This is a genomic window from Stenotrophomonas sp. TWI1409 (assembly GCF_039673015.1).
In the GTDB taxonomy this organism is placed as follows: Bacteria; Pseudomonadota; Gammaproteobacteria; order Xanthomonadales; family Xanthomonadaceae; genus Stenotrophomonas; species Stenotrophomonas maltophilia_A.
In genome coordinates, this window is the sequence record NZ_JBDJKU010000002.1 from 1 (window position 1) to 56,482 (window position 56,482).

A 56,482-nucleotide genomic window follows, 5' to 3' on the forward strand; every position below is an offset into this window, starting at 1 on the left:
CTACCAGATAACGCAGCACGGGTAGTGCCGGCCGCTGGCCGGCAACCGCGTCCCTCTCCGCTCAGCGCAGCAGTACCTCACGCAATGCCGCGTAATCGGCCGCCAACGGTTCGGCGTGCGCCGGCCGCTGCAGCAACGCATCCAGTGCAGGCGGCACCGCCACCGTTTCGCCGATCAGCGGCTCGACCACGGCCTCGAACTTGGCCGGATGCGCCGTGGCCACCACCGCCCAGTCGCCCTTGGCACCACGCGCACGCAGGTCCTGCAGCACCTTCACCGCGGTCGCCGTGTGCGGGCAGAACAGCTCGCCATTGCTGGCATGCGCCGCCGCAATCGTCGCGCGGATGGTCACGTCATCCACCGCGAACGCGCGGAACGCAGCACGCAGTTCCGCGTCGTCGCCGTGGTAGAGCCAGCGCAGTCGCTCGAAGTTGCTCGGCGCACCCACGTCCATTGCATTGGCCACCGTCGCCACACTGGCCTGCGGCTGGTAGTCGCCGCCATTGAAGTACACCGGCAGCACGGCATTGGCATTGGTGGCCAGCACGATCTGACCGATCGGCACGCCCAGCGCGCGCGCCAGCACGGCCGCCATCGCATTGCCCAGGTTGCCGGTCGGCACCACCAGATTGAGCCGGCGACGATGCGCCGCGTAGTGGCTCAACGCCGCATGCGCGTAATAGCTCATCTGCGGTAGCAGTCGGCCCAGGCTGATGCTGTTGGCCGAGCTCAACGGCACCTGCGCCTGCAGTTCGCGATCAGCCAGTGCCTGCTTGACCATCGCCTGGCAATCGTCGAACGCACCGGCCACGCGCAGGGCCTGGATGTTGTCGCCGAAACAACCGAGCTGATGCGCCTGGCGCGGAGATACGCGGCCATCCGGATACAGCACCACCACGCGCACGCCGGGCTGGCGATGGAAGGCCGCCGCAACGGCGGCACCGGTATCGCCGGAGGTGGCGACGACGATCGTCAGATCGCGGTCCTTGCCGGCCTGCAGCCGCGACAGCGTACCGGCCAGGAAGCGCGCGCCGATGTCCTTGAACGCCGCCGTCGACCCATGGAACAGCTCCAGCACGTGGTCACCATCGCCGAGAGCGCGCAGCGGGACCGGGAAGTCGAAGGCGTCGCGACAGATCGATGGCAGAGCAGACTCCAGCGCGTCGCCAGCAAAGAACGGCATCAGCAGATCGGCGGCGGTATCGGCCAGCGTCGCGCCGGCCTGCAGCTCACGTGGCGCCGGCAGCATCTGCGGAACATACAGCCCGCCATCGGGCGCCAATCCGGCGGCGATCGCCGCGCTGAGGCCAACGGCCGGAGACTGGCCGCGGGTCGAAACAAATTGCATGGGTTCGGTATCCAGTAAAGGGGTAGGATTCAGCACAAGCGGGCTCCCGGTGCATCCAGCGGTGACACCCAGGCATCGCTGTCAAAACCTGCGGCTGCAAATGCGGCCTGCACCGGTGTGGCGGCGGTACGCGCCTGGTCGGCATCCTCGAACCAGGCGAACACGCTGGGACCGGCACCGGAAATGCCCGCGCCCATTGCATTGGCCGACAGCGCCGCATCACGTGCGGCTTCGAAGCCGGCAATCAATCCGGCCCGGCGCGGCTCCACCAGCACGTCGCGCAGTCCCGCGCGCACCAGTGCGGCATCGCTGCGATGGCAACCACTGAGCACCAGTGCGAGGTTCGCGCTCTGCGCCACGAACTCGCCCAGCGCATAGCTGCCCTGCAGGGCCTGGCGTGCGCGGCGTGTTTCCAGCACCGCATGCGGATGCACCAGCAGGCTGTGCCAGGTAGCCGGCACCGGAATCGGCAGCAGCCGGTCGGCCGTGCACAGCGCAAGACCACCCAGCAGCAGCGGCCCCACGTTGTCACCGTGGCGGCCACCACTGGCCACCGCCTCGCCATCCAGCGCAAACGGATACAACGCCTCGCGCGACAGCGGCACATCCAGCAGCGCGTTGGCGGCGACCAGCGCCGCAACACTCGACGCTGCCGAACCGCCCATGCCGGAACCGAACGGAATGCCCTTGTCGATCTCCACCACGAAACCGAAGTCCAGGCCCAGCCCTGCGCGCAGCGACATCAACGCAGCACCCGCAGTGTTCCCGGCGGCATCCAGCGGCAACTCGACGGCACTGCCGCGGATCGCCTCGATGCGCACCAGCGGCTCATCGATACGGTGCACGCTCACGGTATCGCCAATGCCGGCAATGGCATGGCCGAGAATATCGAAGCCCACCGCCACGTTGGCCACCGAGGCAGGCGCGAACGCACGTGCGATCACAGGCGCGCTCCTTCACCGGCCGCGACCCGCAGCAGGTCGGCAAACACACCGGCCGCGGTGACTTCCGGGCCGGCGCCCGGCCCCTGCACCACCAGCGGGTTGTCACAGTAACGGCGGGTGCGGAACTGGACCACGTTGTCGGTCAGCCGCAGGTTGGCGAAGGCATGATCGGCCGGCAGTTCCTGCAGGCCGACCGAGGCGCCGTCGGCACCCAGCCGTGCCACATAGCGCAGCACCGCCCCCCGCGCCCGCGCGTCCTGCAGGCGCTGCAGCAGGCTGGCGTCGGACTCGCCCAGCCGCGCCATGAAGGCATCCACGCTGCCCTCGCGCAGCAGCGCCGGCACAAGGCTTTCCACTTCAACCTGCTCAAGGCTGAGCGCGTGGCCGGCTTCGCGGGCGAGGATCACCAGCTTGCGCGCCACATCCACACCCGAAAGATCATCGCGCGGGTCCGGCTCGGTGTAGCCCATCGACCGCGCCTGCGCGACCAGCTGCGAGAACGGCTGGCTGCCATCGAAGCGGTTGAACAGCCAGGCCAGCGTGCCGGAGAAGATGCCTTCAATCGCCAGCACCTCGTCACCGGTATCGACCAGATCGCGCAGCGTGGTGATCACCGGCAGGCCCGCGCCGACCGTGGCCTCGTAGCGGAAGCGCGCGCCACTGGCCGCCGCTGCAGCACGGATGCGCTGGTAACGCGGCAGCGGCCCGGCACCGGCCTGTTTGTTGGGGGTGACCACATGGATGCCGGCCGCCAGCCAGCCCTCATAACGCTCGGCCACCTCGGCACTGCCACTGCAGTCGATCACCACCGCATGCGGCAGGTGGGCGGCCAGCAGGTGTTCGGTGAAACGATCCAGATCGCTGGACTCGCCCGCTTCGCGCAAGGCCTCCCGCCAGTCGGCGTGCAGGCCATCCACTTCCAGGCGCATGCGCGAACGCGAGGCCAGCGCGCGCAGGCGCAGATCCACATTGGCCTTGGCCAGCAGCTGCGGGCGTGCGGCAAGCAGCTGATCCAGCAGTGCGGCACCGACGTTGCCCGGCCCGATCACACCGACCGCAAAGGTCTGCGGCGACAGCCAGAAGCCGGCATGCGCGGCGCGCAGGGCGCGGGTGGCATCGGCACTGTCCACCGCCACCGAAATGTTGCGTTCGGACGAGCCCTGCGCGATCGCCAGGATGTTCACCTGCGCACGGCCCAGCGCCTCGAACAGACGTGCGGCCACACCGGGCTGGCCGGCCATGCCGTCACCGACCGCGGCCAGCACGCTGACGCCCTCGCTGACCTGCACGCGTTGCACCTGGCCCACCGACAGCTCATGCGCGAACGCATGCAGCAGCGCTTCGCGGCCACGGCCGGCTTCAGCAGCACGCACCACGCAGCAGATCGAATGTTCCGACGAACCCTGCGAGATCATCACCACCGACACCTGCGCCTGGCGCAGGGCGGCGAATACGCGCTCTGCAGTGCCCGGCACGCCCATCAGACCGGTGCCTTCCAGGTTCAACAGGGCCAAGCCGGGGCTCAGGGTCAGGCCCTTCACCGGCCCACGCGGCGAGCGCTCGGCACTGATGCGCGTCCCCGGATGCGCCGGCTGGAAGGTATTGCGGATGAAGATCGGCAGGCCGAGGCGGATCGCCGGCGACATCGTCTGCGGGTGCACCACCTTGGCGCCGAAATAAGCCAGCTCGCAGGCCTCGTCGTAGCTCAGCGACTCCAGCTGCACCGCCTCGGGCACCAGCCGCGGGTCGGCCGACAGCACGCCGTCGACATCGGTCCAGATGTGCAGTTCATCGGCGTTGAACAGCGCGGCGAAGATCGCGCCGGAGTAATCGCTGCCGTTGCGGCCGAGCGTGGTGATGCGGTCATGACGGTCACGGGCGACGAAGCCGGTAGCGACCAGGCGTGGCTGCGGATGCTGCAGGCGCCACTTGGCCAGGCGGTCGGCGCTGGCTTCCCAGTCGACATCCACGCCCAGTTCGCCATGCCCCACCACCAGTACGTCGCGCGCATCCAGCACTGCACAGTCTGCGCCCAGCGCCTGCAGGTGCGTGCCGAGCAGCTGCGCGGAAAACACTTCGCCCAGGCCCTGCACGCGGTCGAGTACTTCGCGTGGCAGCTCGCCGATCACCGCCAACGCTGCCAGCACGTCGGCCAGTTGATCGAAGCGGGCGTCGATCCATTCGACGGTCTCGCCCACCTGCTCGCCCAGCAGCGCCACAGCGGCGCCACGATGGCGCGCGCGCAGCGCATGCCAGGCCTCGCGCCAGCCTTCGTCCCCCTTGGCTGCCAGCTGGGCCAGATCGATCAGTGCGTCGGTGACGCCCTTCATCGCCGAGACGACAGTGACCTGCAGCGATTCGGGGCGGGCCAGCAGCAGGCCGGCAACATGGCGGTAGCGTTCGGCATCGGCCACCGAGGTGCCGCCGAACTTGTGCACGACGATGGACGGTGCAGCCAGATCGGCCGGGGCAACGGGATGAGCGGGGGCGTGGGAAGACATGCAGACCTCGGTAGGAGGCCCCGTCGCATGCAGGTGTCGAGTTTCCCCGCCACCTGTATGGTGCGGGGCCGTGGTTTTCGGGAGTTACACGAAGACGACGGGCCGCACCAGGGCAGTGGTGACGGTGGTGGTAATGGTAATGGTGGTGGTGGCGACCGGCGCAGTCGAACGGCCCGCAGTAGCGGGGGCGATCAGGCTGGCGTGGGCGGCATCAAGAACCATGACGCACAGAAAACACCGGGCGCCGGGCCGCTGTCAAGTGCTGCGGTGCAAAAAGTCGTTGCCGCGATCATCGGCCAACGTGCCGACATTTGGTTGCATCTGAGACAAAGCGGCCATCAGTATGCTTGACGGCCGCATTCAGCCGGCATGTTCGGCGATCGCGCGGGGCGTGCGATGCGCATGCGCGCACAGCATCACGCCGGCCACCAGGAACACGATCGCCAGCGCTTCGAGCAGGGAGGGCCAGCGCTGCTGCCAGGCGAATGCGTAGAGCAACGCGAACAGGGTCTCGAACACGATCATCTGGCCGGTCAGGGTCAGCGGCAGCAGGCGGCTGGCACGGTTCCAGAACGCATTGCCAAGGATCGAGGCGACCACCGCCACACCTGCGCTGATCGCCCAGAAACCACCCCACTGCGCCGCCGTGTGCCCGCCGGTGTGGCCGATGAAGGCCATCGGCACCAGCAGTAGAGCCAGGCCGCCGGTGGTGACACCGGTCAGCAGCGACCAGTCGTGGCTGGACAGATCCGGTCGGCGCGCCAGCCAGCGGCTGTTGCCGATCGAGTACAACGCCCACGAGAACAGCGCGCCGAACGCGCACAGCAGGCCGATCAGGCGCTGCCGCCACGGTGTCGCGAGGTGCTCAGACATCAGTGCTTCCCAGCCAACCAGTGCCACGCCCAGCACGCACAGGCCCAGTGCCGGCAGCAGCTGCTTGAGCGGCACCGCGCCCTGCTCGCGCACACCGACCAGGGTCACCACCACCGGAATCAGGCCGACAATCAAGGACGCCGCCGCACCGCCGGCCCACTGCACCGCCGTCGCCAGCAGCAGGAAGTACACCAGGTTCCCGGCCAGGCTCAGCCACAACAGGCCGATCCACTCGGCGCGGCCCAGCCGTGGTGCCAGCCGCTTCCAGCGCGGCAGCAGCAGGGCTACAGCGATCAGACCGTAGACCAGATAGCGGCCGGCCGACAGTTGCAGGGCATTGAACGACTGCAGCACGGCGGGCGCGAGGAAGACCACGCCCCACAGCGCGCCAGCGGCAACGCCATTGGCGATGCCCAGGGCCATCGGGTTGTTGCGCATTCGGGTTCTTCGGGGGGAGAGAACAGGCCGCGCAGTGTAAGCGCTGGCCGCTGGGCGCTCTTGACCGAGGCTACTGCCCTCCCGCCTTTGTAGCGTCGAGCCATGCTCGACTGCCGTTCGCGAGGTGGTCGGTGCAGAAGCCGTCTAGCATGGCTCGACGCTACAGTCCGGCGTTCCTGCGCCACGCGGCCGGGGTCTGCCCACACTCACGGCGCAGCGCGCGGGTCAGTGCACTCTGCTCGGAATAGCCTGCGGCCAGCGCGATATCACTGATCGGCGCCGTGCTGGAGCGCAGCTGGTGCTTGGCCCAACGCAACCGGCATGCACTGAGCCATGCCTGGGGGCTGAGCCCGAACTCACGCTGGAACAGCGCGTGCAACCGGCTCTCGCTGACCCCGACAGACGCGGCCATGCGCGCCACCGGCCACGCCTGGCCCGGATCGGCCTGCACTGCCGCACACAGTCCCTGCATGCGCGCGCCACTGCCGGCCGGTGCAAATACCTGCAGCAGCTGCGGCAGCAGGGCCGGCATCGGCTGCCCGTCCTGCACGCCCGCCAGGCGTTGTCGCAGCGCATGCGGCAGGTGCAGCCAGCGCTGCCGGCACAGATGCTCCTGCGTGCCGTCATCAAGCACGCCGGGAGGACAATCGACGATCACGAAACCGTTCGGGCCATCGGCCATCTGGTCATGCGCTTCGCCGGCCGCAACGAAAACCCCCTGCAGCAGGTCCAGGCGGCCACCGCGGCCTTCCATCTCGAAGTGCAGTTCGCCCTGCAGCGGCAGCACCCACTGCGCGTAGTCATGGCGGTCCAGGCCGGTGGCCTGGCCGTAGTGCCGCAGATGGAAGATGGCGCCCATCCGCGCAGTGTGCGCGTGTAGCAACGGCCGTGCAAACCGCTGCTATAGTCGATCCGTCATCCAACGCAGGGAGTGCAGGACATGACCCATCGGCAGGTGTCACTGGTGCTCGCCAGCAGCCTCGGCCTGGCGCTCGCAGCTTCGGCGTCCGCACAGGAGCGTACGCCCCCGGCCCCGCACTGCATGGACGCGGTCGGCGTGCAGGAAGTGGAGCAGGCATCACCGCGCTCGATCGCACTGCGCGCCGCCTCCGGACAGGCCTATCGCATCGACTTCAGCGAGGATTGCCCCGGCGTCCGCGGTGCTACCTCGCTGAAGCTGGAAGCACCTACCGGTTGGGCCTGTGGTCGTCCCAGCGAACGCGTCGTGGTCGACGGCCGCCGCTGCGCCGTCAGTGCGGTCACCCCGCTGCAGGATCGCGACTACGCCAGCGTCGCCCGCGACAGCGACCGCCTGCGCACGGCTACCCTGCCCGCCGTGACCATCCGCGAGCTCAGGGAAATCCGCCGCAGCTTCGGCGGCTCACCGTCGTACTGCTTTGCCACCCGCAACGTGCGTGCCTGGTCATCCGACCCGCAGGGCATGCTGGTGGAGACCAATCCGCGCCGCAATGGCGGCCACCGCTACTACCGGGTCGAACTCGGCAGCCACTGCCGCCAGCTCGACCGTGCGCCGCAGCTGAGCTTCCACTCGGGCCTGCAGAACGGCCTGATCTGTGGCAATCCCGGCGATCGGATCATGACTGCCGAGTTCGAGACAGACGATCTGCGCGGTGAAAGCATCGCCCCACTGCCGCAGTACACCCGCGGCAGCTGCACGATCCAGGCGGTCTACCCGGCCTCCAGCCAGGCGTCGAACTAACCGTCGACGCCCAGGAAGGTGAACGGTGCGCTGGGCACGAACTGGCCCAGTGCATCGCCGGCAAAGGTATTGCGCTGGTCCTTGCCAAGATCGAGCTTGAGCACCTGGCCGCCGAAATCGACCTTGTTCAGATCGACCCAGAAGGTGTTCGGGGTCAACGCCGACTCGAAGAAGTACAGCCGCCGCTTGTGATCGGCCACCGTGCGCCAGCGCGTGGATGAGATGTTCGGCTCACCCGGCGTGGTGATGCCATACGGCACCGACGCATTGCGGATCACGCTGAACACACTGGCCAGCGCCTCCACCGGATCTTCGGCCTTGGGAATGGCGTTGATGTAGAACGAGGCGCGCGCGAAACGATCGGCGGAGCGGTTGGTGCCCGGCAGCATCACCGTGCCGCCGATCTGCTGCCAGTAGCTGTTGAGGGCCAGCTGCTGCTCGAAGATCGGCGAGTTGGTCATCACCTGATAGCGGCGGTCATGGTGAATCACCTGGCGACCGCCGATGTACTCGACGATGGCGCTGTCGCCGGTGGCATCGGACAGCGACAGGTGCAGCGTCGCCTGGCGGTCTTCGCCCGGCACCTTGTCGGTGACGATCGAGTACGGCTCACGCTTGAGCGCCGCGACCGCCTCGTCCACGGTGGCGAAATTGTCCAGCACATACTGCGCCCACAGCGAGATCGCCAGTCCCGGCTTGTTGCCACGCTGCTGCGGATACTCCGATTCCACCAGCCACAGCAGGTTGGCCACCAGCCCCTTCTCGTTCATGCCATCGGTGGTCGACACGTCGTAGCCGGTGGCCACCACGCTGCCGTAGCGCGCAGTCCAGGCCAGCGATTTCGGACCGGCCAGGCCGGTGCGTGCGATGCCACGCGGCAACACGTAGAGGTTGGTCGCTACATCGACCTTCCAGTCCATCGAGCGCGCAGTGATCACATCGCCGTTGTCGCCCCGATACACCGCACGCGTGCAGGCCAGTGCCGGCGTGATCGCAGATGCCAGCGCCATGGCCAGCATTGCCTTTCCCTTCCACTTCATCCGTGCCATGTCGTTACGCTCCTTTCCCCGTGGTCCGTCGATCTGACCCGATCCATGGTGACACAGGGGTGAAGCCTCAGCGCACGAAGCGATCGTGCAGCCAGAAGCCCACCACCATGGCAGGCACGAACCACAGCGCTTCACGCGATGCGGCAGCCAGCCCGGCGATGGCCGGTCCGGGGCAGTAACCAGCCCATCCCCAGCCGATACCGAACAGTGCAGCGCCCAGCAGCAGGCGAGCATCGACATCACGTGCACTGGGTAGCTGGAAGCGCAGCGCGAACCACGGCTGCGCGCGTCGCAGTACCCAGCGCTGCCCGACGGCACTGACCAGCAGTGCCGAGCCCAGCACCCACATCAACGTTGGATCAAAATCACCGGCCACATCGAGGAAGCCGAGTACGCGACGCGCGTCGGTCATCCCCGAAAGCGCCAGTCCCGCGCCGAACAGCGCACCCGCCGTAGCGGCGGCCACGACCGCGCGACTCATGCCAGGCCTCCGCCGTGACGGACCAGGAACGTGGTCAGCATCGCGCAGGCCATGAACACCAGCACTGCCAGCAGCGAGCGCTTCGAGCCGCGGGCCATGCCACAGACGCCATGACCACTGGTACAACCACTCCCCAGGCGCGTGCCGAAGCCCACCAGCAGGCCAGCGCCGATCAACTGCCAGGCAGGCAAGGCATCGCGCAGCAGCACACGTGGCGAGGCCTCGGGCAGCGACTGCCACCACAGCACCAGCCCCGCTGCTGCGAGCAGCCCCAGCAGGAATGCCCAGCGCCAGCCACGCTCGCCTTCCGCTGCGCGCAGGCTGCCCGCAGCGATCCCGCTGATACCCGCCACGCGCCCGACAGTGGCGAGCAGCAACACCGCGGCGGCGCCGATCAGCGCTCCGCCAGCCACCGCAGTCCATGGCAGGTTCATGCCCTGCCCTCTTTCACGCCGCTCATGGGATTGCCCTTTGATTTAGATTTATCTAAATTAGACACTTCTAAACAAAAAGGTCAACCATGGCCCGCACCCCGCTCGACAGCGCCGCCATGGCCGAACACGCCGCCGAGGCTGCAACGCTGCTTAAGAGCCTGGCCCATCCTGCGCGCCTGCGCGTGCTGTGCCGCCTGGTCGAAGGTGAGGCACCAGTGCCGGAACTGCAGGCACTGACCGGACTCAGCGCATCAGCGCTGTCACAGCATCTGGCGGTGCTGCGCGGACTGGATATCGTCGCGACGCGTCGCGAAGCACAGGCCATCCACTACCGCGTGATTGAAGGGCCCGCACTGGGCGTGCTGCAGGCGCTGCATGCTGCCTACTGCGGTGGCACTTCGCGTTGACGCTCAGCCGGCGTGCAGGGCGGGCTGCACGACGTTGTCGAGCAGATCCACCGGGGTCGGCGCCGAACGATCACCTTCCAGCGCCCGGCTGAAACCCGACCAGTCGCTGGCCGACAGCTGGCGCAGCAATGCTGCATCCACCGGCAACGCGCGCATCGACCAGTACGGAAACTGACGCTGGCCCAGGCGGCCGCGCGCCAGCTCGATGATGTCGACATGGCTGCCGGCCTGCAGGATGCGCTCGTACACCGAATCGATACCGTCCGGCGGCCCCTCGATGTACTGCAGGAATCGCCCGCCGTCATGCAGCAGCACACCGGTCACGCCCGCCATCTTGTTGAAGCGGGCGGCGTCGTCGACCAGCGCCTGCAACCGTTCAGCGGAAAGATCCGGCAACGCCTGGCTGACGTAGGCGATGGCACGCAGTGGCATGGTGCTTCCTTGACAAGATGTACACCCACGGTAGCAGTTGCGGACGAGTTCGTCTCAGTGCCCGCGGATGTTTCCTGAAGAATTCAGTTTGCCGCTGCAGGCAGCCCTTCTGCGCGTCTCGGCAGCAGGGCTTCGAACACCACCTGCCCGGCCTCGTTGCGCGCTGCGATGCGCCCTCCGTGCGCGCGCACGAACTGATCGACGATATACAGGCCCAGCCCCAGGCCCTTGCTCTGGTGGAAGCTGGCCTTGAACGGTTCGAACAGCCGCGGCAGCAGCGCGTCGTCGATCCGGCCGGCATTGCTGACCCGCAGCAGCACGCTGCGCGGATCGCGCCCGTCCACCTCCACCCTCGCCTCGCTGCCGTGGGTGAGCGCGTTGCCGACCAGATTGGCGGCAACCTGGCCGAGACGGTCCAGATCGCCCTGCAGCCGCGTATCGCCATGCATGTCCAGATGGATCCGGTCCGCGCCATGCGCGCTGCCGGCTTCGGCCACCACCGCGCGGGTCACGTCGGCCAGATCGCAGGCACTGGCCTGCAGCCGCAGGCCACCGCTGCGGATCCGCGAGAAGTCCAGCAGCTGTTCGACCATGCGTGCCATGCGCAGAGTGCTGGCCTCCAGGTACTGCAGGGTCTGCTGCGCGCCCGCATTGTCCTGCGGGATCTCCATCGCCAGCTTGTCACTGCACAGCAGGATCGCCGACAGCGGCGTGCGCAGGTCGTGGGTCAGCACCGCCGCCATTGTTTCGTTGAGCTTGAGCGCGCGTTCCAGCGCCTCGTTGCGCGCCTTCAGCAGCTGCCGCTGCTGGTACAGCTCAATGAAGACGTTGACCTTGCTCAGGATCACCTGCGGCGCCACCGGCTTGTGCAGGAAATCGACCGCACCGCTCTCGTAGCCCTTGAACACGCGCAGGGGATCATCCGGGGAGGCGGTCAGGAAGATGATCGGCACGTCGCGGCTGCGATGCGAACCGCGCATCAGTTCGGCCAGGGTGAAGCCATCGATCTCCGGCATGTGCACGTCCAGCAGGGCCAGTGCCACCTCGTGCTCGAGCAGCAGCTCCAGCGCCTGCGCGCCGGAACCGGCCAGCAGCAGATTCACGCCCTCGCGCTGCAGCAGCGCCTGCATGGCCACCAGGTTCTGCGGCACGTCATCGACGATCAGCAGGTTGACCGGGGACTGCGACTGCGCAGGGTCCGGTGGCAGCAGGTTCATGCAAACAACTCCTTCAGGCGACGACACATCAGTTCAAGGGGCAGCACGGCATCGGCGCCGGCGTACTGCAGGGCGGAGGCCGGCATCATCGACGCTTCGGCTTCCTCGGGACATTGCAGCCAGGCACGGCCACCGGCACGGCGCACGGCGGCAACGCCCTCGCTTCCATCACTGCTGGCACCGGTCAGCAGCAGGGCCAATACCCGCCTGCCGAACACCGCAGCAGCGGAGTCGAACAGCGGATCGATGGCCGGACGGGAGAACAGCACCGGCGCATCCACCGACAACGCCACCGCCCCCTCGTCCTCCACCAGCAGGTGGTAATCCGGCGGCGCGAACGTCACCGTGCCCAGCTGCAACGGCTGCTTGTCTTCGGCTTCGCGCACCGGCAGCGCGCAGTACGGCGCCAGCACCTCGGCGATGCGGCTGGTGCGGTCACGCGGCAGGTGCAGCACGGCCAGTACCGGCACCTGCAGCGTCGCCGGGAGCGCACCGAGTACCGCCTGCAGGGCCGCCACGCCACCGGCAGACGCGCCGATCACCAGCACGGCAGGACGCGCCGGCAGCGCCATCAGGCCACCTTCCGGTACAGGCGGTGCTCGCGCGAACAGACCTCGAAGGCGTCATGGTGGCATCCGAACTGCAGCGATTCCTTGCTGCCAAGACCGAGGAAGCCCCGGTGCACCAGCGCTTCGCGGAACAGGCCGACAGCGCGGTCCTGCAGGTCGCGGTTGAAATAGATCAGCACGTTGCGGCACGACACCAGGTGCACTTCGGAGAACACGGTATCGGTGGCCAGGCTGTGGTCGGCGAACACCACGTTGCGGCGCAGCTGGCGGTCGAACACCGCGCCATCGTAGGCCGTGGCGTAGTAGTCGGACAGCGACGCCGTGCCACCGGCAGCCAGGTAGTTGCGGCTGAACTGGGCCATCCGGTCGATGCCATAGGCGCCCGCCTCGGCGGTGGCCAACGCGGCCGGATTGATGTCGGTGGCATAGACGATGCTGCGGTCAAGCAAACCTTCCTCATGCAGCAGGATCGCCAGCGACCACACTTCCTCACCGGTGCTGCAACCGGCCACCCACAGCTTCACCGAGGGATAGGTGCGCAGTACCGGCACCACCTGCTCGCGCAGTTCACGGAAGTACGCGGGATCACGGAACATCTCCGAGACCTGCACGGTGAAGAACTGCATGGCCTGGGCGAACAGCTCCGGCTCGTGCAGCAGCCGGTACTGCAGGTCGACCAGCCGTTCGCACTCATAGCGCTGCATCGCCTGGCGCATGCGCCGGCGCAGCGACGACACCGCATAGCTGCGGAAATCGTAGTGGTAGCGCTGGTACAGCGCCTCCAGCAGGACCTTCAGTTCCAGGTCGAACAACGCCTGTTCGTTCATTGCCGCGAGCACCAGACCCGGCACAGCGAGACCAGCTTGTCGACGTCGATGGGCTTGGCGATGTAGTCGTTGGCACCGGCCTGCAGGCAACGCTCGCGGTCATCGGGCATGGCCTTGGCGGTCAGCGCGATGATCGGCAGGTCCTGCAGGTGACGTTGCGCGCGGATCTCGCGCATCGCGGCGAGGCCGTCCTTCTCCGGCATCATGATGTCCATCAGCACCAGGTCGACCTCGCGCTCGGCCAGGCGATCCACCGCTTCCTGGCCGTTGCGCGCGATCTCCAGCGTCACGCCCAGCGGCTCAAGCACGCTGGACAGCGCGAAGATGTTGCGTACGTCATCCTCGGCCAGCAAAACAGTACGGCCATCGAGCACGGTGTCGCGACGGCGGGCCTCGCGCAGCAGGCGCTGCTGGTCGGTGGGCAGGCTGGCTTCCACGCTGTGCAGGAACAGGGTGACCTCATCCAGCAGGCGTTCGGGCGAACGCGCGCCCTTGATGATGATGCTCTTCGAATAGCGGCGCAGGCGCTGCTCTTCCTCGCGGCCGAGCGCGCGACCGGTATAGACGATCACCGGCGGGAAGCCGACATCATCATTGCCGGCCATGTGCTCGAGCAGGTCGTAGCCGCTGCCGTCGGGCAGCGACAGGTCCATCACCATGCAGTCGAAGGTGACCGTGCTGAGTTGCTCCAGCGCGCCGGCCAGCGTTCCCACTGCAACGATCTGCAGCTGATCACGGCCCAGCAACAGTTCCAGGTTGTGGCGCAGCTCGCTGTCGTCCTCGACGATCAGCAGGCGCCGCACGTCGCGCTGGCTGGTCTGTTCCAGCTGTTCGATGGCCGTCACCAGCCGCTCGCGCGTGGTCGGCTTGATCGCGAAACCAATCGCACCCAGCTCGCGCGCCACCTGGCTGCGGTCCATCGCCGAAACCACGTGCACCGGGATATGCCGGGTATCGGGGTTGCGCTTCAGGCGCTCCAGCACGCTCAGGCCGGACACGTCCGGCAGGCCGATATCGAGCAGGATGCCGTTCGGGCGCAGTTCGCTGGCCAGGGTCAGTGCCTCTTCGGCAGTCCCGGCCACCACGCAGTCGAAGTCCAGTTCATGGGCCAGGGCCACAAGCGCTTCGGCGAACGTGGCGTCGTCCTCGACGGCCAGGATCAAGCGGCCGGCGCGTTGGCGACGGCCGCGGTCATCGGCCACGCTGGCGGTGATGGGCGCCACGGATGCAACGGTCGGTGCGACAGGGGTGCGCGCAGCGATCGGCGGCGCAGGTGCTATTGAGGCGGCGGCAGGCACTTCGCCCGGTTCCGAAACCGGCGCGCCCTGCAACGGCAGTTCCAGGATGAAGCAGCTGCCGCGACCCGGTTCACTGTCGACCTGGATGCTGCCACCCATGCGCTCGGCCAGATCGCGCGAGATCGACAGGCCCAGGCCGGTGCCACCGTAGCGGCGGCGGGTGCTGCCATCGGCCTGTCGGAAGGCTTCGAAGATGACCTGCAGCTGCTCGCGGGCAATGCCGATACCGCTGTCGCAGACCTCGAAACGGATGCGTCCTTGACCGCCCGCACGCACGTGCAGGCTGACCTTGCCATGCTCGGTGAACTTCACCGCATTGGCCAGCAGGTTCTTCAGGATCTGCTGCAGGCGCTGGCTGTCGACCACCAGCTGGCTGGGGGCCAGCGCATCGGCCTCGATCTGCAGGGCCAGGCCCTTCTGCCGCGCCATCGGCTCGAAGGTCTCACGCAGGCGCTGCAGTACGCTGCCCGTCACCACCACTTCATCGGCCAGCTCGACGTGGCCGGCCTCGATGCGCGACAGGTCCAGGATGTCATTGATCAGCGCCAGCAGATCGTTGTTGGACGACAGGATCGCGCGCGCATACTTCACCTGTTCTTCGGTGAGCGTGCCGTCCTTGTTGTCGGCCAGCAGCTTGGCCAGGATCAGCGAGCTGTTCAGCGGCGTGCGCAGTTCATGCGACATGTTGGCCAGGAACTCGGACTTGTAGCGCGAAGTGGCGGCCAGTTCGTTGCTGTTGCGCACCAGCTGGCTCTGCGCGACCAGCAGCGCCTGCTTCTGCGCTTCCAGCTCATGGGTGCGCTCCTCCAGCTGGACGTTGCTCTGTTCCAGCTCGGCCTGCTGTTCTTCCAGATGGGTCTGCGAGTGCTGCAGGCTGCGGCTCTGCTCTTCCAGCTCCTCATTGGCCACGCGCAGCTCTTCCTGCTGGGCCTGCAGTTCCTCGCCCTGACGCTGCGATTCCTCCAGCAGCACCACCAACTGTGCGCGCAGCAGCGATGCACGCAGCGCCATGCCGATGGTCTCGCCACAGCGCTCCAGCAGCTCGACATCGAGTCGATCCTGTTCGCCGGCGCGGGTGCGTCCCAGTTCAATGATGCCCACCACCGCGCCATCGCTGCTGATCGGCGCCAGGATGCGCTCGCGCACCGGCAACCGCCCCAGGCTGGTCTGCAGCTCAAGCACCGCATCATCACCCCCATGCAGGTGGCGGATGCGCTCGTCCCGTGCCACCTGCCCGGCCACGCCTTCCTGCAATGCCAGCGACGCCGGCATACCGGACGGCAACGCCAGGCCGCCGGTCAGCTGCAGTCGCCCGCCTTCCAGGCGGTAGACGGCGGCGACGTCGGCCTGCAGCTGGGCCCCCAGGCTGGTTGCCGCCGCCTCGGCGATCTGCTCCGGCCCCAGATCACCGCGCAGGCTCATCGCCACCGCGTTCTCGGCCTCCTGCAGCCACAGCGCGCGCATCGCGTCGCGCCGCGCCTGGATGGCGCGGGAGACGATCAGCGCGATCATCAGGAACGCACACCCGCCAATGCTGCGGTTGACGAACGAGAACGCCGAGTTGGAGCTGGCCGGGGCAACGTTGTAGCCGATGATCAACAGGATGCAGGCGACGACGGCCACGATGAACGGCGCGCGTGCACTGCGCTGGAACAGCGTGACGCCGACAGCGAGGAAGTACGCCAGCCAGACGGCGTAGCCCAGCGGAACCACCAGTTCCAACGCAATGGTCGCTGCCAGCAGTACGGCGGAGGTCATCCAGATCCAGCGGTCACGCGTAGTCGCACCAGGACGCATGCAGGTCGGTTCCAGAGCACAAAGGGTGGGTGATGGTACTCCGTGTCTCATTCAGCCGCACAGGACCATTGGCACGTGCCGCGCCTGCACGCACTCTTCACACTGCACTGCCTAGCTTCACGTCCCTCCCAGGGGTAATGCTCATTTCCACGTGGACGCAGCTGCTTCTACGACGTCCGTGCTGACGGACCCTTCCCGCCAACTGCGACTGCTGATCGACAGCGTGCGCGACCATGCGCTGTACCTGCTTGATCCTGATGGCATCGTCTGCAGCTGGAACCCGGGCGCGGAGCGCATCAAGGGCTATTCAGCCGGTGAAGTGGTCGGCACGCACTTTGGCCGTTTCTATCTGGCTGCCGATCGCGAAGCCGGGGAACCGCAGCGCCTGCTCCGCCTCGCAGCGCAGCACGGTCACGTCGCCAGTGAAGGCTGGCGGGTGCGCCGCGATGGCTCGTCTTTCCGTGCCAGCGTGGTCATCGAGCCGGTCGTCGAAGCAGGCGAGCTGCTCGGCTTCGTCAAGATCACCCGCGACATCACCGAGCAGTGGCAGGCACAGCGGCTGCTGCGTGATGCCCAGCGTGCGCTGCGCAATACCCAACAGTTCGAGACCGTCGGCCGCCTCAGCCGCGGGCTGTCGCACGAGTTCAACAATCTGTTGACCACCATCGGCAACGCCCTGGACCTGCTGTCCCTGCGCGTGAACGGTGACGATGCACGCGCCGCCGAGCTGCTTGATGCGGCGCAGACCGCGACCGATCGTGGTGCGCTGCTGACCCGCCAGCTGCTGGCCTTCAGCACCGGCCAGACCCTGATCCGCGAACCACTGGATATCAATGCGCTGATACGGCAGTGGCTGCCGGACCTGCAACGCGCCTGCCCGCCCACGGTGGTGCTGGATGCCCAGCTGGCGCCCGGCCTGCCTGCGATCAACACCGATGCGCTGCAGCTGCAGACGGCGCTGGCCAATCTGGTCGCCAATGCCGCGGATGCTACCCTTGAAGGCGGCCGCATCCTGATCGGCACTGCGCTGGAACATCGCCTCGATCCGGATGCGGACTCCACGCTGCAACGTGGCTATGTCACCCTCAGCGTCTGCGATGAGGGCCACGGGATGGCGGCCGACATCGCCGAACGGGCGACCGAGCCGTTCTTCACCACCAAGGACATCGGCAAAGGCAGCGGCCTCGGCCTGAGCCAGGTGTTCGGATTCACTACCCAGAGCGGCGGCTTCGTCGACGTGTCCACCACGCCCGGTGTCGGCACCACGGTCAGCCTGCTGCTCCCCGCAATGGAGGACCCTGCCGATGACCGATGACCCGATCCGCGTATTGATGGTGGAAGACCAGACCGATCTGCGTGAAATGATCGGCCTGGCCCTGCGCGACCTCGGCATCGACGTGGCCACGACCGCCGATGCGCATGAGGCCGCCGCCCTGCTGAAGGGCGAAGCGCGTTTCGACGTGGTGTTCAGCGACGTCAGCATGCCCAACGGCATGTCCGGCATCGAACTGAGCGAGCATGTGGCGCGCGAACAGCCGCAGGCGCGGATGATCCTGTCGTCCGGTTATGCGCGCTCGCAGCTGCCGCCCCTGCCGGAACAGGTGGAATTCCTGCCCAAGCCGTATCGGCTGCGCCAGTTGGTGCAGTTGTTGAAGCAGGCGTAATCCACGTTGCCCCGGCAGCAGGGCCCTGCGGTCAACCCTTCATCGCTCCCCGCTGGAACGAAGCCAGCAGCGTAGAGGCTGCCGCTGCCGGCGCCAGCCGACCGCGCGCCAGTGACCAGGTGATGCCGTAGAAGCAGGTCCAGTAGAAGTCCGCGAGCCACACTGCGGTGAAACCGACGTTGAACTCTCCGGCCGCCTGACCTCGCAGGAAAAAGGCCTCGAAGCGCTCGCCGATCGGCGCCCAGCGCTCCGGCAGCAGATGCAGGTCACCCTGGCGCTGCTGCTCTTCCATCATCCGCGCGAACAGCAGCGTCACCAGCTCCCAGTCCGCCAGCAGCGTGGCGGTGACCTGCTCCAGCACGTGGCGCGCATCACCGCCCTCATCGAACCAGACCGCCGCCGCTTCCACGCGCTCGAAGCCGGCCGCGAACAGTGCCTCGTCGATCGCCTCCCGGGTGGGCGCAAACCGGTACAGGGTCGCGCGGCTGATACCGGCCCCGCGCGCGAGTTCGCTGAGGGTGCAGCGTGGATGGCTGACCAAGGTGGCCGCCAGCGCGTGGGGCAGGTCGCGGCGGGTGCGTGCTGCGGCAGGTCGCATGAAAGCGTTGAGGTGTGGGTTTGCCCTCACGCTAGCATGAATCACCAATTAATAAACTGAATCAAAGATGATTCATTAGGATCACCAATGCGCTAAAACAGGGATGCGTCCGGTGCACCCGGGTCGGTGCACGGCAGGGAACGCGTCACAGGCATCGAAGGAGACAACGCCATGCTGCATCCACTACGCGATATCGCTGTGTTGTTCGACGCCAGCGACACCGGGGACCGCGTTCTCAACATCGCCGCCCATCTGGCGCAGGCACAGCAGGCCCATCTGGTCGCGGTCTCCACCGCCCAGCATCCCACCGACATCGCCAACGGTTTCGCACGCGGTGCCGGCATTGCCGCCGCGCTCGACCATGAGGCGCGCGCGGATGCCGCCTGCACCGCGCAGCTGATGCAGAACCTGCGTGCCGTGTCCGAGCCGCTGCAGATCAGCACCGAACTGCGCATCGTCTCGGACTATCTCGGCGGCGCCGACCTGGCCCTGCAGTCGCTGTACTGCGACCTGATCATCGCCGGCTATCCGCGTACTCCCGGCGCCCCTTCTGGCTGGCACCCGCTGGGAACGCTGCGCCAGACCGGCGTGCCGATGCTGCTGGTACCACCACATTGGCAAGGCGACCAGGTCGGCCATCGCATCGTGGTGGCCTGGAATGCCAGCAAGCAGGCACGCCGTGCGGTAGCCGATGCGTTGCCGCTGCTCGCACGTGCGAAAGCGGTGCACCTGCTGATGGTCGACACGCCCAAGGCCGAGGCCACACCTGGCGCCGAGATGGCCCAGCACCTGGCGCGGCACGGCGTCGAAGTAGAGATCCAGGCGATCAGTTCAAGCCAGGGCGGCGTTGCCGCGACCATCCGCCAGCACGTGCTCGATGCCGACGCCGACCTGCTGGTGCTGGGCCCCTACAGCCGCAGCCGGGTGGTCGAGCGTGTGCTCGGCGGGGTCACCGAGGATCTGCTGGCCGAAGTACCGGCGCCCTTGTTCGTGTCGCACTAGTACCGCCCTGCCCTGCCCGGCGATAGCCGGTCAGCGACTGCCCGGTGTGCCGCCGGAAGTAGCGGCACAGGTAGGATGCATCCTCGAAGCACAGTCGCTCGGCGATGCGACCGATCGGCAATTCGCTGTAGGTCAGCAGCGCCTTGATTTCCAGCACCACCTGGCGATCAATCAACGCCTTTGGCGTTTCGTCGAAGCACTCGCGGGTCAGCTGCGAAAGATAGAACGGGGTGATGCACAGCGCGTCGGCATAGGACTGCACGTCGCGCTGGCGCGTGCTGCGCTCACCGACCAGTTCCCAGAAATTCCAGGCCAAGCGCTCGCGTCGGCTGACCTGCGCCACGGCCACACTGCGCGCCGGCAACAGCGTTGCGAATTTGAGGAAGAACGTCTGCAGCAGGTTGCGCAGCATCACGTGACGATAGCGGCCGCCATTGTGCTGTGCATCCATCAACTGCTGCAGCCAGCCCTGCAGCAGCGGCACGTCCAGCGGCGACGGCACGCAGTGGGGCTGATCGTGCAGGAACTTGAACAGTGCATTGGGAAGCACATAGGCCACCTCCGATGCCAGCGCCTTGGGCATCAGGCAGACCACCGCCAGAAAGCCGCGTGAGCGCTGCCGCAGCAGCGCCAGCGTGTCCTCTGCCAGCACCAGCACATCGTGCCGCTGCACCGCTACCTCGCGGAAGTTCAGTGCAAAGCGTGCGCGCCCCGATACGCATACCAGCACCGCCAGATAAGCGTGGCCGAACGACAACGGGACGCCTTGCCCTTCGGCCAGCGTACTGACCTCCAAGCGCATGGATTCGTCCTGGTCCAGGAGCTGGGGTACGCGATCCATGGGCCGATCCGGCTGTATTCCGGGCCCCAGCATACCCGGGCTCGGCCACCCGTTGTGAAAAGTACCGAAACCATCAAGGTCCCGCTCTGGGCCAATCGCGCCTGTCGACCTAGCCTGTGCACTCTCTTTGTTCCCGTGGAATTGACATGCAGCTGCACACCGAACGCTTGATCCTTCGCCCCTGGCGCGACACCGACGCTGCCGATCTGTACGAGTACGCCCGCGACCCGCGCGTAGGCCCCATCGCCGGCTGGCCGGTGCACACCAGCGTTGAGGAAAGTACCGAAATCATCCGCACCGTCTTCAACCGGCCAGAGGTCTACGCGCTGCAGAGCCGCGAGGACGGCCACGCGATCGGCTGTGTCGGCATCCTGATCGGCACCGACAGCAACTTCGAGATCAGCGATCGAGAGGGTGAGATCGCCTACTGGATCGGCGTTCCGTACTGGGGCCGCGGACTGGTGCCCGAAGCGGTGCGCGAAGTGATGCGGCACGCCTTCATGCAACTGGAACTGGACGCACTGTGGTGCGGCTACTTCGCTGACAACCTGCAATCGCTCAGCGCACAGAGCAAATGCGGTTTCCAGCATCACCATACCGAAGTGAACAAGTTCAACAGCTTCCTCGGCGACTACCGCACAGAGCACATCAGCCGCATCACCCGCGAGCAATGGTTTGCCCTGCAGGCCACCTTGCCAGCATGAGCGGAGTTCAGGCCGACGTGCGCTGCATGAACAGAAGTTCCGGCGTCGAGAACGCATCAACCTGCTGGAAACCGAGGTCGCGATACAGGGTCACGGCGGCGGTGTTGTCACGATAGACGCGCAACGTGAGGCGCTGCACACCGTCTTCGCGCATGGCCTGTGCACTCAAGGCATGCATGAGCAGCCGGCCAAGGCCGCGCCCGCGTGCCAGGGGGGAAACAATGATGCGACCCAGGTGCGCGGTGCCGGCGTCGGTCATCCAGTACTGGCCAAAGCCCAGGCACTGGCCCTGCTCGTCCAGCAGCGCCCAGCCAGGCCTCGGCCCGAGTTCGAGCACCTGCGCGAACCGTTCCGGCGGCAAGGGGAACGGCACGCCGGGGCCCGCCCAGCGCTGGGTGACCTCGGCGGAATCAAGCCAATCGGCAATGGTGGCGTAGTGGGAAGGCTGGACGGCGCAAAGGTTTGGTTTCATGACCCGCATGGTGCGTCATTCGTGGCGATTAGACACGCTGCGTGTCGACACTTGAGTTTTGTCATAGGACAATAAACAATTCCAGGCGTCCAGCCCATTCCCCCTTCGGGAGATCCCATGTTCAAAGGCCTCAGCGCGTTTCCACTGACCCCGCTCTCTGAAGCCGGCATCGACTTTCGTGCGTTTGCCGGACTGATCGAGCGCCTGGCCGATTCCGGTGTTGATTCGATGGGCGTGCTTGGCTCCACTGGCAGCTACGCCTATCTGGAGAAGCACGAGCGCAAGCGCGTGCTGCGCGAAGCCCTGGCGCACGCAGGAGGCGTACCGGTCATCGCCGGCATCGGTGCACTGCGTACCCGCGATGTGCTGGAGCTGGCCCTGGACGCCGAGGATGCAGGTGCTGCAGGCCTGCTGCTCGCCCCCGTGTCTTACCAGCCCCTGAAGGACCATGAGGTGCAAGCACTGTTCGAAACAATATGCGCAGCGGTCCGCACGCCAATCTGCGTCTACGACAATCCGGGCACCACGCATTTCCGCTTTACCGATGCACTGCACGGCCGGATTGCGGCGCTGCCGAACATCGCTTCGATCAAGATTCCGCGCCTTGCTGATGATCCCGTCGAGGCTGACGCGCGCGTTGCTGCACTCCGTGCATGCGTTCCCGCGCATGTGACGCTGGGCGTCAGTGGTGACGCCTCGGCGGTGCGAGGGCTGCTGGCGGGGGGTGACGGCTGGTATTCGGTGACCGCCGGACTGTTCCCCGAGGTTGCGCTGCAGATCATGCGGGCCGTGGGTAGTGACGATGAAGAGGGTGCTATTGCCCTGTCTGCGCGGCTGGCGCCGCTGTGGTCCCTATATGAGCGGTTCGGCGGGATTCGCGTCATGGCCTGCGCGGCGGCACTGCTGGGACTGTGCGGCGAGGACTGCCTGCCGCTGCCGTTGCAGGGGCTGCGTGGTGGCGAGCGCGAGGAGGTGGCGGCGGTGCTGGGCGGGCTGGGGTTGTTGTATAAGCCCGGCGAGTATGTGGCATGCGGTGGCGGGGACCTCGGTCTGATTCCAACGGCCGACCGGCATCCTCCGGAGGAACAGATAACCCTCCTCACGGTGGGTTAGCAGCTGATCCAAACGCGTGCATTCTACCTTCTGGAGGCCACTTCTTGAACCACCTCTCGCACCCGCTTTTCATACGCAGTGATGAGCTGCTTTCTCTGGTCTGGCGTTGAGGGCTTTCCAGCATTTCCAGGGCGTGCAGCATACTCCTTCTGGAAATCGCACATGGCTGCGAACACAGCATTGCTCATTTCATCATTCGCAATGGTCGGCGCGGTGGGGCTTCCATCAGCATTGATGCCGATGTCGAATGTCATGTCGCCCGTGTAGCCGCCGAAGCTGTTTTTTGCGTTCACCGTTCCGCAAGCGATCGTACCGTCGTAGAGTGAAAACACTTGGCGAATCGTGATCCTTGCCGAATCAGGATCTTTCAACGCCTTGCGAACACCTGCCTCAACCGCGACCCTGACTGCCTCAGCCTTCTGTTTTTCAAGCTCCTCCTTGCTGGGAGAACAGCCAGCGAGACCGCCCATCAACAGGATGATCAGCATCCGATTCCGCATATCCGTTCCTCCATGTGGCGAGAACGGATGGTAACTCAATGCGCGCCGTTTTCAGCATATGCAGCGGGCTTGCGGGAGGTGCTTTAGCCTTATCTCATGACCAACATGTGCGGCATCATGCAGCCATGATCGCTGCCTCTTGCAGTGCGTCGAGTTTCTGTGCGACGGGGATGCGCCAAACCGGCACTACCCTGAAAAGCGAGTTCCAACGTCCTGAGTCCGATAACCCCAGCCCGATTCGAACGGGCGACCCTTCCTTAAAGCGGGGATCTCTCTGCGCGTTCAATCAATGGCTTATGAAGTGGATAGGACCGGCTCGGGGCCATTCTGCTCAAACACTGGGCTGCATCTACTACTGCTCCGCCCTCACCCACGGCCCCATCGGCTCCTTTGCCACGGGCGAGATCACTGCCGGCAGCAGACCGACCTCACGACTACACTGTTGTAGCCCTCTCATGATTGCGTCACAGTTCCTCACTTCCAATGGAGCTGCTGCATGCACGGAATGACTCTACACCTCGGGATGGCAACAACCGGAATCACACTTCTGCTGCTGACTGCCTGCACCTCCGTTGGCGACATGCGAAGTACTGGACCTGCAGCAGCATTCTCGTCCAATCAAGAGCCCTTGGCTGCCGCTACTTGTGTCCGCGATGCATGGGGAGAGGTGAGCATCGGAGGATCGCGATGGCAGTACGTGATTGAGCCCCGTGCCAATGGCTACTCCGTGTCGACCTCCAATGGCGGGGTCCCGGCGGAGTTTGTTGAGATCACCCCCCAAACCGGAGGGGGGAGCGAGATCAAGTTCTACAGTAAGTTCCTGAAGCGTCGACAGGCTCGCTACATCGAGGCCATCACCCTGTGTGGTGTCCGCTCGGAGTAACCCCAGCTCTTGAATGCCGCGAAGGTCGAAGCCTTTTCCGACTCGCCACAGCACCCAGATGTCGCCCAACTGGCCCGGCCAGAGGGAACGGGAGCCGTGCAGAAGGATTGGTTGCTGTGCCTAGGAGGCAAGGCCGGAAGGATACGACCGGCGATTGCAGATCCCGCGAACGCAGCAACGATCTGCCCGAATCGTTCGGACTGGGCGACAGCGCGGCACTACTCACGCGCAACCGGCGGGTCCGTCGAAGCCACTTCGGTCTTGAATTGGGTTAAGGCTCACTCACCGGCATATGTGCCAATTACTATCGTGAAGTAGCACAGCTTGGTTCTTGGAAAACCTCAACGCCAAGCAAGCGCTCGTTCGCGCGGGAACCTTGCTTTTTGGTCGGTCATGCGGACCAGCTTCTGGTAGGAGGTAGTGACCTGGGCGAAGCAGCACACGGCAGCCACCTGGCCGCAGTGCCGTTCTGGATACGTGATGGAGGCCTACCGCGTCAGCCGCGCGGTGAACGCGCCCTGGAACAACCGCGAAGATCTGTTGCTGCAGATCACCCGGGATTCGCAACACCAAGATGCGAATTGTTCTCTGTAAGGTCGGCGAAAGCCCGGGACCATACCTTTGCCCCTTCGCAGTACAACACAAGCAGCAGAACGCTGTTCGCGCATCAGTCTTTGCATGGGGGCAACGTGGCGAGCTTGAGTTGGTTCGACGGAATGGTCCTCGGCTTCTTGCTCGGCGTCGCTGCAAGCGCAATCACCGCATTCCTCGCGCTCCGCGACAAAAGCCGGGATGAATGACCACAGCAGCAAGCTGCGGGCCGCCTGAAATGAGCAGAGGCCCACAGCATCAGCGTAGCGAACTTCCGCGCAGAGCCCGCATTCACCTGTGGGACCAACTGGCGCTTCAAGACACTCTCGCAAGCCTGCCAAATGCCGCAAGCCATTGATTCATGGTGACCCCGGCCCGATTCGAACGGGCGACCTTCCCCTTAGGAGGGGGGCGATCCGGCTATATCCGTCAATGCTCTTGGTGCGATCTGTGCCAAAGCTGTGCCAGATTACGCGCCGCCGGGGGGCCACAAGCGCTGTAAAACGCAGTATCCCCAGCCATGGCGGAGCGTAGTCGGATCTTTCAGCCCCCCCGCATCTGCTCCAGCCCTGCCCTCACCCACGCCTTGCGCGCGTCCCTCGGGCGGAGCTTGGTCGCCGGCGGCTTGGCCGGCTCCAGCGCTTCCTTGACCCGCTGCGCCTCCCTGCTCTGCATAACCGAGCCCCGCTGCTAGAATTCGCGCACCTTTGGACGGGAAGCCCCATGGAACGGTGGTATCTGGCAACACTGCTGGCCTTGATCCTGCACCAGATCGACGCCGCGTTCTGGCACGAATGGAACATGTTCCGGGTCCCTGGGGGCATCCAAGGGTTCCTGATCTTCAACCTGGCCGCTGTGGGCGCCCTGCTGCACGGGTATCGCCAAGTCGCGCTGGCCAAGCCATCCGCGCGAGCGTATGCCCGCCTGTGCGGGATAGTCGGTGCCGGCACAGCGGTAATCCACGTTGCGTTTGCCATTGCTGGCCGCGAGGAATTCCATCTCCCTCTGTCCATCGCAGCCCTAGCCGCATGTCTCGTTACCGGCGTCGGCCTGCTGCTGAGCAGCCGGAAACCGGCCATTGGTCAGTAACCGCCCCGGAGCTGCGCCCGCCCCGCCCTGACCCACGCCTTCATGGGATCCCTCGCCCTGGGCTTGGTCTCCTTCGGCGGTCGGCGCGGCTCCAGCGCCTCCTTGATTCGCGCCAGTTCCGACCGCCCGGCCTCGGCAAGGCGCCGGGCCTGTTGCTGCTGCTCGCGGGTTGGCGGCAGGCCGGGCAGTGGCGGCGGCGGCTGGGTCGGGGTGCTGTCGGTCAGCCGGGCGACAGCCTGGCGCAGGGGCAGATCGGGATAGAGCCTAGCCGCACACCAGCGCTCGGCGTACCGCTTCGCCTGCCGGGCGTTGGCCGCGCGCACTTCCTTTACTTCCCAAAACTTGTGGCCTTCTAGCCATAGGCGCACCCCAGGGCCGCCATCGGGTTCGACGCCGGCCGTCTCGCGGCCGTTGTACGAGAGCGCCCAGCGCTCACCCGTCTGGACCCAGCCAGAGGGGATCGGGGCGGTGCGGAAGCCGGCGGAGGAATACATGGCTGGAAGGATACGACCGGCCGTCGCAGATCCTGAGAAGGCACACCACCGCTCAGCCCGCTGTGATGAAGCGTTCACTTTAGGGCGAGCACAGTAGGGTCTCGCGGCTCTTCTCCGGTGCAGAATCCTTTGCTCCCGTGTCCAGCCCTCCAGCGGCACGGCTATGCACCCTCCCAACGCTTTCAGGATCCATTCGATCCTGCCCCTGCTTGCGCCCAATGGCGCAATCATCCGATTGGAGCAGGTGCGATCAACCTGTAAAAGCTGTGGGCTCAGGTCGTCGATGACTGAGGGTGCAGGCTTTCAAAAGGATCGAACGGGAACCACGCTTACGTGCCCTGCTTGCGGAACGACAGGATTGATGGACGAAATGGAGATCTGGCATCACTGGCTAGAGCAGTGCCGTCGCGAACGACTTCTGGCGCTCTTCGACCCCAAGCCCGACGATCCACTCGACATCGAGGACCCAAAATGACCGATGGCATCTCCGAACTGCGGGACCGCCTCCACTCCTGCGAAGTTGCGATCGAGGTTCATCGCGGCTATTTGAAAGCAACGGAGTACGCGCTGAGGGTTTTGTGTACTGACCCACCCGGCGCCCGAGCAGCTGACCGACACCTGGTTACGCCTACTTCCCAGCATCGCGGCGAAGCACAAGCACGATGGCGGCGATCTCTTCGCCGCCGCATTTGAGCAATCGCTGATGGTTCTGACCGAGCAAATCGGCGAGCCAAGCAGCAAGCGCTAGGCTGCGATGGCGTACGGCTCAACTAACGCGACCAACAGATCCATCGCGGTCGCATAGGCGGCCTGGGCATCGCCGCGCTGATTGAACCGGGTCCAGTCCGCATGGGCCGCGCGCTTAAGCTCCTCGGGCTCAACTGGCAGCCATTTCATGGGCCAGAACGGCAGGCGGCGTTGCCCCACCCTGCCCCGCTGCAGCTCCACAATGCCGTTGTGGCTGGTGGCACCCAGAACCCTGGAGTAGGCCACTGCCAATCCGTCCTCTGGCCCCTCCATGTATTGGAGGAAGCGTCCGCCATCGAAGAGGAGCACCCCCGTAACCCCAGCATTACGGTTGAACCGGGCCGCGTCATCCACGATCTGATCCAGCTTTCCGTTGGATAGGCCCAGCTTGTCGCCGGCGATTCCCTCTCCGGCGCCGCTCACATATACAACCGCCCTGATGGGCATTGCGCACCTCCTTGATGAAGGACCACCGTAGCAGCAGCGGGCTCATGTGAGCGTGAGGTCGTTGGATCGTTCTGAACGCGTCAGGTTCGGGTGTTGCTGAATTCGGACCTTCGTCACAAGATGCAGGCACCACAAAGCGCAGCATGCGCAAAATTTTCCGGTAGTTAGCAATGCCAGATACAGGCCTTTTTCACGTTATCGACCTCGACGCGGACCGCGACGAGCTGGGCAAGTTGAAGCACGTAAGTGCAATTACTGTCCGCTGCAACCAGTGCAGACATGTCACCCATTCAAGCGCTCCGGACCTGCAGACAATGCCGGGAGGAACCCTGCTCGCTTGCGCTGGATGCGGCGAGCGTCAGGCAGTCAGCAACGCCCGCTTGGTCGAATGCGACCAAGTGTTGGAGCCTACGATGCCCCTTACGATGCCCGCCTGATCTGCGGCACGAGCGGCCGACCCTTCGAGCCCCCCCCAATCGCCAGATGGGCCCCAGGTCCTTCGCGACCGTCTCTCCCTTCTGGAAGAAGCCTATCAGCAGATGTTCGCCGGCCACTTACCGGCACATCTGCTTGAATGCATCCGATTCCTGCACTGCCCAGCTTGTCGATAGCTCCCTTAGACTGGTCGGCAGCTTTTGTTACACTGTAACCTTGGCCCAAATTTGAACTTATTCTACCTTCTGATGAAACAAGGCCACGACACGTGAGGCTACTGTAGTAGCCAGCACTCTCGCACCCCAGCCAGCCAAAGCCTCCAGGCAAGTCAAGCGTTTCGATTGTGCTCCACCATCATAGGAGAAGAACATGCAACTCGATGCTCTCGACTTTCCAATCGTCTGGATGCGCTTCAAGGCTCCCAGCAATTCGCCGGGCCTCTCACCGTTCGAAGAGTTCGAGCAATTGCTTGCACGCAAGCAGCCATTCGTCCTCATTAATGATGAAGGACTGGATCGCAGCAACCACGAAGAATCACCAGAAGAACGAAAACAGGTCTCGCTCTGGATGAAGCGGAACAAGGCCGAGCTGCGGTCTTATGTTAAAGCTGCGATCTACATTGAGCCCAGCACCGCAAAGCGCGTCGCCACTAAGGCCTTCGCCGCAATTTATGAAAAGTTCTGGGGATATCCGATGATGATGGCTATCACCATGGACGAAGCTGTCCGACTCGCGAACGATCTGCTGACCCCGATGGAGAGCGCCTAATATTTCCATCGTGAGCGCCGTTGGATTCATCTTCCAAGATGACCCATTCGGCGCTCGATCTGATCAGAATCTAGCTCGTGATCTGGATGGAACAAGCGCATGGACGCCATGTAGCCGCGCCTGCCCTCGGAGTTGCGCGATAGAGGCCTACCGCGTCAGCCGCGCGGTCAACACGCCGCGGAACAACAGCGAGGAATTGCTTTTGCCTGTAAGGTGAGCCGCCCAGCCAGCGGCTAGGCGGCCCCTCAATCACATGAAGACGTAGCCTTGCGGCCCGTCGTTGTGAGCGCCCGAGATGCCTTCGCAGCCGATATCGCGGGTGTCGAAATGACGGAGCTTTCCCTTCCACGTGTAAGCGCATCGATACAGTGGTGCGGTTCCTGGCAGCTGCACCGACGATACATAGCCGATCGGCCCTTGATTGGGAGGAATGACTTGTCCCTCACAATTCATGTCCTTTGAGGTGAAGCCATCCCATGGGGTGTGACTGAAACACTCCCTAATCGGGTGACTGTTCTCAAAGGGTGTCGTGGAGATAAACCCGATGACCCCTTCGTCCATCCAGCCCGAACGCACCCACGAGGCAATATCGTAGTGAAGAATTCTGTGGGTGTTGTTCTTGCCTTGGTAGATGCGGTGGAGTTCTGCCAGCGTGACACCAGCCGGCACAGCAAGACTGGGATCCATCTGCACCGCCGCATTCGCCACGGATGCCAGGTCAGTCCCGCTTGCATGGGCGACGGACGCGCCACCAATTGTGAGAAGCAAAGAAATACTCAGAAGACTCGATTTCACGAAATGCTCCATTTCTTCAATCGCGAACATCTTGCTCGCCCTTTGATCGTATCCAGAGCAGCGAGTCCACAAAGTGACAAAGTTCAAATCGATCAATTTCAATTAGCGAATGAACGGTTGGCATTGAATCTAACCTGCGTCTCGCACCAGGTGGCTTCCGACTGATGCTGCATGGTTTGCGGAGGCATGAGAGCGACAATCAATGGCCGGTTACATCGATCAGCACGAAGTGCCCGGATGCGCTGAACTGTGTCGCATTGTCGGACTGCGGGATCAGGGCAGTGGCGCCGGCATAGTAGAAGCGCCCCGAACCCGCTGCACCGGTCCCATCCCCCTGCGGCCCGGTCAGCCGGAAGCCCACGCCGCGCTCAATCCGCTGACACGAACGAGACGAGATCACCGCGTAGCGCCGACCAGCCGGGACCTGCATGTAGGCGCCCTCTGCCGCCCCGAACGGGGCAGTCGTCACGCACATTATGCGTAGGGGCTTCGCCCAGGAAGCGAAAGCCAGCTCGCCGGTGTGCTCTCGGTAGACCTCGATGCCGGTCTTGCCCGGCGTTCCCGTCACAACCGAGTCGTATACCCACACCGTACCGAACACAAACGATGAGCCAGTGTAGGCTGACACTCGCCAGTTGTTGCCACCGAGATTGGTCAGAATAACGCTGAGCCCGAAGTTGTTGTTCGGACCGGTGACCGCAACCACTGGGCTCTTGGCCTGGAAGTCACGGGTGACGAACCGGGTTACTACGATCCCCGACACCTCGTACGCAACGGCGCCAGCTTCGTTGATATCGAACTTGTGACGTAGATGGAAGTTGAGCAGGTCACTTCGGACCTGCACCGTTCCGGACGGGGTGTATGCCTCAAACCCTCCTACTAGCATTTCAGTGAACCCCGTAAAGGACAGTTGCCGGAACCAGGGAAAAGGCCGGCTGCCCGTTGGCATCCACATCAGTGCCCCAGTACACCCGGCCATCTGAATACCAAACACTCGGTGTACGGCCAGGCTGCGCCGGAGGCGGCACCACGTAGAAGAGGAAATCCCCTGGTGGCAGTGGCCCCACCCAGGTCGAGTTCCCGTGCACGGCGTCGGTCTGAACCGTGCCAATGAACAGCCCCAAGCGGGTGGTGTAATCAATCTCCAGCGATCCGTCGAGATTGAAGGTCTGAATGCCCGCAGGCATGCGCTCTACTCCTCTAGTGATTGGCGGGAGGGCGCTTGCGCCTCCCGCCATTTGCTATTGCGACCAGGGTAAACGTGATCGCCAGCGAGCTTGTTCGCCGGATCCGCGAGGCCCTGCCGGGCTTGCCGTCGAAGAGTGCCGAGCCCTGATCCGCGCTGAGCCACGTGGCTCCCGTGAGGGTGACCGTCGCAACGGCCGGCATGCCGTATCCGATCAGCACGGGGCCCCTGCCTTCTTCGCTGCGCGAACTTCATCCTCGTTTCGCTTCAGCGACCGAACCTGCCGCCCCAAGCAGTCGATCAGCCGTCGTCTCACAGGTCCCTGATCCAATCCGGCAATAGACTCCAGCGTGTGCAGCGCGCCGGAGGCCAAGTACCGGTTGAGATCGTCGGCCTCCCCTCCGCGCACACTGATTCAACACGGACGAGGCCGCTTTCAGGATCGAATTGAATGGACACTTTTAATCTCCAAGAGGCGCAGCGCTTGCTGGCCGAGCTGCAGCGAGTGCATGCAGAGTTTGAGGAACTGGCTGACGCAGGCGATCGCCACCGAGCATTGAGTGCGGATGAACTCGATCAGTACCGACAGCGCCTGATTGAGCTGAAAGCCCACCTCAAGCAACGCGCATCCACAGGGACGATCGATGGCTCCAAGCGTCGGCTCACCAGGCTGGAAGACGCGTTCTACGAACCAGCGGTTAGGAAGGCATCCGCCAACTTCTCGCTGCGGACGAATGCACCACCGTCCCAGTGGACCAGTGGGCTATACAACCCATCGGTCGACATTGCCTATCTGGCAAGCCAGCTGGAGGACATGATCAGGGAGGGGGCTTAGCCCCACACCGTCAGCACCACGTCCCCCGTGGCAGGGTTGCGTTCTACCCGACGCACCAGCACCGGCTTGCCGTCCTCAAGGCCGTATCGACCGTAGGTAAGCCGGCCGATCTGCCCGGGCAGCGGCGCAAGATCCTGATCACCACGGACCGCGAGCTGGTAGAAGTGGCGCTGCACCTGGTACATGCCCGAGACGCGCTCAATCTCTTGCTGCGCATCGGCCGCGTGCCAGAACAACGAGATGACCGGGTCCGCAGCCTCGGCCCGCTGGTAGTGGGCGTGCAGCGCACCAGCACCATACACCTGCCCCCGGTAGAGGCCGGTCAGCTCATCGCGCCGTGACTGGGGCACGTCGACAACGTCGGTGACCAGGTCCGATGCGCCCAGCGCCTGGCCGTTGGGTCGGTAGGCCACGCGTCGGGTCAGGTTGGGAGCGTCATCGGGCACCATGACCAGATCAGCCGCCAGATCATCCTCCGACAGGTCGAAGGCGAACGCACCGGCATGTGCCTCGGGCGCGGTCACGCGGACAAAGCGCAACACGCCAGCAGGATCCTGATAGCAGCCGGCGCCGTAGCTGGGCAGGAGCGAGTTCAGCGCCGCGCGGCCCGTGATGGCCGTGCCTGCGTAGTAGCCGATCCCCATGTAACCCGTGGCTTGGTCGATCACCGCGCAGTCGCTGGTCGACCACGCCGCTCGGCCCAACCGGGCCATCACATCACCCACCGCCTGCTCCAGCCGTGCCGGCATCATGCCCGCGCCGATGCTGGAGGCGTCAACCACCACCGGCGTCACCGGTGGCGACTTCAGCAGCAGCTGTTGCCCGTCCGGGGCCTCGTTGTAGGTGGTGATCTCCATCAAGTCGCCGCGGTCCATCACCGCATTGACGTAGACCCGGCTGTCAGCGACGAACATCGATGTTGCGTCCGAATTGGCGCCCATGGCAGGGATGCTGGCCACCGCGCCGATCACCACCGGCTGTGGCTTCCATGCCAATGACGCGACATTCGGCAGAAACACGCCCCGGTTGATCGTCTCGTCCAGGTAGTCGTGCGCATCGCGCAGGTGCAGTGTCTTGGTGCCATCGTCGTTGATCTCGATCTGTTCGATCGCGCAACGGAAAGCCGGGACCGCGTCGGCCCGCATCCCGCTCTCGGGTGCCAGCAGGATCTGCACCGAACTGCCAGAGGCACCGGTGCCCGCCATCCCGTCCAGCAAACCTTCCGCATCGACCACGACGCACTCGGCAGCCGCTGCCTGGGACACCGGATCACCACCCCACGGCCAGAACGCCAGTTCCTGGATCAGGTTCACGCCCTCGGCCACCAATCCCTCGTAACGGGCATTCGCCGGGCTGTCGCCGGGTGCGGACAGCCAGTCCACGTCGGCCAACCGGGTCGGGCTGACGGATGCCGTGGGCAACCGCCAGCCTGCAGCCGCGGCCTCGCTTCGCGGCCCCCACTGGCCGGCGTTGACAGCCAGGCAGAGCCCGCCAGCCTTCGATGCGCCCAGCGAAGCGGCGAAGAACAGTGGCCCGGACAGCTGCAGCTCGCGCACCAGGATCTGCGCGCCGTTGAGGTAGAGCCGGATCTGGCGCGGTGCCCCGAAGACCACCTGCAGCCCGACAATGTCGCCATGGGTCGCTGTCGGAAGGCCCGTCGCGATCGCACCGCCTGCCTGCAGCAGCCTCCCGGCGGCGAGGTCCCAACCGATACTGGCAAGGTCTGCACCCAGCGCCTTGTTCAGCGCTGCTGGACCGGTGGCGAATCCTACGAGTGCTGCAACGGCGTCATCACCCCACACGGCAAACTCCACGCCCACCGTCCCGGCATCAAGGCTGAAGTCGGAACGCGCGTGGCTGGCCAGCGTGGTGGCGCCGGTGGTGGCCAGGGTGAGCCCGCCATCTCGCGCAGCGAGTACCGGGCCAATGGGCGTGGCGGCGAACCGCCCGAATGTGTCGGTCATGGTCATCCCAGTCCGTCGAACCAGTCCTGCGCCTCGTCCTCATCGGACCGTGGCACGAGGGCGTCGAGGTAGTGCTGAAAGGAGCGCTTGGTCCCGCCCTGGCTGTGCGAGGCGGTGATGTACGCGGCGAAGGCAGCGGGCTTGATGTGCAGGCTCACGGGGTCAATGGGGTTCCGCTTATGGAACTCCCACCATTCCAGGAACTCGCGCCGTGACATGGTGGCCCGCAACTCCGAAAAGGAAACAGTGGGGAAGGAGATTCGACGGCTGATGGCGGTGTTCAATCGCGGCGTCGAGTGGAAAGAGCTGGACGTGAACCCGCTGGCCTCCGTGAAGGCACCGCGCGGCGTGCGGAGCGTGGCCGTCAAGTTCTATGACCGGGCGGCGATGCGCCGGCTGTATCGCGCGAACCCCGCGCGGGCGCAGCTCTGGCTCTTTATGGCCCACACCGGACTGCGGCGGGGAGAGATCATCGGCCTGGAGAAGAGCTCAGTCGTCGCCGGGCGCCTCCTCGTGGAAAGCGATCCGGACGAGAACGGCGAAGGCCGGACAAAGTCAGGAAAGTGGCGGGAGGTTCCTCTGAACCGCTATGCCAGGTGGGCACTGCGCCGCTTGCCCGACCCGATCGTCACGGTGCATAAGGACACCCTGTCTGACTGGTTCAAGAAGGACTGTGAGCTTGCTGGAGTGGGCGGTCACCTTCACAGGCTACGCCATACTTTCTGCGCTCATATGGTGATGGCAGGTGTTCCACTTCGTCGCGTGCAAGTCCTTGCTGGGCACGCAGACTATGCAACAACAGAGAAGTACTACGCGCATCTCACTCCAGACGGGGACGACCAAGCGGTGAAACGATTGGTGTTTTAGATCTTGTGATAACGACGAGTCAACTCTCTCTGGATCGTTCTCATGTCCCTTGTACCTACCCAGCTTCGCCAAGGCGGGACATCCCGGCCCCCGATCTGTTGGTGTAGGTAGTCCGCCGCGTAGCGCAATTTCTCGGCGGCCTCCTCAATCTTCACTACAAGGCTCCATACTTCAACAGCAGGGACATCCTCACCCCGATCAGAATTTCTGCGGATTAGCCTTGCTTGGACGCTCGCTTGATGCAACAAAGAGCGACCAGTGGCAACACTCTGAAGCACGTCAGCAGGGAGGCCGGAGACCAAAGCCCAATCCCTTAGCTCTTCATGCGTCATGAAGGTCTGAGCTACCTCGGTTAGTAGTTTGATGTCGGCGCGAGAGAACTCCCGTCCCTCGGGGACGATTCTGCTTATACGGACGGCCAGTTCCATGTCCGCCACCACAGGCCAGCATGAAATTGACACTGAGATTGATAGCGCTTCCTTCTTCCGCCTAGCAACCTCTCGAGAGGCAAGCACGGCAATGAAGATGGTAGATGCAGCACCAACAAGAGCGCCAAGCGCTGCTAGACCATCAGCGATCGACCCTGGTGAAAAAGGTTTAGACGGCGGCCGTTCTTGAAAGACAGCCCAGCCTGCAAGGATTCCCAGTACAAAAACTGAGCCCGCAGTAATGCAGTAATCAGGCCCGCTGCCCCGCCGAGGGCTGCGATGAAATCCCGGAACTGCTGGCTGATCTTGTGTGACGTGTTCATCCGTGCCACGCAGCAAGGTCATTGAGGACCGTCATCCGGGCCTCGAAGCGGGGCCTTCAGTACGGATTTCAGCACAACGTATGGTTCAAACAGCTGTGCCAACTGTGCCAAAAGCTGGATTACGCACGGCGATGTAGAGCAATGTCGCTCGCCATGAAATTCCATAAGCCATTGATTAATGGTGACCCCGGCCCGATTCGAACGGGCGACCTTCCCCTTAGGAGGGGGACGCTCTATCCAGCTGAGCTACGGGGCCATTGGCAGCGGGAAAGGATACCTCGTCTGGCTGAATGGACCAAGCGCGGGGCGTTCTGCAGAGCCCTCGGAGTAGATATGCTGGCCCGCCGCGACCCGTTGTGAACTGGATGTCCGACGTCTGGCGAACCCTCTCCGCCCTCGGCGACAGCCGCTGGCTGCTGCCGATGGCCCTGGTGCTACTGATCACCCTGCCCCGTGCAGACGCACGCCTGAAATGGCGATGGCTGCTGGCCATCGCCGTCACCGCCGGCGTCACGCTTGCCTCAAAGCTGGCCTTCATGGGCTGGGGGATTGGCATCAAGAGCGTGCACTTCACCGGTTTCTCCGGGCACGCCGCGATGTCCAGTGTCGTCTATCCGGTCGTTGGTGTACTGCTTGCCGGCCCCGGCAAGCGCGCACGGGCGATCGGCCTGGTAATCGGCGCGCTGTTGGCCACCGCCATTGCCTGGTCACGAATCCCGCTGCATGCCCATAGCATTTCGGAAGTCATTGCCGGGCTGGCACTTGGACTGAGCTGCAGCACGTGGGCACTGCACGCCGCATCACCCGTCGGTCGTGCCCCTGCGATGGCTGTTGTCGCTGCCGTGCTCGCGGGAATGGTCCTGCCCCTCGCCTTGCCGGACGTCCACACGCACCAACTCGTCATTGCACTAGCAAAGCTCATCTCCGGCAGGGCTGAGATCTTCCAACACTTCTGAGAATCGCCAGGGCGACCCCACATTTCCTTCACGTTCCTTGACAGGGCAAATGAATAGCAGCCAACATAGCGGTGGAAAAATTTCCCTCACGGAGTAGGAGACCCCGTAGATGAAGAAGATGATTGCCGCCCTGGCCCTGCTGGGCCTGTCCTCGCCGGTGTTCGCTCAGGAAGCTCCTGTCGCCACCGAAACCAGCGCTGAAGTTGCTGGCGCTGAAGCTGCTGGCGCTGCCGCCACCGGCACCCTGACCACCGTCGCTACCGTGGGTCTGGGCATCGCCGCTGCTGGCGTGCTGTATAGCGTTGCTGCTGACAGCAGCAAGGATGACGCGGGCAACAACGGCGGTACCGGCACCACCAACCCGCCGACCGGCACCACGGGCACCACCGGCACGACCGGCACCACCCGCTGATCGACACGCCGACGTAGCACCCCGCCCTCGCCGGGCGTCAGTTCGGCGAGGGTTTTTTCATGCCCGATCGGGCCAGGAACAGATTTCGATGGACTGCAAGCGTTTCGTAGCCACAATGACGGTGGCACTCACCCTGACCGGCTGCATGTGGGCGCCAGGCCAGCATCTTCGCTCGAGCACCTTCGCTCGCGATGATCAGCCCATTGGCAACGACCAGATCGAACTGATTCCGATCACGCCCAAGCTGATCGCCATGGAGCGCGCCACTCGCGATGTCGCGGCACTGCCCGCCGCCCTGACCCAGTATCAGCCGGGCCCCTACCGCATCGGTGCGGGCGACATTCTCTACATCACAGTATGGGATCATCCCGAACTGACGGTACCCGCTGGCCCCCAACAGCAATTGAATGCTGCCGGCCGCCCCGTCCAATCGGATGGAACACTGTTCTATCCCTACATCGGCAAGATCAGCGCGTCGGGCAAGACACCTGCAGAGCTGCGTGAAGAGCTGACATCCAAGCTCGCCCGCTACATCGAGGCGCCACAGGTGGATGTATCACTACTGACGTACGCAAGCCAACGCGTGTGGGTTACCGGCGCCTCGCGCCAGCCCGCCACCGTTGCGCTCACGGTCGTGCCCTTGACGTTGGGCGATGCCATCAGCCAAGCGGGCCTGGACCCGACGCAAGCGGACCTCTCCGGCGTACGCCTCACCCGCAACGGCACCACCTACACCATCGACCTGGATCGACTTGGCCGCAACGGCGGAGGCGACACCAATGTGTTCCTGGCTGCCGGCGATCATATTTACGTGCCTTACCTGGATCACAAGGAAGTGTTCGTGGTAGGTGAAGTCAATCAACCCGGTGCACTGAACTTCAAGACCGGCGAGATTTCCCTGAGCCAGGCACTTGGCCGAGCGCGCGGCCTGTTGCAGACCACCTCCAACGGCAACGCTGTCTACGTGATCCGCGGCTCGAATGACCTGCAGAGCACTCCGTCGCAGGTGTTCCACCTGGAAGCGAAGTCACCCGCTGCATTTGCCGTGGCCAGCCAGTTCGACCTGCAGCCTGGTGATGTCGTGTTTGTCGGTGCCGCCGGCGTGACCCGCTGGAGCCGGTTCGTGAACCAGCTGCTACCCTTCACCGCCATCATCAGCAACGCTGCCAGCGCGCGCAACGATCTGGACAAGTAACGTGGTCTCTACCGTGAGCAGGATCGCTCAGGCTGCCACCCGACGTGCAAACCGCCAGCGCCCCGTGGCGCTGGCCTTGCTTGTACTCATCACCGCAACCAGTTGCGGCGTTGTGGGCAAGACCAGCGTCAAGTCGGTGCAGATGGCGCTTCGGGGCAAGCCCAACGTGGAACCCACGGCCACCGAGGTGGCCGCCAATCGATTCCCGCAGATCAAGGTCAGCGGTCCGGCAGGGGGCGCCATCCTGGTACTGGGCAACATCGATTCCGGGCGCCAGGCCTGGTACAGCGCCGAGCGCAGCATCGTCTTTCTCAGGGATGGCATCGTCGTCGGAACCCACGGCAGCAGCCCGGAGCTTCAGGACATGACGCTCGAAGGGGACTCCCCCTTCCACGCGCTGCACCGGATAGCGGATGGCACGACAGTGCAGCGCCGTTACGACGTCATGCCTGATTACCGGTATGGAATGAGCGTCACCGGCACCCTGACCACCCTGGGCAAGGAGAAGGTCCATATCCTGGAGAGTGAGCGCGAGCTGTTGCACGTGCGGGAGCGGCTTCAGGGCGACGGCTGGAAGCGCGACAACCACTACTGGGTCGATCCTGCCAACGGGTTCATCTGGAAGAGCATCCAGGCCATCGCACCCGACACCAGCCTTGAAGTTGTCCAGCTCAAGCCCTACTCGCAGGACCTGCAGAACCGATGACACTGCGACCGATCATCCTTGGGCTGGCACTGGCGCTGGCCTCACATGCGCACGCCTCATCGCCGATCAACGTCGAAGCGACCGGTCATGTTCGCAATCCCGGCATGCACACGCTTCCCGCCGAGGCCCGCCTCAGCGCAGCCGCACTTGCTGCAGCGCCGGAAGAAGAAGCCTATATGCTGGGCGCCGCCCTTCTTCGGCAACGTGCACTGACGCCACAGACCCGCCTCAAAGCGGGCCTGCTCTTCGATCTTGAAACACTCGCCTCCCAGCAGGATGCTCCGGAGCTTGCCGACGCGGCCGCACAGCTGGCGCGCGAGCTCGGTGACCTGCCAGTGACCGGGCGCGAACCGCAGCTCCTTGATCCGCGCCGCCTGGAAGCCAGTGCAGCGGAAAATCGACCCGCGCTGGCCGGCGACCGCGTCGTCTATCCCGGCCGACCCGAAACCGTGCAGGTTGTTGGCGCGGTCGTACAGCCGTGCAAGCTGCAGCATCAAGCCACACTCGACGCACGAAGCTACCGCAACGCGTGTGCCTTGCTGCCGGTGGCGAGCCCTGATGATCTCTACGTCATCCAACCCGACGGCAAGGTGCAGCAACTCGGCGTGGCGCTGTGGAACCGGAGCGCTCCAGTGCGCTTGGCGCCAGGCGCCGTGATCTACGTACCATTGAGCGCCGCCAAGATTCGCAACATTGCCCCCGATGTCAACGAGGATGCCGTGCGCTTCCTTGCCACCCAGGTGCTGGATGCACCCGGAGTTTCATACTGATGCGCCATCGCTCCATCCCACTGGCGCGCGCCAGTGTTGCCCTCCTCAGCCTGAGCGTCAGCGCTGTACTGCACGCACAAACAGCCCCTGCCCCAACCGCCAGCGATTGGGGCGGCGTCGGCCTGCTGCAGACCCCCACCGCACGCATGGCCGACGACGGCGAGGTGAGCTTCACCGCAAGCCATACCTCGCCCTACAGTCGCTACAACGTGGTGATGCAGCCCCTGCCCTGGGTCGAAGGCGCGTTCCGCTATGTATCGGTAGCGAACCGACGCTATGGCCCGGAATGGCTGAGCGGCAAGCAGAACTACAAGGACAAGTCGATCGACCTGAAGGTCCGGCTGTGGCAGGAAAGCCGATGGGCGCCTGAGCTGTCCGCAGGCTTCCGCGATATCGGCGGTACCGGCCTGTTCTCCAGCGAATACCTGGTTGCAAGCAAGCGGTTCGGGCCGATCGATGCAAGCCTCGGCCTCGCCACCGGTTACATCGGCAATCGAGGCGATTTCTCGAATCCGCTTCGGATGATCAGCGATCGCTTTGAAGAGCGCCCGCGCGCGCAGGGCACTGGCAACTTCAACAGCAAGGGCATGTTCCGCGGCCCCGTGGGCATCTTCGGCGGTATCGCTTACCAGACCCCCTGGGAACCCCTGCAGCTGAAGCTTGAGTACGACGGCAACGACTACAAGCACGAACCACAGAACAACAATCAAACGCAGAAGAGCCCGATCAACCTGGGCGCAAGCTACGCCGTGAATCCCAACGTGCAACTGCACCTAGGCTGGGAACGCGGCGACACGGCCATGCTCGGCATTACCCTGCGCGGCAATGTGGCACGAGCGAAATCCACGCCCAAACTGCTGGATCCGCCTCCGGTTACGCGAGCATCCGCGGTACCCTCTGCGCAGTCAATGGATGACATCGACTGGCCTGCACTGAGCCGGACTTTGGAAGAGAACGCTGGCCTCCGTGTCACGGGCATCAGCCGGCGTGGATCGGAAGTCATCGTCAGTGGCGAACAGCGTCGATTCTACTACCCGGCGCAGGGTGTTGGCCGGGCGGCGCGCATCCTGGATTCCGAACTGCCATCCGATACCACATGGTTCACGATCGAGAATACCCGCCTGGGCATTCCCGTCGTGGAGAGCAGCATCGAGCGCAGCACCTTCAACAGCTACCTCGACAATCGCATCCCGCTGAGCGAGTTAGCGGGCCACATCGAGCAGGCAGCGCCTGCGCAGCCGCGCCGTGAGAGCCTATATGCGGCGCCACTTCGACGCTACGACGGCGCGTTCAATATTGGATACCAGCAGCAGCTCGGCGGTCCTGATGGCTTCTTCCTGTTCCAGGTCGCAGGCACCTACTCCGCCAATTTCCACCTTACGCGGAATAGCTGGCTGAGCGGAACGCTCAGCTATAACGCGTACAACAACTACGACCGCTTCCGCTACGACGCGCCAAGCAACCTGCCCCGGGTCCGCACGAACATCCGTAAGTACCTGACTACGGAAGACCTGACCCTGACCAACCTGCAGTTCACCAGCAATCATCAGCTGGGCAAAGATCTGTATGGCTCGGCCTACGCTGGCCTGTTTGAGGCCATGTACGGCGGCGTGGGTGGTGAGATCCTTTACCGCCCGCTCAACGAGCGTTGGGCCGTGGGTGCCGAGTTGAATTGGGTGAAGCAGCGCGACTTCGATCAGCGCTTCAGCTTCCGCGACTACAGCACCACCACCGGCCACGCCAGCTTCTATTACCAGTGGGGCGATGAGCACAAGATCACCAGTATGATCAGCGCCGGCCGCTACCTGGCGAAGGACTGGGGCGCCACGGTATCGGTTGCGCGCGCCTTCGACAATGGCGTCAACATGGGCGCATACGTCACCAAGACTGATGTTTCGTCCAGGGACTTTGGCGAAGGCAGTTTCGACAAGGGCATCTTCATTTCGATTCCCTTCGACTTCCTGCTGCCTCGTTCGACGCGCGCACGTGCGACGTTCGCGTGGAATCCACTGTATCGAGATGGTGGCGCGCGGTTGACTCGAAGCTACTCGCTCTACCAGTTGACGTCGGAGCGGGACCCGGACTTCTTCTTCGACAATCTGGATCACATCTCCGACTGAAAGAAGAAGGGTCAATGCCCCCCTCCTTTACCACAAACAGCCCGCACCACTAGTCGCGGCAGAGACAAAGAAGTCGATTACGTCCACTCTGAAGGACATTCCCTTTTCCAGTCCGAGAACGCAGAGTCGAGATCGTACTTGTACTGATATCCAGAAGCAGACAAGTAACCTGGCAATACGTTATTTGAGCGAACAAGCTTCCGAATCCGCACAGGGCTAAACGGATGTCGAATCCCCAAAGGCCGCGCCACTGATTCAATCACATAAGAGACGACCAGCAGGAGTGGATAAGGGACGCTTGGAACAACGGCCCTGACACCCCCGACTCGCTTCGCAGTCTCAACGTAGTCAGAAATCGAGGGACCCGGGTTCATGGAGGCATTGAACAACTCCACACCAACCCCTGTCGCCAACTGCCTGTCGCGAACCCAAGCGATTGCATTGCAGAGCTCCTTCACATATATCCCAGCCTTGCGCGTATTTCTATTTCCCACATACAGAAAATAGCCGCGACTTACTGCCCGGACCAATCTACTGACATTCCCGCCCTCTCCCGGGCCAAAAACAACTCCCGGTCGAACTATTGTAAGCGTGCGCAGTGCCGGAGCCGAAGCTTGCCAGGTTCGATGGACTTCTTCTGCCACCAACTTTGAACTGCCGTATGCCGTTGTGGGAACGGTAATTGTCTCCTCGGTCTTCTCTGCCTCGCCCACCCCATAAGGAGAAATCGACGAAGTAAAAACAATATCTGCGCACCCGACCTGATCCGCCCAAGTGCAAACATTCTTTGCACCATTGATATTAGTCTCGAAGTACTCAAAATCTTCGTGGCCGGGCTCGCGATGAATAGCAGCAAAATTGGCAATGAGAGAAACCCCCTCTGGCGGGCGCCATTCAATCGGCTTGCGGACGTCAATCTGAATAAATTCGAGCGCCGCCTCATTATCTTTCGCCAACTGCCTCCTGAAAGGATAGGGCTTATCTGAAATAGATTCGATGTCCGCCAAGTAAACCTTAGAGTATCCGCGCTCCCGAATTAGCATCTCAGCAAACCACAGACCAATAAATCCTGATCCGCCAAATACAACCGCGACCTCACTCATATCAACCCTCAAGTCTATAGCCAACCCAACAGCGCACTAACAGCCAGGATCCCGCGATCTGACAATTTACGCCTACCTCGAAGGAGGAGAATTCTTGCCAGAGAGATCCTACGAATTAAACCATGGCGACGCTGATGCACCTTCAAGAAGTCATCCGGAAGCACATCCTTGTTTACAAGGCCTACAACTTCCAATATTCCCGAAACCTGAGAGGCATACCAACCATCTTGAATCTTTGCAATTCTGGATGTTATCCCACGCAGCGAGGTTCGAGCCCCGGTATCATTGCTTTCGTGCTGCCGGTAGAACATCCCTGGCGACGAGTCGAACACCCAGCGCCTTCGAAGGGCGCGAGACATCGCATAGATGAACCAGTCATGATAATGAAGCCTGGATACGACCTCAGAATGAGCTTGAACCAATGCCCGTAGCTCAGTAACAAAACTACGCGCAATCACAAAGGTGCAGCCTTGCCCTGCGCCTTCGAATAGAAAATCGAGATCGGTGGTGCTGGGGTTCTGCGCAAGAAGCTTGATGGTCCCATCCGGCCACACGGCTCGAACCGCAGATGAGTATCCAACGGCCGCCCCAGAGCGCAAGGCAGCAACCGCGCGAGAAACTTTTGTGGAATCCCAGCGATCATCCTGATCGCAGAATGCAACGAAGTCAAAGGACTCGTCCTGCACATCTCGCAACGCGAGCAAGAAATTCTGTCCAGCACCGCCACTGCTGACCCTGCGATTATAGATCGTTACCCTCGAATCAATTCCGCCGACAACAGTTTCGGCAGAAAGATGCTGAGCCGAGCAATCGTCGAAAACGATGACCCGAATATCAACCCCCTCCTGCAACAAGACAGAGTTTAACTGCTCCTCAATCCACTCGGCACCATTATAATAAGCAAGCAAAACAAGAACTCGTGCCACCGATCTATCCATTTCAATCGCCACCGGAGCTTACCAACAAAAGAGCGACCTCAGCACGTGCTACGAAGTAACAAATATTCGAAAGTCATGAAGATATGGAAAAGAACTCCGATACTCATCTGAATTCCAAACTAAGTATAAACATCGACTTGCAACCGTTCCTCGTAACCCTGCGCCTCAACTATTCAACGCATTTCCAGATCGGGCTCAACCGTAAGAAGCGCATTTCTGAGCATCTTCAGAGCATTCACACTAGAGAAGTGCTGAACTCGCTCTCGGCCCATGCCAACCATCTGCTCCACCCGCAATGAGTCGCGTAGTACTTCAAATGCGGATACCCACGACTCTGTGGACCCAAGAGTGACGTAGATTGCAGAATCAGAAAGGACCTCCCGGTGCACCGGAATGTCGGAGACAATCACTGGGCGGCCGCAAGCAAGGGCCTCCAACGGTGGAATACCAAACCCTTCCCACTTCGAAGGATATATCAATGCGGCGCAATTCTGATACAAGCCGATCAGCTCATTAAGCGAGACATAATCATAGAACTGCACAGAATCGGCCAATCCCAACTTTGCAATCAAGCCGTCGAGCTCTCGGCGATACCTTCCCGAGCAGCTAGTTACAACGAGACGGTAGTGCGACGACCAAGACGCATGGCTCTCAAGCACCTCTGCGACATTCTTGTGACTATAGCGAGCCCCCACCATCAGCAGGAAATCGGAAGAAGGCGGGACGTTCCCTGGTCGAAAGGTCTTCGAGTCGACGCTGTTGGGGACAACATGAATTCCGTCCGCCGGGTAGCCGTACGTTTCAGCAATATCAGCCTTCGTCGTCTCCGAGACTGTGAAGACCGCACGACACCGCTTCAACAGACGAGGCATGTAGAACTTGAAGTAAAGGTACTGAAGCGGATGCTGCCAGGGGAAACGCAAGCAAATCATATCGTGAAGCGTAATAACCTGACCGTACTGATTGCCTAGTCCGTGATGCGTTGGCGAATACACCAGTGTTTCGGCATCAAAGTTCAATCGCCGAAGCCAAAGGCTTCTTCTGAGAGCTGAGAACTTACCCGAGCCAATGGAGATGCCTGGTGGCGCCACTACACTACCGTCGCCAGCATCCAGATCGCTGCCCCATTGACCGCGCCTACCGATGATACCCGAGCGAAACGACGACAACACCCGGGCGCAGACGAGCGAATAGACACCGAGACCCGTAGGTTTCTCGCCAACCATTGAAAGATTCATAATTAGTTTCAACTAAGCACCATCCATCTTGAATAATTCCCTCGAAAAGGACGACGTAGGCACCGTACTATTGCCGCCAAGCAACACCCCGCCGTACAACTTTGGCCGGAACACCAGCGAGCAGGCAGCGAACATCTTTATACTCACCTGACACAACGGAACTTGCCGCAACAATGCAACCAGCACCGATATGGGCACCTTTCAGCACCAGAGTCCTGCATCCAATCCATACGTCATCGGCGATCACAACGGGAGCATCCTGGTTCACAACGACACCATCAGCTCCGAGTATCTCGTGAAGATCCGTGTCCATTATCAGAACGTCCCAGGAGATAAGCACGCCGCGCCCTATCCTTACGGAGCGCTTTGCCACTACCACCGATTCAGCAGTCATCGCGACGCTGGACCCGACAACCAGATCCCCCGATACACTGATTTTAGAACCATGACCAATTGCGCAGGTCCCTTCGAAGACAACGCGTCCCCGGACCTCCCAAATTGAGCGTGAATGGCGTCGATCAAATATTCCAATGTTTCCGAAGCCGATCCTGACCGAGCCGAACCCAGCGCGCCTAGGCAGCACGACGGTACCACGCATTTCCTTTAGCCAGACCCTGTATGAAACAAGTACTGGCATCGTACAGCCAGTAGCGAAGCCGAAGTAGCTGATGTTGAAGTAGAGCGACTTGGGAATTGATGCAAGCACATGCAACACGGTCAGTATTTTCATGAAGCGCCATTCATTCTAGTTCGCGAATCCGAGACAAGATCATTCCCGAAACTTGCCGCGTAGAACACAGATACAAGAAGCCAGAAAGCAGAGGAATATTCAAGCCCGGCACTCACGGCAGCCAGGATTAGCAATGCGATCCAGAAAGGTGAAAGATGCCGCCATCTTGCAGATGTCTTATTGATCGCCATATATAACGGAGCAAATATAGCAATAGCCCCGACAAGACCCGCCTGCTGCAGATTAGCCAAAATAGAGTTCTGGATAATTGTCTCACTAGTGTACAGCGCGCCGGCCATCGAATATCGATAGCTTTCAATGTCAAACGTATTGTAGCCAGTGCCGAAGAAAATGTTCTGCACCCAGATCCCGAGCCCCACTGCGACAGACGAAGCGCGCCCAGTGGCGGAGAGGTCATCAAATAGCGTCAAAACAATCAACTGCCAAGTAAACGCCATAAAGACGGATAACACTGAAGAAAAGATAAAGAACGGCTTAACCAGACCACCGTTAACGCGCCCAATTACCCGCACAACCCCAAGCACAACCAGCATGGATAGCGCGCAGAGATATATATTCCTAGACCCAGTAATAATCACGTACAGAAGAACAAGGAAGAACCATATCCAGTTCCAAATTATTGATCTGAACAACCAACCCTTCACAATGAAGAAAAGCGACAGAAGAACGGGAATTACGCTTGATGAAGGCTCTGCCCAGAACGTCCTAACTCGAATCGCTGACTCCCCCAGCCATCCACCATTAAGTCCAGATGCAACACTATATGACTTATTGTTTGCGATCCAATCAAATGGAATGGCAAGCCCCACCCGCTTGGCATAGAATTCGTAGAAACCACAGAGCACATAGGCGACAGTAAGCCACTTCACCGAACGAATGAATACTCGACCATCCGGATCAAAGACCCTGACAAAATTTATACATGTGAAAAACGAGAAAAGAAAGAATATCCTAGCCCCTAACTGAGTGAATTCAGAGGCAGAGTATTTGGACATTAGAATATGCGCCAGCGACGCAAGTAAAAGCGCGCCAACGCAAAAGAAGAGTACGGAAACATCAGAGAGAGACGGCCCCCTCCCTCGAACAGCAAGAGCAAAAACCATAGCTCCAACACCGATGAAGTAGAGCGGGACACCACTCGACGCCAGATTGAATATCGCCGTGTGATATAGCAGCCCGGAGACATAGATCAAGGCTATGCCGAGTTCACGCCACCACCTCACCGATGCACTCATTTCTGCACTACCCCCGATAGTGCGGCGTACAGCATTCTGCCTATCCTCTGCGCCTGACCTCGACGAATTCGATTCCAGAATACAGGCAGGAGCAACACCACGGCCACAGGCACCATCCAAGGATAATGCTTACTTAGAAATCGAAACTTACTTCTCTGACCTTCAATGTCGGATAGCTCACTCCGACTAGCCCATTCCACACTTGAGCCAATAGTTGCACCCCCTCTATGGTATACAGTCGCCTCAAGACAGACTCCAGGCGTCCAGCCGAACTTGCTTGCACGTCGGCTCCAGTCAAGCTCTTCGAAGTAGAGAAAATAGTCCTCGCACAACAAGCCAACCTCAGCCAGAAAACCTGAAGACACAAACAGGCTGACCCCCATAGCATAATCACACGTGCTGCTCGCCCAGGCCTCACAGATCGAGTCGTCGTCCATGGCCCCCTCAGCGATATGGCTAGTAGATCCCTTGATCAAACTAAATTTTCCACCTATACCTTGCACCCGATGCGGGTAATCAAAGTCGAGTACTTTTGCCCCGATCGGACCGATCTTTTGAGAGGCACGATCATTCCGCCGCCAGCACTCGACCAGCCGCCTGGCACATTCAGGGGATACTTTAGTATCATTGTTTAATATCCAAACAAAATCCGCGCCATCCTCTACCGCACGGCGGACACCCTGATTGTTTCCTTTAGAGAAACCTCCATTCTCCACGGAAGCGATAATGCGAACTCTCGGGGCCTCTCCTCCGAACTCCCTCGCAATAGTTTCAAGCGATCCATCAGCGGAATCATTGTCTACGACATATACCCTGAGGAAAGAGTAGTCAGAATTCAAAACACTCTTTACACACTCAACAGTATCCAGGGCATTTCGGAAATTCAGGATAACCACCCCGATCAGAGGATTTTCTTCAGCGACCATCGAAGGAACGACCTTTCTCAACCGAATGTCTCAAATGGGACACTAATTCGAGCCAACTTATCGCGATGTTCCCGCGCTCGTACCTCTCGGCGATCCGCACGCTACGCCGTGACAGATCGAGCAGGCGCTCACTGTCCGAGCGCAAGCTCTCCAACACCGCGAGAGCCGCCGCCTCGAATTTAGATTCATCAACAAGACAGAATCCGGACATCTCCGGATCATCAACGATTAGGAGCGGGCCCGCATGCGCGGACGCGAGCGGCACACATCCGCACGCCATTGCTTCCACAAGCGCCATCCCGAAGAGCTCTTCCCATTGACCGGTACGAACCGATGGCTGGACCACAACGTCGCTCGCGCGATAAAGTTCGGCCAACTCGTTTCTATCCAATACGTAGCCGTGATAGAAAATGTTGTCGCAATTAGTACTTGCGGTACTCACCAGAGTCTTTAACGGCCCATCACCAACTATCGATAGCTGGACCCAAGGGCAGGACGTGGCGATGCGGAGCAGACTCTCAATACCCTTCTCTGGGACCAGGCGCCCGGCAAATATCAACCTGAGTTGCCTCAACGAGTCCCTCTGGGAAGAATTTCTCGAGAGAACGTTAAATACCGACTTATCATACGAGTGATAGACCACGCCAACCAGCGCACTGGCATTAACCGACCAATTTTCAAGAAGCGAATCGCGCGCAACCGGAGTAACCGCTGCAATTGCTGGAACCTGCCCCAAGAATTTCCTCCAACAGGCCCGCTGCATTGACGTACCTGAGCCACGAGGAAAGAACGACCCATCCCACACCGTCCAAGATGTGTGATAAATGACGGACGCATGCTTAAGCACTCGAGATATAATCCCAACTCGCCAATCGAGTGGAGCAATGCCCACAACAACAAGCCTGTCCCGTAGCAGTGAAGGGAAAAGAGCATAGGTCGCCAACCGAAGAAAATCCTTTACCGCCTTGATTACCAGCGACAGAGATCTCTTTCGGACTCGACGATATAGAAGAAGTCCAGTAGAGAATTCAATGAAATCCACTTTGCATGAAGGCCCGAGTGCCTCCATCAAGCCCGCGTAGTGCCCCGGCTCTCCTACCTCATGGATAACGAGCACCGAATCCCTACTCACGGCCGCCCCCAGCCATTGATGCCAGAAAATTGGAATCGATCAGATTTAATCATTTTTTTCACGAGATTCCGAATTATTCCGAAAAAGGACAAGCAAGGCACGGAAAAAGGATGGCGAAATCAACCAGAGCAGCAACAGATACACCGCAGATCCGATGGTAACGCTGACAACCAAAGAAATAAAAATCGACCCACCAAAATAATCAGCAACCCGCCCCTTAACTGCGAATATCAGCAATGCCATCATCGCAGCCGAAAGAACTGGGGGAACTAGAGCGCCAAATGGCTCAAGAATTCCCACACCCAACATGACCCGACAGCTGCACGCATTAACCACCAACACCACAATATTGGCGACAAAGTATGCAGCCGCCATTTGCTCGATCCCATAGAATGCCCCCACCACTACCGCAATTATCTGCAGAAGGGAGGAAAACGAGGCAATCGCCAATAATTCCTTCGTCTTTCCCATGGACATAAATACAACACTCGTTGTACTGGAAATTGACTGCAAAAAACCTGTCGGCGCCAACCAAATAAGAATATTTGCCGCGAGAACCCACCCAGGGCCTGCAATAATTTGTATGAATTCCTCGCGCAGAACACATATTCCGGCCATCAGTGGAGCCACTAGAGCAGCAATCGCCCTAACAGTACCAAGGTGAATCTCGCTTACTGCCCTATAGTCTCCCTTTAGTCGAGACAGTCGCGGATAGAGCACTCTCGTAGCAACGAATGTTAAGCTCTGCAATGGGAACAGCATTACTCGATATGCGAGGCTGTATGCGCCTAATGGCGCAGCCCCGAACATTCGGCCAGCAACAACGCTGTCGGCATTCCTGGACGCATAACTTATAAGGTTAAATCCCACAAGATGTGAGCTAAACCCCATGACCTTCCTCAGGCTATGGATGTGATAGCGCCGAAATGCTGAAGGACGCCACTTGAGCGCCCGCCACACTGCAATAAGGGGTACTAGGGCTGCAATCAGTGCTTGCGCAACAAGGCTGAAGACACCGGCGCCAGCCAGCGCCATTGCGATGCATACAAGAGCCCCCAAGAGAGCACCCGCAATCTCCCCACTCGCCACTGGTCGAAAGCGTTGATCTCTTTCAAGCAGGGCTTGATGAGCGGCTCCTGCACTAGAAATCGGAAAGGCTAATGCAAGCATTGCCAACACGGCCACCAGCTTCGGAGCTTCAAATGCCAGCGCGATGAAAGGCGCGAACGCAAGGACGACCATTGCAATTGACACGCCGACCGCCAAGTTGAACCAGAAGACCGCTGTCTTGGTCTCACGGTCAAGCTCGTCCCTCTGGATAAGTGCGGACGACGTTCCGAGATCCCTAAAGATCATTGCGAAATTCGTCACAACTCCAGCCATGGCCATAATCCCGTACTCAGCGGGACCGATAATCCTAGCCACGACGAGAACGCCAATCAGCTGGCTGGCAATCCTGACTGCCTGCGAAGCTGCTACCCAACCAGGACCGGCCATGCACTCCTCAATTCGCCGTAAAAATACTCAGTGCGACTCAAATCTTGACGCCGCGACGTCGAGTAGATAGATCTATGTTAACCGGTCGAAAAGACGCGAGTTGTACCTACTGAGCCGCGTCCACCACCGAACCAAGTCAATTCGTAGATTTGTACTCGTAGTATCCATAACTATAGTAACCAGCAGAACGCCGTTGAACAGCGTTGAAGATCGCACCCTTGATGCGCACGTTGTTCTGCTCAAAGCGGCGCTTGGCGAGCGCCAGCTCCTTCGCCTGGTTGAGGCCAAAGCGCGCCACCATCAGGCAGGTACCGGCGTGATGGGCAATGATCGCAGCATCGGTAACGGCCAGGATCGGCGGCGTATCCACAATGACCAGGTCGTACTGCGGTGCCAGCTCTTCCAGCAACGCAGTGAAGTTGGCGTGCATCAGCAGTTCCGACGGATTCGGCGGAACGTCGCCACGCGTGATGAAGCTCAGATTGTCCAAGCCCGGAAGGCTTCGCACCACCTGAGAACGATCAACCTTGCCCACCAGAAGGTCAGACAGGCCCGGGGTCTGCGCTGCACCCAACGCCTTGTGCAGGGTTCCCTTGCGCATGTCGGCGTCGATGATCAGCACGCGCTGCCCGGCCTGCGCGATCACCGCCGCGAGGTTGGAGGACACGAATGTCTTGCCGGCGTTGGGGCTCGCGCCAGAGATCAGCACCATGTTGTTCTTGGCTTCCAGACGCGCGAAGTGCAGGCTCGTGCGCAGGCTGCGCACCGCTTCGATGGCCAGGTCGGCCGGGTCTTTCACCGCCAGCAGATGCAACTTGCCGTCGGCGCGGAACTTGCCGCGGACCGAATCGGTCTGCTGCTGCGTACTCACCGGAATCGAGGCATATACCGGGAGACCCAGCTCTTCGATCTGCGCGGGGTCTTCCACGCCGCGATTGAGCAGCTGCTTCAGCAGTACCAGCGCCACCGACAGGAACGCGCCCAGAACGGTACCGATCAGCACCACCACCGCCTTGCGCGGCTTGACCGGCGTAGTGGCATCGACCTCGGCAGCATCGACGATGCGCACATTGCCAACGGTGCCGGCACGGGCCACGTCCAACTGCTGGGCCTGATTCAACATACCGGTGTACATCTCATTGCTGACCTGCAGGTCGCGGGTCAGGCGCAGCAGCTCCTGCTGGGCTTCCGGAAGCTGCTTGACCTGGCCTTGGAAGCCGCTCTTACGGCCTTCCAGCTCGCCAATCTGGCGCATCAGCGCCTGATAGGCTGGATGGTCACGGGTGAACTTGCGATCCATCTCCGCCTGCTGCAGGCGAAGCTGCTGGATGCTGGTTTCCACGGCCACTTCCTGATCCAGCAGCCCCTTGGTCTGCAGGGTCAGATCCACGGAGTTCGCACGCGTCTGGTAGGCACTCAGCGCCTTCTGCGCCGCATCCACCTGGTTGCGGACATTCGGCAGCTGCTCCTTGACGAAGGTCAGCTGCGCAGAGGCTTCGGCCGAATTGCGCTCGACATTTTGGCGGACATAAGCCTGCGCCACCTGCTGCAGGAAGTTCTGCGCCAGGACCGGGTCGGCACTCTCATAGGCCAAGGTTAGGATCCCAGAATCCTTGCCGGACTCGCTCACGGCAATGTCCTTCTGCAGATCGTTGATGACCGTCAGATGGCGCTGGCGCGACACTTCAAAGTGCATACCCGGATGCGCGCGCATCTCGGCAACCTGCGCGGTCACCCCCTTCCCGCTCGCGACCTTGCCGACCTGCCCTTTCAATAGAAGATTGTCATCCTCGTCAAACAGTTCATAGCTGTTGTTCTCGCCGACGACCAACGTCATCGGTCGCGCCTGCAGCGCGCGCGGCACGTCCAGCTGGAAGATCTCCAGCTTCTCGCCACCCCAGCCGAAACGGCTCATGCCAAAGCGCACATCAGCCAGAGCTTCCGAATCTGCGCGCTCGGCCTTGCGCGCAACGTAGCCGCCCAGCAGCGGGAAGCGGTTGGGCTCGATGGTGATATCCAGCTTCAACGCATCGACCGCACTACCGACCACCGAACGCGAAGTAATCAGTGCGATCTCGGTGGTTGCCTCTGCAGATCCAGTGCCCATACCCAACGACTGGCTGATATCCGACAGGCCTGGCAACGAAGGCACCTTCGATTCAACCTGGACGATTGCGTCCGCACGATAGATCGGCGTGGCCAGCAACGCATAGGCCACCGCAACCACGAAAAAGAGCCCGGTAATGCCGACGATCCACCACTTGTAGTCGATCAAGGTTCCAAGCAGCTGGCGCAGATCGATCTCGTCGCTGTCTTCCGGTGCGGAGGTACGGGCTTCAGTGGTCATGAATTGGGGGTCTTCAATGCGGGGAAAGGGCTACAGGACTGGAATACGCAGCGGGACTTCAGAGGTGCCGCGCCCAGCTCGCCACACCCTCGGCCATCAACTTATAAACATGCTCGAACGCCGGTCGCTGTTGGCGGTATGGATCGGGAATCTCCCGATCCTGCTGCCATTTGCCCAGCAGGAAAGTTTTTCCTGACGCCTGCGGCGCGATCTCGGCGATGCGACGCACGTGCTTGCGCTCCATGGTCAGCACCAGATCAGCGGCTCCCAGGATGGCGTCATCAATCTGGCGCGCGCGATGGGCCAGGCCATCCATGCCCTGCTCGACCAGCAGCTCCTGCGCCGTGGCATCAATGCCATGGCCAACCAGCGCACCGAGACCAGCAGAGGACACCTGGATCCCCTTGCCCTCGACCGCCTGGCGCAGCATCACTTCTGCGGAGGGACTGCGGCAGATGTTGCCGACACATACAAAAAGAACGTTCTTGAACACTGACCTGGATCCTGTGGCATTCCTTGCGGCGCGCGCGACCAGAGCACCCGAGGCCGGCGGCAGCCGAATAGCATACCTTACAAGTACATTACAGGCGATGAAATCGCCAACAGATTCATGGAATTACGTCGCAGTTCCAAAAATCGGCCACCTCAGTACGCCGATTTTTGCCCCAGCACCTTCAACGCCGTCAGCACGATGATCCGCATATCCAGCGTCGGGCTCCAGCGTCGGATGTAGTCGATGTCGTACTGCACACGCTTCTTCATCGAGCGAAGCTCCGGCGTCTCGCCACGCAACCCATGCACCTGCGCCCAGCCCGTAATGCCCGGCTTGACGTAGTGACGGTGCATGTAGCGTTCGATCACCCGCTCATAGTGGTCGTTGTGCTGGATCGCATGCGGTCGCGGCCCCACCACTGACATGTGCCCGCCCAATACATTGAAGAACTGCGGCAATTCATCCAGGCTGCTGCGGCGCAGGAAGGCGCCAAACCGGGTGACGCGCGGATCACCGCGCGTTGCCTGGGTGATCTGCCCCTGCCCCTCCGCGTGCACACGCATGGAGCGGAACTTGAGCATCCAGAACTCTTTACCGCCAAGGCCATGACGTTTCTGCTGGAAAAGCACCGGCCCCGGTGAGCTCAGCTTCACGCCGATGGCCAGCACGGCAAACAGCGGCGCCAGAAGGATCACCGCAATGCCTGCCACAACGATGTCCTCAACCCGCTTGAACAGGCGGAAGCGATGATCCACCAGACCCTGGCGCACGCCGATCATCGGCACGTCACCCACTTGGTGTACGCCGGGATTCAACGCACCCAGCCCCGTGGTATCCGGAATCAGGCGCACCGGCACCGGAAATCGCTCGATCTGCTTGAGCATGTCCTTGATCGCGGCCGCGTGCCCCATCGGCATCGACACCCAGACCTGGTCGAATTCGCCGCGGTGCTGATCCATGTACTGCGGGACGTCTTCCAGTCGCCCCAGCCGGCACGGCGCGTCCCCACCGCGACGGGTGGCGATATCGCCCGCACTGGCGAAATAGCCGATGACGTCTTTGCCAAGCTCTGGCTTCCCACGCAGCAGACGGTGCAGCCTCAAGGCAGGCGCCCGCAGCCCGACCAGCAGGATCCGCTCATGATCCATCCCGCGTGAACGCAAGCGATGCAACTGCACTCTCAGCAGTACGCGCAGTGCAGCCATGGAGCCCAAGCCAAAGGCATACCAGCCGATCAGCCAGGTAGAGGGGACCGCATCGGCAAGTCCGACCAAGACGACGTAGAGCGAGAACAACGCGAAGGTGCCAGACCAGGCCAGCAACAACAGCCAAAGATCAGCCAGAAGGCCACGGATCCGCCAGTTGCGGTACATCGGCGCTACAGAGAAGCAAACGATGGCGCTGAGGATCACCGCGCCGAACACGATGCGCTGGGAGGAATCCGGCGCGCCTGCTCCGTTCAGCAGAATGTGGGAGAGCACCGCCATACCCGGCAGCAGCAACAGATCGCCCAAGCGCAACCCCAACTCGAGGGCGGCTCGGGCCTCGACGCGGCGGCGACCCGCCCGGGCCCGCTCTGCGGGAAGGTCTTCTACTGATCCATGTAGCAAAGCACTTCTCCAATACCTGCTCGACCGGACGCCGGAGCGTCCGCGGTCACGTGCATGGACTCCCCACCCAGCACGGAAATATCGAGGCTGCGTCAATTAAATGTGGAGGGATTGTGAATGAAGTCCGAAGCAAAAGATAGGAACGTCAAGTCGGGGACTGACTGAAGATATCGTCAGGAAGTTACGTAAGTCCCTAGAATTATTGTGAATTTCATATGTATCACAATAAGTCAATGTGCGTCATTTTGCGTCGAAATCATCCATCCACGTCCGGATCGCATGTCGGCAAATTGACAGTCTCGAGCTCACCCCACCCCGCACCGCACCAAAGCCCAGCAACCTCCCTCTGCTACCATCGGCGGTTCTGTTCATCGCGTCCCCCACCTGCCCGCGATGGCGCCAAACAACGTAACGAAACACAGGAGTCTGCATGTCTTCCGAGCTGCTCAAGTCCCTTGGCCTGGACGCGATCAACGCTGGCACGTACCTGGGCAACGGGGAGTGGTCGAGCGCGACCAGCGGTGAGCTGATCACCCCGGTCAACCCGACCACCGGCGAGCCGATCGCGCAGGTCCGCGCGACCACCGAGGCCGAGTACGAGACCGTCGTCGCCCGCGCCCAGGAAGCTTTCAAGGTCTGGCGCACCACGCCGGCTCCGCGCCGCGGTGAAGCCGTGCGCCTGTGCGGTGAAGCGCTGCGCAAGCACAAGGACGCCCTGGGCTCGCTGGTTGCGCTGGAAATGGGCAAGAGCAAGCCCGAAGGCGACGGCGAAGTGCAGGAGATGATCGACATCGCCGATTTCGCCGTGGGTCAGAGCCGCATGCTGTACGGCTACACCATGCATTCCGAGCGCCCCGGCCACCGCATGTACGAGCAGTACCACCCGCTGGGCCTGGTCGGCATCATCTCGGCCTTCAACTTCCCGGTCGCGGTGTGGAGCTGGAACTCGTTCCTGGCCGCCATCTGCGGCGACGTGTGCATCTGGAAGCCGTCCAACAAGACGCCGCTGACCGCCATCGCCTCGCTGAAGATCTGCAACGACGCCCTGCGTGAAGCCGGCTTCCCGGACATCTTCTTCCTGATCAACGATGCCGGCACTGCGCTGTCGGAGAAGATGGTCGATGACCGCCGCGTGCCGCTGATCAGCTTCACCGGCTCGACCCAGGTTGGCCGCACCGTCAACGAAAAGGTTGCGCGCCGCCTCGGCCGCTGCCTGCTGGAGCTGGGTGGCAACAACGCCATCATCCTGGACGAAACCGCCGACCTGAAGCTGGCCGTGCCGGGCATCGTGTTCGGCGCCGTCGGTACCGCCGGCCAGCGCTGCACCACCACCCGCCGCCTGATCGTGCACCGCTCGATCTATGCCGACGTGCTGGCCACGCTGGTCAAGGCCTATAAGCAGGTGGAAGGCAAGATCGGCGACCCGACCGATGCCGCCAACCTGATGGGCCCGCTGAACAGCGATGGCGCCGTGCAGCAGTTCCTCGATGCCATCGCCCAGGCCAAGGCGGCCGGCGGCACCATCGAAACCGGCGGCACCCGCATCGACCGCGCAGGCAACTTCGTGCTGCCGGCGATCGTCTCGGGCCTGAAGAACAGCGACGCCGTGGTCCAGCATGAGACCTTCGCGCCTATCCTGTACGTGATGCCGTACGACAGCATCGACGAAGCCATCGACATGCAGAACGGCGTGCCGCAGGGCCTGTCGTCCTCGATCTTCACCCAGAACCTGAAGACCGCCGAGAAGTTCCTGTCGGCGGCCGGCAGCGACTGCGGCATCGCCAACATCAACATCGGCACGTCCGGTGCGGAGATCGGTGGTGCCTTCGGTGGCGAGAAGGACACCGGCGGTGGTCGCGAGTCCGGCTCGGATGCATGGAAGGTCTACATGCGTCGCCAGACCAACACCATCAACTACTCGGATTCGCTGCCGCTGGCCCAGGGCATCAAGTTCGACCTGTAACGCTTTCTG

At 62.3% G+C, this 56,482-nt stretch carries 54 protein-coding genes and 2 tRNA genes; 19 read left to right on the forward strand and 37 right to left on the reverse strand.

Going from position 1 to position 56,482, the window contains the following annotated elements; all coding sequences use genetic code 11:
• Nucleotides 1-61: 61 nt before the first annotated feature.
• The 3 genes from thrC to thrA are packed head-to-tail and all read right to left on the reverse strand — an operon-like array spanning nucleotide 62 to nucleotide 4,793.
• A complete protein-coding gene (thrC, locus tag ABE423_RS01075) occupies nucleotides 62-1,348 on the reverse strand; it encodes a threonine synthase (protein WP_180836989.1) in 1,287 nt (428 codons plus the stop codon).
• A gap of 29 nt (nucleotides 1,349-1,377) precedes the next feature.
• Nucleotides 1,378-2,292 carry a homoserine kinase gene (locus ABE423_RS01080; RefSeq protein WP_180836987.1) on the reverse strand — a complete coding sequence of 305 codons (915 nt, stop codon included), beginning with the start codon at nucleotides 2,290-2,292 and terminating at the stop codon, nucleotides 1,378-1,380.
• On the reverse strand, nucleotides 2,289-4,793 hold the full coding sequence (thrA, locus tag ABE423_RS01085; protein ID WP_180836985.1) for a bifunctional aspartate kinase/homoserine dehydrogenase I: 2,505 nt from the start codon (nucleotides 4,791-4,793) through the stop codon (nucleotides 2,289-2,291). Before thrA ends, ABE423_RS01080 begins: the two co-directional genes overlap by 4 nt.
• 27 nt (nucleotides 4,794-4,820) lie before the next feature.
• Here thrA and ABE423_RS01090 point away from each other — a divergent pair, with 27 nt between their 5' ends.
• Nucleotides 4,821-5,144, forward strand: coding sequence for a hypothetical protein (locus ABE423_RS01090; protein WP_346484646.1), 324 nt, complete (start codon nucleotides 4,821-4,823; stop codon nucleotides 5,142-5,144).
• 9 nt (nucleotides 5,145-5,153) lie between these two features.
• Here the strand turns inward: ABE423_RS01090 and ABE423_RS01095 are convergent, their stop codons facing one another.
• A complete protein-coding gene (locus ABE423_RS01095) occupies nucleotides 5,154-6,104 on the reverse strand; it encodes a DMT family transporter (RefSeq protein WP_180836981.1) in 951 nt (316 codons plus the stop codon).
• A gap of 160 nt (nucleotides 6,105-6,264) precedes the next feature.
• Entirely contained in the window at nucleotides 6,265-6,963 is a 699-nt protein-coding gene (locus tag ABE423_RS01100; RefSeq protein ID WP_180836979.1) for an AraC family transcriptional regulator, read from the reverse strand.
• 81 nt (nucleotides 6,964-7,044) lie between these two features.
• On the opposite strand from ABE423_RS01100, the gene ABE423_RS01105 reads away from it, so the two are divergent.
• On the forward strand, nucleotides 7,045-7,824 hold the full coding sequence (locus tag ABE423_RS01105; protein ID WP_180836976.1) for a DUF6491 family protein: 780 nt from the start codon (nucleotides 7,045-7,047) through the stop codon (nucleotides 7,822-7,824).
• Here the strand turns inward: ABE423_RS01105 and ABE423_RS01110 are convergent.
• The 3 genes from ABE423_RS01110 to ABE423_RS01120 all read right to left on the reverse strand — a co-directional run bounded on the left by ABE423_RS01110 (nucleotide 7,821) and on the right by ABE423_RS01120 (nucleotide 9,788).
• A complete protein-coding gene (locus ABE423_RS01110; RefSeq protein WP_032127421.1) occupies nucleotides 7,821-8,873 on the reverse strand; it encodes a linear amide C-N hydrolase in 1,053 nt (350 codons plus the stop codon). The genes ABE423_RS01105 and ABE423_RS01110 overlap by 4 nt on opposite strands.
• Nucleotides 8,874-8,940: 67 nt before the next feature.
• Nucleotides 8,941-9,354 (reverse strand): DUF6691 family protein, encoded by a 414-nt coding sequence (locus tag ABE423_RS01115; protein WP_180836974.1) that lies wholly within the window; start codon nucleotides 9,352-9,354, stop codon nucleotides 8,941-8,943.
• Nucleotides 9,351-9,788: a YeeE/YedE thiosulfate transporter family protein gene (locus ABE423_RS01120; RefSeq protein WP_032127423.1), complete on the reverse strand. Its 438-nt coding sequence runs from the start codon at nucleotides 9,786-9,788 to the stop codon at nucleotides 9,351-9,353. The genes ABE423_RS01115 and ABE423_RS01120 overlap by 4 nt, the downstream gene beginning before the upstream one ends.
• A gap of 86 nt (nucleotides 9,789-9,874) precedes the next feature.
• Between ABE423_RS01120 and ABE423_RS01125 the strand changes: the two genes are divergently transcribed.
• Nucleotides 9,875-10,195: a metalloregulator ArsR/SmtB family transcription factor gene (locus ABE423_RS01125; protein WP_180836972.1), complete on the forward strand. Its 321-nt coding sequence runs from the start codon at nucleotides 9,875-9,877 to the stop codon at nucleotides 10,193-10,195.
• Between the two features lie 3 nt (nucleotides 10,196-10,198).
• Here ABE423_RS01125 and ABE423_RS01130 read toward each other — a convergent pair whose 3' ends face one another.
• The 5 genes from ABE423_RS01130 to ABE423_RS01150 form a co-directional block, all read right to left on the reverse strand.
• A complete protein-coding gene (locus tag ABE423_RS01130) occupies nucleotides 10,199-10,627 on the reverse strand; it encodes a BLUF domain-containing protein (protein WP_032127425.1) in 429 nt (142 codons plus the stop codon).
• Between the two features lie 83 nt (nucleotides 10,628-10,710).
• A complete protein-coding gene (locus ABE423_RS01135) occupies nucleotides 10,711-11,844 on the reverse strand; it encodes a hybrid sensor histidine kinase/response regulator (protein ID WP_032127426.1) in 1,134 nt (377 codons plus the stop codon).
• Entirely contained in the window at nucleotides 11,841-12,416 is a 576-nt protein-coding gene (locus tag ABE423_RS01140) for a chemotaxis protein CheB (protein WP_032127501.1), read from the reverse strand. The genes ABE423_RS01135 and ABE423_RS01140 overlap by 4 nt, the downstream gene beginning before the upstream one ends.
• On the reverse strand, nucleotides 12,416-13,240 hold the full coding sequence (locus ABE423_RS01145; protein ID WP_032127427.1) for a CheR family methyltransferase: 825 nt from the start codon (nucleotides 13,238-13,240) through the stop codon (nucleotides 12,416-12,418). The genes ABE423_RS01140 and ABE423_RS01145 overlap by 1 nt, the downstream gene beginning before the upstream one ends.
• On the reverse strand, nucleotides 13,237-16,335 hold the full coding sequence (locus tag ABE423_RS01150) for a response regulator (RefSeq protein WP_125892854.1): 3,099 nt from the start codon (nucleotides 16,333-16,335) through the stop codon (nucleotides 13,237-13,239). Before ABE423_RS01150 ends, ABE423_RS01145 begins: the two co-directional genes overlap by 4 nt.
• Nucleotides 16,336-16,513: 178 nt before the next feature.
• Here ABE423_RS01150 and ABE423_RS01155 point away from each other — a divergent pair, with 178 nt between their 5' ends.
• Together ABE423_RS01155 and ABE423_RS01160 are read left to right on the forward strand one after the other, a co-directional pair.
• Nucleotides 16,514-17,650, forward strand: coding sequence for a PAS domain-containing sensor histidine kinase (locus tag ABE423_RS01155; RefSeq protein ID WP_032127429.1), 1,137 nt, complete (start codon nucleotides 16,514-16,516; stop codon nucleotides 17,648-17,650).
• Entirely contained in the window at nucleotides 17,640-17,999 is a 360-nt protein-coding gene (locus tag ABE423_RS01160; RefSeq protein ID WP_010482617.1) for a response regulator, read from the forward strand. The genes ABE423_RS01155 and ABE423_RS01160 overlap by 11 nt, the downstream gene beginning before the upstream one ends.
• 31 nt (nucleotides 18,000-18,030) lie before the next feature.
• On the opposite strand, the gene ABE423_RS01165 is transcribed toward ABE423_RS01160, so the two are convergent.
• The gene (locus tag ABE423_RS01165) at nucleotides 18,031-18,597 is read right to left on the reverse strand and encodes a transcriptional regulator (protein ID WP_107431768.1); all 567 of its coding nucleotides are present in this window, start codon (nucleotides 18,595-18,597) and stop codon (nucleotides 18,031-18,033) included.
• Nucleotides 18,598-18,768: 171 nt separating this feature from the next.
• Here ABE423_RS01165 and ABE423_RS01170 point away from each other — a divergent pair, with 171 nt between their 5' ends.
• Nucleotides 18,769-19,599 (forward strand): universal stress protein, encoded by an 831-nt coding sequence (locus ABE423_RS01170; RefSeq protein WP_049398529.1) that lies wholly within the window; start codon nucleotides 18,769-18,771, stop codon nucleotides 19,597-19,599.
• On the opposite strand, the gene ABE423_RS01175 is transcribed toward ABE423_RS01170, so the two are convergent.
• The gene (locus tag ABE423_RS01175) at nucleotides 19,547-20,440 is read right to left on the reverse strand and encodes a helix-turn-helix domain-containing protein (protein ID WP_049421337.1); all 894 of its coding nucleotides are present in this window, start codon (nucleotides 20,438-20,440) and stop codon (nucleotides 19,547-19,549) included. The genes ABE423_RS01170 and ABE423_RS01175 overlap by 53 nt on opposite strands.
• Nucleotides 20,441-20,586: 146 nt before the next feature.
• Here ABE423_RS01175 and ABE423_RS01180 point away from each other — a divergent pair, with 146 nt between their 5' ends.
• Nucleotides 20,587-21,144 carry a GNAT family N-acetyltransferase gene (locus ABE423_RS01180; protein ID WP_132809997.1) on the forward strand — a complete coding sequence of 186 codons (558 nt, stop codon included), beginning with the start codon at nucleotides 20,587-20,589 and terminating at the stop codon, nucleotides 21,142-21,144.
• A 7-nt stretch (nucleotides 21,145-21,151) separates the two neighbouring features.
• Here ABE423_RS01180 and ABE423_RS01185 read toward each other — a convergent pair whose 3' ends face one another.
• Nucleotides 21,152-21,616 carry a GNAT family N-acetyltransferase gene (locus tag ABE423_RS01185; protein WP_346484718.1) on the reverse strand — a complete coding sequence of 155 codons (465 nt, stop codon included), beginning with the start codon at nucleotides 21,614-21,616 and terminating at the stop codon, nucleotides 21,152-21,154.
• Nucleotides 21,617-21,733: 117 nt separating this feature from the next.
• Here ABE423_RS01185 and ABE423_RS01190 point away from each other — a divergent pair, with 117 nt between their 5' ends.
• Nucleotides 21,734-22,729, forward strand: coding sequence for a dihydrodipicolinate synthase family protein (locus tag ABE423_RS01190; protein ID WP_346484647.1), 996 nt, complete (start codon nucleotides 21,734-21,736; stop codon nucleotides 22,727-22,729).
• Nucleotides 22,730-22,752: 23 nt separating this feature from the next.
• Here the strand turns inward: ABE423_RS01190 and ABE423_RS01195 are convergent, their stop codons facing one another.
• Both ABE423_RS01195 and ABE423_RS01200 read right to left on the reverse strand, forming a co-directional pair.
• Complete coding sequence (locus ABE423_RS01195) at nucleotides 22,753-23,217, reverse strand: hypothetical protein (protein ID WP_346484648.1); 465 nt, start codon at nucleotides 23,215-23,217, stop codon at nucleotides 22,753-22,755.
• A gap of 1,848 nt (nucleotides 23,218-25,065) precedes the next feature.
• Nucleotides 25,066-25,134, reverse strand: a tRNA-Arg gene (locus ABE423_RS01200).
• 292 nt (nucleotides 25,135-25,426) lie between these two features.
• Here ABE423_RS01200 and ABE423_RS01205 point away from each other — a divergent pair.
• Complete coding sequence (locus tag ABE423_RS01205) at nucleotides 25,427-25,792, forward strand: DUF6713 family protein (protein ID WP_346484649.1); 366 nt, start codon at nucleotides 25,427-25,429, stop codon at nucleotides 25,790-25,792.
• Here the strand turns inward: ABE423_RS01205 and ABE423_RS01210 are convergent.
• Both ABE423_RS01210 and ABE423_RS01215 read right to left on the reverse strand, forming a co-directional pair.
• A complete protein-coding gene (locus tag ABE423_RS01210; RefSeq protein ID WP_346484650.1) occupies nucleotides 25,786-26,286 on the reverse strand; it encodes a hypothetical protein in 501 nt (166 codons plus the stop codon). The genes ABE423_RS01205 and ABE423_RS01210 overlap by 7 nt on opposite strands.
• Before the next feature lie 744 nt (nucleotides 26,287-27,030).
• Nucleotides 27,031-27,480 (reverse strand): BLUF domain-containing protein, encoded by a 450-nt coding sequence (locus ABE423_RS01215; protein WP_346484651.1) that lies wholly within the window; start codon nucleotides 27,478-27,480, stop codon nucleotides 27,031-27,033.
• Between the two features lie 804 nt (nucleotides 27,481-28,284).
• Between ABE423_RS01215 and ABE423_RS01220 the strand changes: the two genes are divergently transcribed.
• Nucleotides 28,285-28,683 (forward strand): hypothetical protein, encoded by a 399-nt coding sequence (locus ABE423_RS01220; protein WP_346484652.1) that lies wholly within the window; start codon nucleotides 28,285-28,287, stop codon nucleotides 28,681-28,683.
• A gap of 249 nt (nucleotides 28,684-28,932) precedes the next feature.
• Here the strand turns inward: ABE423_RS01220 and ABE423_RS01225 are convergent, their stop codons facing one another.
• The 3 genes from ABE423_RS01225 to ABE423_RS01235 all read right to left on the reverse strand — a co-directional run bounded on the left by ABE423_RS01225 (nucleotide 28,933) and on the right by ABE423_RS01235 (nucleotide 30,665).
• A complete protein-coding gene (locus tag ABE423_RS01225) occupies nucleotides 28,933-29,508 on the reverse strand; it encodes a hypothetical protein (protein ID WP_346484653.1) in 576 nt (191 codons plus the stop codon).
• Nucleotides 29,509-29,677: 169 nt separating this feature from the next.
• Nucleotides 29,678-30,322 (reverse strand): hypothetical protein, encoded by a 645-nt coding sequence (locus ABE423_RS01230; protein ID WP_346484654.1) that lies wholly within the window; start codon nucleotides 30,320-30,322, stop codon nucleotides 29,678-29,680.
• A gap of 43 nt (nucleotides 30,323-30,365) precedes the next feature.
• Nucleotides 30,366-30,665, reverse strand: coding sequence for a hypothetical protein (locus tag ABE423_RS01235; protein WP_346484655.1), 300 nt, complete (start codon nucleotides 30,663-30,665; stop codon nucleotides 30,366-30,368).
• A gap of 450 nt (nucleotides 30,666-31,115) precedes the next feature.
• Between ABE423_RS01235 and ABE423_RS01240 the strand changes: the two genes are divergently transcribed.
• A complete protein-coding gene (locus ABE423_RS01240) occupies nucleotides 31,116-31,499 on the forward strand; it encodes a hypothetical protein (RefSeq protein WP_346484656.1) in 384 nt (127 codons plus the stop codon).
• Here ABE423_RS01240 and ABE423_RS01245 read toward each other — a convergent pair.
• Together ABE423_RS01245 and ABE423_RS01250 are read right to left on the reverse strand one after the other, a co-directional pair.
• Entirely contained in the window at nucleotides 31,496-33,463 is a 1,968-nt protein-coding gene (locus ABE423_RS01245) for a hypothetical protein (protein ID WP_346484657.1), read from the reverse strand. The two genes, ABE423_RS01240 and ABE423_RS01245, sit on opposite strands and share 4 nt — an antisense overlap.
• A 2-nt stretch (nucleotides 33,464-33,465) precedes the next feature.
• Nucleotides 33,466-33,747, reverse strand: a complete 282-nt coding sequence (locus ABE423_RS01250; protein WP_346484658.1) for a hypothetical protein — start codon at nucleotides 33,745-33,747, stop codon at nucleotides 33,466-33,468.
• On the opposite strand from ABE423_RS01250, the gene ABE423_RS01255 reads away from it, so the two are divergent.
• Complete coding sequence (locus ABE423_RS01255; RefSeq protein WP_346484659.1) at nucleotides 33,734-34,330, forward strand: site-specific integrase; 597 nt, start codon at nucleotides 33,734-33,736, stop codon at nucleotides 34,328-34,330. The two genes, ABE423_RS01250 and ABE423_RS01255, sit on opposite strands and share 14 nt — an antisense overlap.
• Nucleotides 34,331-35,260: 930 nt before the next feature.
• Here the strand turns inward: ABE423_RS01255 and ABE423_RS01260 are convergent.
• Nucleotides 35,261-35,337 (reverse strand) — tRNA-Arg (locus ABE423_RS01260).
• 109 nt (nucleotides 35,338-35,446) lie between these two features.
• Between ABE423_RS01260 and ABE423_RS01265 the strand changes: the two genes are divergently transcribed.
• The 6 genes from ABE423_RS01265 to ABE423_RS01290 all read left to right on the forward strand — a co-directional run bounded on the left by ABE423_RS01265 (nucleotide 35,447) and on the right by ABE423_RS01290 (nucleotide 41,240).
• Nucleotides 35,447-36,037 carry a phosphatase PAP2 family protein gene (locus ABE423_RS01265; RefSeq protein ID WP_346484660.1) on the forward strand — a complete coding sequence of 197 codons (591 nt, stop codon included), beginning with the start codon at nucleotides 35,447-35,449 and terminating at the stop codon, nucleotides 36,035-36,037.
• 109 nt (nucleotides 36,038-36,146) lie between these two features.
• A complete protein-coding gene (locus ABE423_RS01270) occupies nucleotides 36,147-36,449 on the forward strand; it encodes a hypothetical protein (RefSeq protein WP_346484661.1) in 303 nt (100 codons plus the stop codon).
• 88 nt (nucleotides 36,450-36,537) lie between these two features.
• Entirely contained in the window at nucleotides 36,538-37,644 is a 1,107-nt protein-coding gene (locus tag ABE423_RS01275; protein WP_132809992.1) for a polysaccharide biosynthesis/export family protein, read from the forward strand.
• Between the two features lie 13 nt (nucleotides 37,645-37,657).
• Nucleotides 37,658-38,350 carry a YjbF family lipoprotein gene (locus ABE423_RS01280; RefSeq protein ID WP_346484662.1) on the forward strand — a complete coding sequence of 231 codons (693 nt, stop codon included), beginning with the start codon at nucleotides 37,658-37,660 and terminating at the stop codon, nucleotides 38,348-38,350.
• Nucleotides 38,347-39,120 carry a capsule biosynthesis GfcC family protein gene (locus ABE423_RS01285; RefSeq protein WP_346484663.1) on the forward strand — a complete coding sequence of 258 codons (774 nt, stop codon included), beginning with the start codon at nucleotides 38,347-38,349 and terminating at the stop codon, nucleotides 39,118-39,120. The genes ABE423_RS01280 and ABE423_RS01285 overlap by 4 nt, the downstream gene beginning before the upstream one ends.
• Entirely contained in the window at nucleotides 39,120-41,240 is a 2,121-nt protein-coding gene (locus ABE423_RS01290) for a YjbH domain-containing protein (RefSeq protein ID WP_346484664.1), read from the forward strand. Before ABE423_RS01285 ends, ABE423_RS01290 begins: the two co-directional genes overlap by 1 nt.
• A gap of 77 nt (nucleotides 41,241-41,317) precedes the next feature.
• On the opposite strand, the gene ABE423_RS01295 is transcribed toward ABE423_RS01290, so the two are convergent.
• From ABE423_RS01295 to ABE423_RS01345, 11 genes are all read right to left on the reverse strand, one after another.
• Nucleotides 41,318-42,343 (reverse strand): NAD(P)-dependent oxidoreductase, encoded by a 1,026-nt coding sequence (locus tag ABE423_RS01295; protein ID WP_346484665.1) that lies wholly within the window; start codon nucleotides 42,341-42,343, stop codon nucleotides 41,318-41,320.
• A gap of 14 nt (nucleotides 42,344-42,357) precedes the next feature.
• The gene (locus ABE423_RS01300; RefSeq protein ID WP_346484666.1) at nucleotides 42,358-43,269 is read right to left on the reverse strand and encodes a glycosyltransferase; all 912 of its coding nucleotides are present in this window, start codon (nucleotides 43,267-43,269) and stop codon (nucleotides 42,358-42,360) included.
• A 185-nt stretch (nucleotides 43,270-43,454) separates the two neighbouring features.
• A complete protein-coding gene (locus tag ABE423_RS01305; protein ID WP_346484667.1) occupies nucleotides 43,455-44,531 on the reverse strand; it encodes a glycosyltransferase family 1 protein in 1,077 nt (358 codons plus the stop codon).
• A 55-nt stretch (nucleotides 44,532-44,586) separates the two neighbouring features.
• Entirely contained in the window at nucleotides 44,587-45,249 is a 663-nt protein-coding gene (locus ABE423_RS01310; RefSeq protein ID WP_346484668.1) for an acyltransferase, read from the reverse strand.
• On the reverse strand, nucleotides 45,246-46,505 hold the full coding sequence (locus ABE423_RS01315) for a hypothetical protein (protein ID WP_346484669.1): 1,260 nt from the start codon (nucleotides 46,503-46,505) through the stop codon (nucleotides 45,246-45,248). Before ABE423_RS01315 ends, ABE423_RS01310 begins: the two co-directional genes overlap by 4 nt.
• Nucleotides 46,502-47,431 (reverse strand): glycosyltransferase family 2 protein, encoded by a 930-nt coding sequence (locus ABE423_RS01320; RefSeq protein ID WP_346484670.1) that lies wholly within the window; start codon nucleotides 47,429-47,431, stop codon nucleotides 46,502-46,504. The genes ABE423_RS01315 and ABE423_RS01320 overlap by 4 nt, the downstream gene beginning before the upstream one ends.
• Complete coding sequence (locus ABE423_RS01325; protein WP_346484720.1) at nucleotides 47,421-48,500, reverse strand: glycosyltransferase family 4 protein; 1,080 nt, start codon at nucleotides 48,498-48,500, stop codon at nucleotides 47,421-47,423. Before ABE423_RS01325 ends, ABE423_RS01320 begins: the two co-directional genes overlap by 11 nt.
• A gap of 108 nt (nucleotides 48,501-48,608) precedes the next feature.
• Nucleotides 48,609-50,060, reverse strand: coding sequence for a lipopolysaccharide biosynthesis protein (locus ABE423_RS01330; RefSeq protein ID WP_346484671.1), 1,452 nt, complete (start codon nucleotides 50,058-50,060; stop codon nucleotides 48,609-48,611).
• Between the two features lie 136 nt (nucleotides 50,061-50,196).
• A complete protein-coding gene (locus ABE423_RS01335) occupies nucleotides 50,197-52,407 on the reverse strand; it encodes a polysaccharide biosynthesis tyrosine autokinase (protein ID WP_346484672.1) in 2,211 nt (736 codons plus the stop codon).
• Between the two features lie 58 nt (nucleotides 52,408-52,465).
• Entirely contained in the window at nucleotides 52,466-52,900 is a 435-nt protein-coding gene (locus ABE423_RS01340) for a low molecular weight protein-tyrosine-phosphatase (protein WP_346484673.1), read from the reverse strand.
• Nucleotides 52,901-53,052: 152 nt separating this feature from the next.
• Entirely contained in the window at nucleotides 53,053-54,510 is a 1,458-nt protein-coding gene (locus ABE423_RS01345; protein ID WP_346484674.1) for an undecaprenyl-phosphate glucose phosphotransferase, read from the reverse strand.
• 430 nt (nucleotides 54,511-54,940) lie between these two features.
• Between ABE423_RS01345 and ABE423_RS01350 the strand changes: the two genes are divergently transcribed.
• A complete protein-coding gene (locus ABE423_RS01350; RefSeq protein ID WP_049398541.1) occupies nucleotides 54,941-56,473 on the forward strand; it encodes an aldehyde dehydrogenase family protein in 1,533 nt (510 codons plus the stop codon).
• The last annotated feature ends 9 nt before the right edge of the window (nucleotides 56,474-56,482 follow it).

Coding starts and splice junctions, on each gene's coding strand:
- ABE423_RS01245 (WP_346484657.1), bottom strand. CDS start 33,463: ATGACCGACACATTCGGGCGGTTCGCCGCCACGCCCATTGGCCCGGTA.
- ABE423_RS01185 (WP_346484718.1), bottom strand. CDS start 21,616: ATGAAACCAAACCTTTGCGCCGTCCAGCCTTCCCACTACGCCACCATT.
- ABE423_RS01225 (WP_346484653.1), bottom strand. CDS start 29,508: ATGTTCGCGATTGAAGAAATGGAGCATTTCGTGAAATCGAGTCTTCTG.
- ABE423_RS01290 (WP_346484664.1), top strand. CDS start 39,120: ATGCGCCATCGCTCCATCCCACTGGCGCGCGCCAGTGTTGCCCTCCTC.
- ABE423_RS01165 (WP_107431768.1), bottom strand. CDS start 18,597: ATGCGACCTGCCGCAGCACGCACCCGCCGCGACCTGCCCCACGCGCTG.
- ABE423_RS01105 (WP_180836976.1), top strand. CDS start 7,045: ATGACCCATCGGCAGGTGTCACTGGTGCTCGCCAGCAGCCTCGGCCTG.
- ABE423_RS01175 (WP_049421337.1), bottom strand. CDS start 20,440: ATGGATCGCGTACCCCAGCTCCTGGACCAGGACGAATCCATGCGCTTG.
- ABE423_RS01095 (WP_180836981.1), bottom strand. CDS start 6,104: ATGCGCAACAACCCGATGGCCCTGGGCATCGCCAATGGCGTTGCCGCT.
- ABE423_RS01310 (WP_346484668.1), bottom strand. CDS start 45,249: ATGAAAATACTGACCGTGTTGCATGTGCTTGCATCAATTCCCAAGTCG.
- ABE423_RS01275 (WP_132809992.1), top strand. CDS start 36,538: ATGGACTGCAAGCGTTTCGTAGCCACAATGACGGTGGCACTCACCCTG.
- ABE423_RS01350 (WP_049398541.1), top strand. CDS start 54,941: ATGTCTTCCGAGCTGCTCAAGTCCCTTGGCCTGGACGCGATCAACGCT.
- ABE423_RS01220 (WP_346484652.1), top strand. CDS start 28,285: ATGCAACTCGATGCTCTCGACTTTCCAATCGTCTGGATGCGCTTCAAG.
- ABE423_RS01125 (WP_180836972.1), top strand. CDS start 9,875: ATGGCCCGCACCCCGCTCGACAGCGCCGCCATGGCCGAACACGCCGCC.
- thrA (WP_180836985.1), bottom strand. CDS start 4,793: ATGTCTTCCCACGCCCCCGCTCATCCCGTTGCCCCGGCCGATCTGGCT.
- ABE423_RS01205 (WP_346484649.1), top strand. CDS start 25,427: ATGGAACGGTGGTATCTGGCAACACTGCTGGCCTTGATCCTGCACCAG.
- ABE423_RS01140 (WP_032127501.1), bottom strand. CDS start 12,416: ATGGCGCTGCCGGCGCGTCCTGCCGTGCTGGTGATCGGCGCGTCTGCC.
- ABE423_RS01195 (WP_346484648.1), bottom strand. CDS start 23,217: ATGCTGATCATCCTGTTGATGGGCGGTCTCGCTGGCTGTTCTCCCAGC.
- thrC (WP_180836989.1), bottom strand. CDS start 1,348: ATGCAATTTGTTTCGACCCGCGGCCAGTCTCCGGCCGTTGGCCTCAGC.
- ABE423_RS01315 (WP_346484669.1), bottom strand. CDS start 46,505: ATGAGTGCATCGGTGAGGTGGTGGCGTGAACTCGGCATAGCCTTGATC.
- ABE423_RS01120 (WP_032127423.1), bottom strand. CDS start 9,788: ATGAACCTGCCATGGACTGCGGTGGCTGGCGGAGCGCTGATCGGCGCC.
- ABE423_RS01160 (WP_010482617.1), top strand. CDS start 17,640: ATGACCGATGACCCGATCCGCGTATTGATGGTGGAAGACCAGACCGAT.
- ABE423_RS01330 (WP_346484671.1), bottom strand. CDS start 50,060: ATGGCCGGTCCTGGTTGGGTAGCAGCTTCGCAGGCAGTCAGGATTGCC.
- ABE423_RS01150 (WP_125892854.1), bottom strand. CDS start 16,335: ATGCGTCCTGGTGCGACTACGCGTGACCGCTGGATCTGGATGACCTCC.
- ABE423_RS01145 (WP_032127427.1), bottom strand. CDS start 13,240: ATGAACGAACAGGCGTTGTTCGACCTGGAACTGAAGGTCCTGCTGGAG.
- ABE423_RS01270 (WP_346484661.1), top strand. CDS start 36,147: ATGAAGAAGATGATTGCCGCCCTGGCCCTGCTGGGCCTGTCCTCGCCG.
- ABE423_RS01115 (WP_180836974.1), bottom strand. CDS start 9,354: ATGAGTCGCGCGGTCGTGGCCGCCGCTACGGCGGGTGCGCTGTTCGGC.
- ABE423_RS01090 (WP_346484646.1), top strand. CDS start 4,821: ATGCAGGTGTCGAGTTTCCCCGCCACCTGTATGGTGCGGGGCCGTGGT.
- ABE423_RS01170 (WP_049398529.1), top strand. CDS start 18,769: ATGCTGCATCCACTACGCGATATCGCTGTGTTGTTCGACGCCAGCGAC.
- ABE423_RS01100 (WP_180836979.1), bottom strand. CDS start 6,963: ATGGGCGCCATCTTCCATCTGCGGCACTACGGCCAGGCCACCGGCCTG.
- ABE423_RS01320 (WP_346484670.1), bottom strand. CDS start 47,431: ATGGTCGCTGAAGAAAATCCTCTGATCGGGGTGGTTATCCTGAATTTC.
- ABE423_RS01255 (WP_346484659.1), top strand. CDS start 33,734: ATGGCGGTGTTCAATCGCGGCGTCGAGTGGAAAGAGCTGGACGTGAAC.
- ABE423_RS01135 (WP_032127426.1), bottom strand. CDS start 11,844: ATGAACCTGCTGCCACCGGACCCTGCGCAGTCGCAGTCCCCGGTCAAC.
- ABE423_RS01285 (WP_346484663.1), top strand. CDS start 38,347: ATGACACTGCGACCGATCATCCTTGGGCTGGCACTGGCGCTGGCCTCA.
- ABE423_RS01130 (WP_032127425.1), bottom strand. CDS start 10,627: ATGCCACTGCGTGCCATCGCCTACGTCAGCCAGGCGTTGCCGGATCTT.
- ABE423_RS01240 (WP_346484656.1), top strand. CDS start 31,116: ATGGACACTTTTAATCTCCAAGAGGCGCAGCGCTTGCTGGCCGAGCTG.
- ABE423_RS01335 (WP_346484672.1), bottom strand. CDS start 52,407: ATGACCACTGAAGCCCGTACCTCCGCACCGGAAGACAGCGACGAGATC.
- ABE423_RS01190 (WP_346484647.1), top strand. CDS start 21,734: ATGTTCAAAGGCCTCAGCGCGTTTCCACTGACCCCGCTCTCTGAAGCC.
- ABE423_RS01110 (WP_032127421.1), bottom strand. CDS start 8,873: ATGGCACGGATGAAGTGGAAGGGAAAGGCAATGCTGGCCATGGCGCTG.
- ABE423_RS01235 (WP_346484655.1), bottom strand. CDS start 30,665: ATGCCTGCGGGCATTCAGACCTTCAATCTCGACGGATCGCTGGAGATT.
- ABE423_RS01210 (WP_346484650.1), bottom strand. CDS start 26,286: ATGTATTCCTCCGCCGGCTTCCGCACCGCCCCGATCCCCTCTGGCTGG.
- ABE423_RS01215 (WP_346484651.1), bottom strand. CDS start 27,480: ATGCCCATCAGGGCGGTTGTATATGTGAGCGGCGCCGGAGAGGGAATC.
- ABE423_RS01325 (WP_346484720.1), bottom strand. CDS start 48,500: ATGGAGGCACTCGGGCCTTCATGCAAAGTGGATTTCATTGAATTCTCT.
- ABE423_RS01295 (WP_346484665.1), bottom strand. CDS start 42,343: ATGAGTGAGGTCGCGGTTGTATTTGGCGGATCAGGATTTATTGGTCTG.
- ABE423_RS01265 (WP_346484660.1), top strand. CDS start 35,447: ATGTCCGACGTCTGGCGAACCCTCTCCGCCCTCGGCGACAGCCGCTGG.
- ABE423_RS01180 (WP_132809997.1), top strand. CDS start 20,587: ATGCAGCTGCACACCGAACGCTTGATCCTTCGCCCCTGGCGCGACACC.